The sequence below is a fragment of the Bacillus sp. FSL R5-0447 genome, from assembly GCF_038606125.1.
In the GTDB taxonomy this organism is placed as follows: domain Bacteria; phylum Bacillota; class Bacilli; order Bacillales; family Bacillaceae; genus Bacillus; species Bacillus velezensis.
The window spans coordinates 4,067,176-4,124,846 of sequence record NZ_CP152012.1; the positions used below are offsets into that span (position 1 = coordinate 4,067,176).

Annotated in this window: 59 protein-coding genes and 3 riboswitches (2 of these 62 only partly in view); of the genes, 23 read left to right on the forward strand and 36 right to left on the reverse strand. The window is 46.3% G+C overall.

The window, feature by feature from the left end; genetic code table 11:
- Together NYE68_RS20495 and NYE68_RS20500 are read right to left on the reverse strand one after the other, a co-directional pair.
- Positions 1-85 carry the 5' portion of a hypothetical protein gene (locus tag NYE68_RS20495; RefSeq protein WP_003150859.1) on the reverse strand. It extends 41 nt beyond the left edge of the window, so only the first 85 of its 126 coding nucleotides appear in the window; it begins with the start codon at positions 83-85; its stop codon lies beyond the left edge, outside the window.
- A gap of 60 nt (positions 86-145) precedes the next feature.
- Positions 146-736 (reverse strand): DNA-3-methyladenine glycosylase, encoded by a 591-nt coding sequence (locus NYE68_RS20500; protein ID WP_007407743.1) that lies wholly within the window; start codon positions 734-736, stop codon positions 146-148.
- 242 nt (positions 737-978) lie between these two features.
- On the opposite strand from NYE68_RS20500, the gene NYE68_RS20505 reads away from it, so the two are divergent.
- From NYE68_RS20505 to katX, 13 genes are all read left to right on the forward strand, one after another.
- Positions 979-1,977, forward strand: a complete 999-nt coding sequence (locus NYE68_RS20505; RefSeq protein ID WP_042635747.1) for an iron ABC transporter permease — start codon at positions 979-981, stop codon at positions 1,975-1,977.
- On the forward strand, positions 1,978-2,991 hold the full coding sequence (locus NYE68_RS20510) for an iron ABC transporter permease (protein WP_007407745.1): 1,014 nt from the start codon (positions 1,978-1,980) through the stop codon (positions 2,989-2,991).
- A gap of 16 nt (positions 2,992-3,007) precedes the next feature.
- Positions 3,008-3,904, forward strand: a complete 897-nt coding sequence (locus NYE68_RS20515; protein WP_007407746.1) for an ABC transporter substrate-binding protein — start codon at positions 3,008-3,010, stop codon at positions 3,902-3,904.
- A gap of 102 nt (positions 3,905-4,006) precedes the next feature.
- Entirely contained in the window at positions 4,007-4,357 is a 351-nt protein-coding gene (locus NYE68_RS20520) for a metalloregulator ArsR/SmtB family transcription factor (RefSeq protein ID WP_025285481.1), read from the forward strand.
- A 13-nt stretch (positions 4,358-4,370) separates the two neighbouring features.
- Complete coding sequence (locus NYE68_RS20525; RefSeq protein WP_324636218.1) at positions 4,371-5,669, forward strand: arsenic transporter; 1,299 nt, start codon at positions 4,371-4,373, stop codon at positions 5,667-5,669.
- 153 nt (positions 5,670-5,822) lie between these two features.
- Positions 5,823-6,134 carry a PTS sugar transporter subunit IIB gene (locus tag NYE68_RS20530; protein ID WP_007614670.1) on the forward strand — a complete coding sequence of 104 codons (312 nt, stop codon included), beginning with the start codon at positions 5,823-5,825 and terminating at the stop codon, positions 6,132-6,134.
- Between the two features lie 14 nt (positions 6,135-6,148).
- A complete protein-coding gene (locus NYE68_RS20535) occupies positions 6,149-6,466 on the forward strand; it encodes a PTS lactose/cellobiose transporter subunit IIA (RefSeq protein ID WP_007407750.1) in 318 nt (105 codons plus the stop codon).
- Between the two features lie 18 nt (positions 6,467-6,484).
- Positions 6,485-7,804, forward strand: a complete 1,320-nt coding sequence (gene celB / locus NYE68_RS20540) for a PTS cellobiose transporter subunit IIC (protein WP_012118772.1) — start codon at positions 6,485-6,487, stop codon at positions 7,802-7,804.
- Between the two features lie 29 nt (positions 7,805-7,833).
- On the forward strand, positions 7,834-9,234 hold the full coding sequence (locus NYE68_RS20545; protein WP_033574344.1) for a glycoside hydrolase family 1 protein: 1,401 nt from the start codon (positions 7,834-7,836) through the stop codon (positions 9,232-9,234).
- Between the two features lie 19 nt (positions 9,235-9,253).
- The gene (locus tag NYE68_RS20550; protein ID WP_266138714.1) at positions 9,254-10,135 is read left to right on the forward strand and encodes an ROK family protein; all 882 of its coding nucleotides are present in this window, start codon (positions 9,254-9,256) and stop codon (positions 10,133-10,135) included.
- Positions 10,132-11,076, forward strand: a complete 945-nt coding sequence (gene manA, locus NYE68_RS20555) for a mannose-6-phosphate isomerase, class I (protein WP_040238718.1) — start codon at positions 10,132-10,134, stop codon at positions 11,074-11,076. Before NYE68_RS20550 ends, manA begins: the two co-directional genes overlap by 4 nt.
- A 19-nt stretch (positions 11,077-11,095) precedes the next feature.
- On the forward strand, positions 11,096-12,178 hold the full coding sequence (locus tag NYE68_RS20560; protein WP_033574341.1) for a glycosyl hydrolase: 1,083 nt from the start codon (positions 11,096-11,098) through the stop codon (positions 12,176-12,178).
- Between the two features lie 77 nt (positions 12,179-12,255).
- On the forward strand, positions 12,256-13,869 hold the full coding sequence (gene katX, locus NYE68_RS20565; RefSeq protein ID WP_031379229.1) for a catalase KatX: 1,614 nt from the start codon (positions 12,256-12,258) through the stop codon (positions 13,867-13,869).
- Positions 13,870-13,906: 37 nt separating this feature from the next.
- Here katX and NYE68_RS20570 read toward each other — a convergent pair whose 3' ends face one another.
- Positions 13,907-14,893: a choloylglycine hydrolase family protein gene (locus NYE68_RS20570; RefSeq protein WP_003150840.1), complete on the reverse strand. Its 987-nt coding sequence runs from the start codon at positions 14,891-14,893 to the stop codon at positions 13,907-13,909.
- 316 nt (positions 14,894-15,209) lie between these two features.
- On the opposite strand from NYE68_RS20570, the gene NYE68_RS20575 reads away from it, so the two are divergent.
- A complete protein-coding gene (locus NYE68_RS20575) occupies positions 15,210-16,568 on the forward strand; it encodes a cytosine permease (RefSeq protein WP_015240847.1) in 1,359 nt (452 codons plus the stop codon).
- 13 nt (positions 16,569-16,581) lie between these two features.
- Here NYE68_RS20575 and NYE68_RS20580 read toward each other — a convergent pair whose 3' ends face one another.
- The 5 genes from NYE68_RS20580 to NYE68_RS20600 form a co-directional block, all read right to left on the reverse strand.
- Positions 16,582-17,412 (reverse strand): NAD(P)H-hydrate dehydratase, encoded by an 831-nt coding sequence (locus NYE68_RS20580; RefSeq protein WP_040238716.1) that lies wholly within the window; start codon positions 17,410-17,412, stop codon positions 16,582-16,584.
- Between the two features lie 91 nt (positions 17,413-17,503).
- Positions 17,504-19,234: a thiol reductant ABC exporter subunit CydC gene (gene cydC, locus NYE68_RS20585; protein WP_012118781.1), complete on the reverse strand. Its 1,731-nt coding sequence runs from the start codon at positions 19,232-19,234 to the stop codon at positions 17,504-17,506.
- Positions 19,231-20,934 carry a thiol reductant ABC exporter subunit CydD gene (gene cydD / locus NYE68_RS20590; RefSeq protein ID WP_060673838.1) on the reverse strand — a complete coding sequence of 568 codons (1,704 nt, stop codon included), beginning with the start codon at positions 20,932-20,934 and terminating at the stop codon, positions 19,231-19,233. Before cydD ends, cydC begins: the two co-directional genes overlap by 4 nt.
- Positions 20,934-21,950, reverse strand: a complete 1,017-nt coding sequence (cydB, locus tag NYE68_RS20595; protein ID WP_003150830.1) for a cytochrome d ubiquinol oxidase subunit II — start codon at positions 21,948-21,950, stop codon at positions 20,934-20,936. Before cydB ends, cydD begins: the two co-directional genes overlap by 1 nt.
- Positions 21,934-23,340, reverse strand: a complete 1,407-nt coding sequence (locus NYE68_RS20600; protein WP_015418520.1) for a cytochrome ubiquinol oxidase subunit I — start codon at positions 23,338-23,340, stop codon at positions 21,934-21,936. The genes cydB and NYE68_RS20600 overlap by 17 nt, the downstream gene beginning before the upstream one ends.
- Before the next feature lie 502 nt (positions 23,341-23,842).
- Between NYE68_RS20600 and NYE68_RS20605 the strand changes: the two genes are divergently transcribed.
- On the forward strand, positions 23,843-25,186 hold the full coding sequence (locus NYE68_RS20605; protein WP_060673837.1) for a 2-hydroxycarboxylate transporter family protein: 1,344 nt from the start codon (positions 23,843-23,845) through the stop codon (positions 25,184-25,186).
- Positions 25,187-25,220: 34 nt separating this feature from the next.
- On the opposite strand, the gene NYE68_RS20610 is transcribed toward NYE68_RS20605, so the two are convergent.
- The 4 genes from NYE68_RS20610 to NYE68_RS20625 form a co-directional block, all read right to left on the reverse strand.
- Positions 25,221-26,063, reverse strand: a complete 843-nt coding sequence (locus tag NYE68_RS20610; protein WP_061890894.1) for a polysaccharide deacetylase family protein — start codon at positions 26,061-26,063, stop codon at positions 25,221-25,223.
- 99 nt (positions 26,064-26,162) lie between these two features.
- Positions 26,163-27,263 (reverse strand): sn-glycerol-3-phosphate ABC transporter ATP-binding protein UgpC, encoded by a 1,101-nt coding sequence (gene ugpC, locus NYE68_RS20615; protein ID WP_015240852.1) that lies wholly within the window; start codon positions 27,261-27,263, stop codon positions 26,163-26,165.
- Positions 27,264-27,380: 117 nt separating this feature from the next.
- Complete coding sequence (locus tag NYE68_RS20620) at positions 27,381-28,274, reverse strand: helix-turn-helix domain-containing protein (RefSeq protein WP_015418522.1); 894 nt, start codon at positions 28,272-28,274, stop codon at positions 27,381-27,383.
- Positions 28,275-28,440: 166 nt separating this feature from the next.
- Positions 28,441-29,277: a YitT family protein gene (locus tag NYE68_RS20625; protein WP_003150818.1), complete on the reverse strand. Its 837-nt coding sequence runs from the start codon at positions 29,275-29,277 to the stop codon at positions 28,441-28,443.
- 65 nt (positions 29,278-29,342) lie between these two features.
- A riboswitch (guanidine-I (ykkC/yxkD leader) is annotated at positions 29,343-29,444 on the reverse strand.
- Between the two features lie 346 nt (positions 29,445-29,790).
- Here NYE68_RS20625 and NYE68_RS20630 point away from each other — a divergent pair.
- On the forward strand, positions 29,791-30,330 hold the full coding sequence (locus NYE68_RS20630) for a DUF4352 domain-containing protein (protein ID WP_119834765.1): 540 nt from the start codon (positions 29,791-29,793) through the stop codon (positions 30,328-30,330).
- 46 nt (positions 30,331-30,376) lie between these two features.
- Here the strand turns inward: NYE68_RS20630 and galE are convergent, their stop codons facing one another.
- Positions 30,377-31,393, reverse strand: a complete 1,017-nt coding sequence (gene galE, locus NYE68_RS20635; RefSeq protein WP_061861672.1) for a UDP-glucose 4-epimerase GalE — start codon at positions 31,391-31,393, stop codon at positions 30,377-30,379.
- A gap of 210 nt (positions 31,394-31,603) precedes the next feature.
- Between galE and pepT the strand changes: the two genes are divergently transcribed.
- From pepT to NYE68_RS20655, 4 genes are all read left to right on the forward strand, one after another.
- Positions 31,604-32,836 carry a peptidase T gene (gene pepT / locus NYE68_RS20640; protein ID WP_007407770.1) on the forward strand — a complete coding sequence of 411 codons (1,233 nt, stop codon included), beginning with the start codon at positions 31,604-31,606 and terminating at the stop codon, positions 32,834-32,836.
- A 576-nt stretch (positions 32,837-33,412) separates the two neighbouring features.
- Entirely contained in the window at positions 33,413-33,580 is a 168-nt protein-coding gene (locus tag NYE68_RS20645; protein WP_003150808.1) for a hypothetical protein, read from the forward strand.
- A 102-nt stretch (positions 33,581-33,682) separates the two neighbouring features.
- Positions 33,683-34,159: an LURP-one-related family protein gene (locus tag NYE68_RS20650; RefSeq protein ID WP_053573923.1), complete on the forward strand. Its 477-nt coding sequence runs from the start codon at positions 33,683-33,685 to the stop codon at positions 34,157-34,159.
- 84 nt (positions 34,160-34,243) lie between these two features.
- A riboswitch (SAM riboswitch) is annotated at positions 34,244-34,330 on the forward strand.
- Positions 34,331-34,408: 78 nt separating this feature from the next.
- Entirely contained in the window at positions 34,409-35,545 is a 1,137-nt protein-coding gene (locus tag NYE68_RS20655; protein ID WP_015418525.1) for a 5-methyltetrahydropteroyltriglutamate--homocysteine S-methyltransferase, read from the forward strand.
- 34 nt (positions 35,546-35,579) lie between these two features.
- Here NYE68_RS20655 and NYE68_RS20660 read toward each other — a convergent pair whose 3' ends face one another.
- Positions 35,580-36,461 carry a methyltransferase domain-containing protein gene (locus NYE68_RS20660; RefSeq protein ID WP_324636217.1) on the reverse strand — a complete coding sequence of 294 codons (882 nt, stop codon included), beginning with the start codon at positions 36,459-36,461 and terminating at the stop codon, positions 35,580-35,582.
- A 362-nt stretch (positions 36,462-36,823) separates the two neighbouring features.
- Positions 36,824-36,924, forward strand: a riboswitch (purine riboswitch).
- A 135-nt stretch (positions 36,925-37,059) separates the two neighbouring features.
- Between NYE68_RS20660 and NYE68_RS20665 the strand changes: the two genes are divergently transcribed.
- A complete protein-coding gene (locus NYE68_RS20665) occupies positions 37,060-38,253 on the forward strand; it encodes a NupC/NupG family nucleoside CNT transporter (protein WP_007407776.1) in 1,194 nt (397 codons plus the stop codon).
- A 45-nt stretch (positions 38,254-38,298) separates the two neighbouring features.
- On the opposite strand, the gene NYE68_RS20670 is transcribed toward NYE68_RS20665, so the two are convergent.
- The 3 genes from NYE68_RS20670 to NYE68_RS20680 form a co-directional block, all read right to left on the reverse strand.
- Positions 38,299-38,973 carry a DUF3298 and DUF4163 domain-containing protein gene (locus NYE68_RS20670; RefSeq protein ID WP_324636216.1) on the reverse strand — a complete coding sequence of 225 codons (675 nt, stop codon included), beginning with the start codon at positions 38,971-38,973 and terminating at the stop codon, positions 38,299-38,301.
- Between the two features lie 140 nt (positions 38,974-39,113).
- A complete protein-coding gene (locus NYE68_RS20675) occupies positions 39,114-39,422 on the reverse strand; it encodes a hypothetical protein (protein WP_015418528.1) in 309 nt (102 codons plus the stop codon).
- A 260-nt stretch (positions 39,423-39,682) separates the two neighbouring features.
- Positions 39,683-41,734, reverse strand: a complete 2,052-nt coding sequence (locus tag NYE68_RS20680; protein WP_032867874.1) for a catalase — start codon at positions 41,732-41,734, stop codon at positions 39,683-39,685.
- A 200-nt stretch (positions 41,735-41,934) separates the two neighbouring features.
- Between NYE68_RS20680 and citH the strand changes: the two genes are divergently transcribed.
- Positions 41,935-43,215, forward strand: a complete 1,281-nt coding sequence (gene citH, locus NYE68_RS20685) for a citrate transporter CitH (protein ID WP_007407781.1) — start codon at positions 41,935-41,937, stop codon at positions 43,213-43,215.
- A 41-nt stretch (positions 43,216-43,256) separates the two neighbouring features.
- Here the strand turns inward: citH and NYE68_RS20690 are convergent, their stop codons facing one another.
- Together NYE68_RS20690 and NYE68_RS20695 are read right to left on the reverse strand one after the other, a co-directional pair.
- Positions 43,257-43,988 carry a glycoside hydrolase family 16 protein gene (locus NYE68_RS20690; RefSeq protein WP_007407782.1) on the reverse strand — a complete coding sequence of 244 codons (732 nt, stop codon included), beginning with the start codon at positions 43,986-43,988 and terminating at the stop codon, positions 43,257-43,259.
- Between the two features lie 235 nt (positions 43,989-44,223).
- Positions 44,224-45,051, reverse strand: a complete 828-nt coding sequence (locus tag NYE68_RS20695) for a PRD domain-containing protein (RefSeq protein ID WP_032867875.1) — start codon at positions 45,049-45,051, stop codon at positions 44,224-44,226.
- Positions 45,052-45,222: 171 nt separating this feature from the next.
- Between NYE68_RS20695 and NYE68_RS20700 the strand changes: the two genes are divergently transcribed.
- Entirely contained in the window at positions 45,223-46,473 is a 1,251-nt protein-coding gene (locus tag NYE68_RS20700) for an MFS transporter (protein ID WP_324636215.1), read from the forward strand.
- 27 nt (positions 46,474-46,500) lie between these two features.
- Here NYE68_RS20700 and NYE68_RS20705 read toward each other — a convergent pair whose 3' ends face one another.
- The 17 genes from NYE68_RS20705 to NYE68_RS20785 all read right to left on the reverse strand — a co-directional run.
- Entirely contained in the window at positions 46,501-47,940 is a 1,440-nt protein-coding gene (locus tag NYE68_RS20705) for a DEAD/DEAH box helicase (RefSeq protein WP_324636214.1), read from the reverse strand.
- Between the two features lie 54 nt (positions 47,941-47,994).
- Positions 47,995-48,369, reverse strand: a complete 375-nt coding sequence (locus tag NYE68_RS20710; protein ID WP_324636213.1) for a hypothetical protein — start codon at positions 48,367-48,369, stop codon at positions 47,995-47,997.
- A gap of 55 nt (positions 48,370-48,424) precedes the next feature.
- Positions 48,425-48,685: a DNA-binding protein gene (locus tag NYE68_RS20715; RefSeq protein ID WP_254003477.1), complete on the reverse strand. Its 261-nt coding sequence runs from the start codon at positions 48,683-48,685 to the stop codon at positions 48,425-48,427.
- A complete protein-coding gene (locus NYE68_RS20720) occupies positions 48,682-49,062 on the reverse strand; it encodes a YxiJ family protein (protein ID WP_095352521.1) in 381 nt (126 codons plus the stop codon). The genes NYE68_RS20715 and NYE68_RS20720 overlap by 4 nt, the downstream gene beginning before the upstream one ends.
- 1 nt (position 49,063) lies before the next feature.
- Positions 49,064-49,909, reverse strand: a complete 846-nt coding sequence (locus tag NYE68_RS20725) for a DNA-binding protein (protein ID WP_095352520.1) — start codon at positions 49,907-49,909, stop codon at positions 49,064-49,066.
- Position 49,910: 1 nt separating this feature from the next.
- On the reverse strand, positions 49,911-50,516 hold the full coding sequence (locus tag NYE68_RS20730; protein WP_033574325.1) for a hypothetical protein: 606 nt from the start codon (positions 50,514-50,516) through the stop codon (positions 49,911-49,913).
- A 170-nt stretch (positions 50,517-50,686) separates the two neighbouring features.
- A complete protein-coding gene (locus NYE68_RS20735) occupies positions 50,687-51,514 on the reverse strand; it encodes a hypothetical protein (RefSeq protein ID WP_064115241.1) in 828 nt (275 codons plus the stop codon).
- Positions 51,515-51,557: 43 nt separating this feature from the next.
- Positions 51,558-51,818, reverse strand: a complete 261-nt coding sequence (locus tag NYE68_RS20740; RefSeq protein WP_223609765.1) for a hypothetical protein — start codon at positions 51,816-51,818, stop codon at positions 51,558-51,560.
- A complete protein-coding gene (locus NYE68_RS20745; RefSeq protein ID WP_223609766.1) occupies positions 51,815-52,036 on the reverse strand; it encodes a hypothetical protein in 222 nt (73 codons plus the stop codon). The genes NYE68_RS20740 and NYE68_RS20745 overlap by 4 nt, the downstream gene beginning before the upstream one ends.
- A 59-nt stretch (positions 52,037-52,095) precedes the next feature.
- Complete coding sequence (locus tag NYE68_RS20750; RefSeq protein ID WP_053573914.1) at positions 52,096-52,503, reverse strand: hypothetical protein; 408 nt, start codon at positions 52,501-52,503, stop codon at positions 52,096-52,098.
- Positions 52,504-52,506: 3 nt separating this feature from the next.
- Positions 52,507-52,917 (reverse strand): hypothetical protein, encoded by a 411-nt coding sequence (locus NYE68_RS20755; protein WP_053573913.1) that lies wholly within the window; start codon positions 52,915-52,917, stop codon positions 52,507-52,509.
- A 209-nt stretch (positions 52,918-53,126) separates the two neighbouring features.
- A complete protein-coding gene (locus tag NYE68_RS20760) occupies positions 53,127-53,573 on the reverse strand; it encodes a hypothetical protein (RefSeq protein ID WP_053573912.1) in 447 nt (148 codons plus the stop codon).
- Positions 53,574-53,799: 226 nt separating this feature from the next.
- Complete coding sequence (locus tag NYE68_RS20765) at positions 53,800-54,246, reverse strand: hypothetical protein (protein WP_053573911.1); 447 nt, start codon at positions 54,244-54,246, stop codon at positions 53,800-53,802.
- A 74-nt stretch (positions 54,247-54,320) separates the two neighbouring features.
- Complete coding sequence (locus NYE68_RS20770) at positions 54,321-55,079, reverse strand: Imm26 family immunity protein (protein WP_053573910.1); 759 nt, start codon at positions 55,077-55,079, stop codon at positions 54,321-54,323.
- Positions 55,080-55,181: 102 nt separating this feature from the next.
- The gene (locus NYE68_RS20775; protein WP_047476019.1) at positions 55,182-55,856 is read right to left on the reverse strand and encodes a hypothetical protein; all 675 of its coding nucleotides are present in this window, start codon (positions 55,854-55,856) and stop codon (positions 55,182-55,184) included.
- Between the two features lie 103 nt (positions 55,857-55,959).
- The gene (locus tag NYE68_RS20780; RefSeq protein ID WP_052941795.1) at positions 55,960-56,652 is read right to left on the reverse strand and encodes a hypothetical protein; all 693 of its coding nucleotides are present in this window, start codon (positions 56,650-56,652) and stop codon (positions 55,960-55,962) included.
- A gap of 5 nt (positions 56,653-56,657) precedes the next feature.
- Positions 56,658-57,671, reverse strand: partial view of a DNRLRE domain-containing protein gene (locus NYE68_RS20785; protein WP_324636212.1) — the 3' end only. It continues 6,024 nt past the right edge of the window; only the last 1,014 of its 7,038 coding nucleotides appear in the window; its start codon lies off the right edge, out of view; the stop codon is at positions 56,658-56,660.

Sequence of the window (57,671 nt, forward strand, 5' to 3'; positions counted from 1 at the left end):
ATGCCTTCCGTTCTTTTATGATTTTTCTGATGATCGGATAGATGACGGGCGCCCATTTGATAATCGTTTTGAAAAATTTTTTCAATGTCTGAATCCCCTTTCTTTTACCTTGTCTTTCCCCTGTTATCAGCGTTTATAAACATGGTCAGCGTGAGACATACCGGTTCCCCGTCACCCAATAGCGCCACGGATAATCCCGGGCTTCTCCGCTGTTGTCAATCCCGATTCTCGGGCCTGTTGATATATGCTCAGGCGTAAAGCCCTCCGTAATATACAGCGGCGGTTCCGTGATCATGCCGCCGTAGTCGTTCATTGAAATGCCCATCGCCTTCGTCAGTTTTCCCGGGCCGTTTGTCCACTCTCTCGGGGGTCTGCCCGGTCTCCTGCTCTCCATCAGGAACTGTCCTTCATGAGGCTCCGCCGCCCTGATTAACACGGCCTGCGGAATGCCGATGTCCGCGGCGACGACGTTCATTAATGTATGAGTGTGCATGACGTATGTATAAATGCGGCCCGCCTCATGGAACATAATTTCCGTCCGTTTCGTGCGCCGGTTGCCGAAGCTGTGCGCCGCCCGGTCTTCCGCTCCCATATAAGCTTCCGTTTCCACGATAAAACCTGAAGCCGTTCCCTCATCCGTCTCCTTCACCAAGAGACAGCCGAGCAATAAAGGGGCAAGCTCCACTGACGGTCTCTGGTAAAATTCAATCGGCAAAGGCTTTCGTTCTCCCGCCATTTGCCTCCCTCCTTTCTGAATATAGCGATTTCCTCTTTCACGTTTTTCACTTCTTTTTTACAATATAAACATGAGAGAAAAAAAGGACATTATTGTTGAACGCTCTATTGCGTTTTGAAAATCGGCTCGGTATAATATGATGGTTCAAATGAAAATGATTCTCATGTTCAATAAATACCGGACAATGATCATAAAAGTAGGTGAATTGATTTTTGAGCGATTCTGTCAGGTCCGCAAACCGTCTGATCAGCATCTTAAAAAATGGGGTTTTCTTCCTGATCGCGGTGATCGGGCTGCTTGTATCTATTTTTTTCGCCGTCTCATTCGGCGCGAAAGACATTACTTTACATACGGTTTGGTCGGCTGTTGCTGATTACAATCCGAATATAACGGGCCAGCAGATCATTCATGAATTGCGTCTTCCGAGGGTGCTCGGGGCGGCCGTTACAGGAGCCGCTTTTGCCGCAGCCGGCGCCCTCATGCAGGGTGTCACGAGAAACCCGCTTGCCGATTCGGGTGTCTTAGGCGTAAACGCGGGCGCCATGTTTGTTGTTGCGCTCAGTTTTGCTTTTTTCCCTCATTTGTCATACGCCCTGCTGATGGTGATGTCATTTTTGGGAGCACTGGCAAGCACCGGCTTGATTTTCTTTATCAGTGCGGCGGGAAAAGGCAGCATGACACCTTTAAAAGTGACGCTTGCCGGGGCGGTCGTGGCCGCTCTTTTACATTCACTCAGTACCGGTGTGGCGATTTATTACGATTTAAGCCAGGATTTGGCCTTCTGGTACGCCGGCGGGGTGTCAGGGATCAAGTGGGCTCATCTACAAGTCCTTGTTCCCGTGATTGCGGTCTTCATCATTCTCGCGACATTCATGGGCCGGTCCGTCACCCTTCTCTCAATGGGAAATGACGTGGCGGCGAATTTAGGGGTGAACACGGCTCTGACGCGTGCCGCCGGATTAATGATCGCCGTCGTTCTTGCCGGTGTGTCTGTTTCCGCTGCCGGCGCGATCGGCTTTGTCGGGCTGGTCATTCCCCATATCGCGCGAAAGATCGTCGGCGTTACGTACAGGCTGATTATTCCGATGTCCGCGTTACTCGGCGCGATTCTATTGATTTTGGCTGACCTGGCCTCGCGCACGGTCAGTCCCCCGAGGGAATTGGCGATAGGCATTATGGTCGCACTTGTCGGTGTCCCTTTCTTTCTTTATATTGCCCGCAAGGAAGGGAGAGACTTATAAATGAAAGTGCAGAAAGAAACAAAAAAAGCGGCGGCGGCAGGACTCATTCTGCTGGTCATCGCCGTTTGCATTATTCTGATCGGGCTGCATACGGGCTCATTCCGGCTTTCTCCTCTCACGGTGGGAAAAACGCTGTTCGGATACGGCACGTTTCAAAGCACAACCGTTTTATTCGATTACCGGCTTCCCCGGATTCTGGTGACGATGCTGGCCGGCATCGGTTTAGGAGTGTCGGGCGCTATTTTGCAGGGTGTATCCCGAAATCCGCTTGCCGATCCGGGCATTCTCGGACTGCATGCCGGCGCTTCCTTCGGTTTGATGATGTATATCACGTTCTTTCATTCCCTGGAGGCGCAGGCATCGATGTTCATCCCGCTGTTTACGTTTGCGGGCGGAACACTCGCCGCCCTGCTGATCGTAGTGCTTACGTACGACAGGCTGAACGGTTTTTTAACGATCCGCATGCTGTTAGTCGGGATCGCCGTTTCCGCGGGCTTCAGCGCCGTTACATTGTTTATGTCGCTGCGACTGAATGAAGAAACTTATACATTCGCTTCCCGCTGGCTGGTGGGAAACGTCTGGGGCAGGGATTGGATTCACGTGTGGTCGCTATTGCCCTGGATCGGCATTCTCGCACCGCTTGCATGGCTGAACGCCCGGTCTTTGAATATTTTAATGCTCGGTGACCAGGCAGCCGCGGGGCTCGGCGCACACGTGCAGAGAAAAAGGATCATGCTGATCGCCATAGCGGTCGGCTTGTCCTGCGCGAGCGTCGCGATGGCCGGGGGAATCGGCTTTATCGGCTTTGCCGCCCCTCACTTGGCAAGACGGCTCGTCGGCACCATGCATCAGCATATTATCCCGATTGCGGGATTAATCGGACTCGTCATTCTTGTCGCGGCAGACACCATCGGCCGGTCTTTGTTTCAGCCGAACGCCATTCCGGCCGGCGTGGTTGCGGCAGCCATCGGCGCGCCGTATTTTCTCTATCTCGTCATGAAAATCAAATCATAAAACAAGGAGTATTCCCATGAAAAAAATAATTGCGCTCGTCAGTTTCATGTGTATTTTCTTATTGGCTGCCTGCCAATCCGATTCAACACAGCCGGAGTCAAAAAAGAAATCCGGCGATCATAAAATCGCTTCGATGTCCATTCACCTGACAAATGATCTGCTGGCTCTCGGCGTTACACCTGCCGGTTCCGTCGTGGGCGGAGAATTGAAAGATTTTCTCCCTCATGTGAAAAATCAGCTGAAAGACACGAAAAAACTCGGACCTGCCTCAGACCCGGATATGGAAGCTTTACTTGAGCTGAATCCAGACAACATTTATCTTGATAAAGAATTTGCGGGAAAAGATGTGTCAAAATACAAGAAAATCGGAAACACACACGTTTTCGACCTTGATAAAGGCACTTGGCGCGATCATTTAAAAGATATCGGAAAAATCGTCAACCGTGAAAAAGAAGCGAAAACATTTATTCAAGATTACGAAGATGAAACAAAACAAGTCAGATCCATGATGAATAAGGAATTAGGGAAAAACGCCAAAGTCATGGCGATCCGCGTGAACGCAAAAGAGCTTCGCGTCTTCAGCACACGCCGTCCGATGGGACCGATTCTGTTTGACGATCTGAAGCTGAAACCGGCTGACGGCATTAAAGAAATGAACACCTCCCGCCCTTATGAAGTCATTTCTCAAGAAGTGCTGCCTGATTACAACGCAGATGCGATTTTCGTCGTCGTTAACAGAGACGACAAATCACAGCAAGCCTATAAAGAATTGCAAAAAAGCGCTGTATGGAAAGGGCTGAAGGCCGTGAAAGCAAACCACGTCTATAAAATTGCCGATCAGCCTTGGCTTGATTATTCAGCACTGGGAAATAAATTAGCAATGGATGAAGCGAAAAAACTGTTCCAAAAATAAACACGAGCCGGTTTTGCAAAAAGTGCAAGGCCGGCTTTTTTATATTGTCGTTTACTTATATAAACATCTGCTTATATAATAGTGTAAAAAAGGAGTGAGCGCATGGAACGAAGGCATCATGCTTTAAGTTCCGAAGGGATCAGCCAGTGCCTCAAACTTCTAAGCGACCCGACGAGGCTTTTGATGCTGAAGCTTCTGAAGGATAAGGAATATTGTGTCTGCGAGCTGACAGCTATTTTTCATATAAGTCAGCCCGGCATCAGCCAGCACTTGAGGAAGTTAAAGAACGCCGGCCTTGTGCGGGAAAGACGCGAGGGCCAGTGGCGGTACTATGCCATTCATCCGTCCGGTCCGGAATACGCGCTGGTTTGCTCGATTCTGCAGCAGATAGATGAAAAGGACGAAGTTTTACAGACATTGCGGCAAAAAGAAGTCACTGTTACATGCCGGTAAGGGGGATATATTCTTGGGAGTTGCGGTTTTATCAGCGCTGATTTTTGTGCTGACACTTGTGTTTGTCATATGGCAGCCGAAACATATATCAATCGGCTGGTCTGCCTGCGGCGGGGCGGTCCTCGCTTTGATCGCCGGAGCAGTCAGCCTGCACGATATCGCGGAAGTGACGGGAATCGTCTGGAATGCGACACTTGCCTTTATCGCCATTATTATCATTTCATTGATTCTTGACAGTATCGGTTTTTTTGAGTGGGCCGCGCTGCATATGGCCATGGCGGCCAAGGGCAGCGGGCTGCGGATGTTTCTCTATGTGTCGGTCTTAGGGGCTGTTGTCTCCGCCCTGTTTGCCAATGACGGAGCGGCGCTCATTTTGACCCCGATCGTACTGGCGATGGTGCGGGCTTTGAATTTACCTGAAAAGCTGGTTTTTCCTTTTATTATCGCCGGAGGATTCATCGCCGACACCACCTCGCTTCCGCTCGTTGTAAGCAATTTGGTCAATATTGTATCCGCCGATTACTTTCATATCGGATACATTGAATATGCATCACGCATGCTGGTGCCCAACCTTTTTTCTCTGGCGGCAAGCATTTTGGTGCTGTATCTCTATTTCAGAAAAAACATTCCGAAACGGTATGACACCGGTCTTGTGAAACATCCGGCATCCGCGATTAAGGATGAACGCCTTTTCCGGTTATCGTGGGCTGTGTTGGCCGTTTTATTGATCGGATATTTCGTCAGCGAACTGCTGTCGATACCCGTTTCCTTCGTTGCCGGCTCCATCGCGGTCATTTTTCTCATTCTGGCGCAGCGAAGCCCCGCCGTCCCTGCGAAACAAGTCATCAAGGACGCCCCGTGGGCCATCGTGTTTTTTTCTGTCGGCATGTATGTTGTCGTGTACGGCTTGCGGAATGCCGGACTGACGGATCTTCTTTCTCAGCTTATACAGAAAGCGGCGGATCACGGTTTGTTTGCGGGCACACTCGGAATGGGGTTTATCGCGGCGATCCTCTCCTCCGTTATGAATAACCTGCCGACGGTGATGATTGACGCCATAGCCATCAGCGGAACGGACGCTCACGGGCTGATGAGAGAAGCATTGATTTACGCGAATGTTATCGGTTCGGACCTCGGGCCGAAGATCACGCCGATCGGGTCGCTGGCGACGTTGTTATGGCTCCACGTGCTGAGCCGGAAAAACGTGAAAATTTCCTGGGGAATGTATTTCAAGACAGGTCTGATATTAACCATTCCGACGTTATTCATCACCCTGATCGGACTTTATTTATGGCTGTTATGGCTCGCTTGAGATGAAAAACCTTTTAAGTTGAATCTTAAAAGGTTTTTTTGTGTCAAAAATCCGAAAAGTAAAACTTTTATATTTTAAAAGTATAGACATTTAGTTTTAAAAGATTATAATATTCATGAAAACGTTTTAACTTTATGAAAGAAGGGATTTCTCATGAAAAGAATTTTATTAGCCTGCAGCTCAGGCATGTCCACCAGCCTTCTTGTTACGAAAATGCAGAATTACGCCCGCTCCATCGGTGAGGAAGCCGAGATTTGGGCAGTCGGACAGGATAAAGCAAAAGAAGCGATGAAAGATGCAGACGTCGTACTGATCGGCCCGCAGATGAGTTTTTTAAAAGGTGAGCTTCAGAAAGAGGCGGACCCGCTTCACATCACCGTTGATGTGATTGATATGATGGCATACGGCATGGGAGACGGCAAAAAAGCATACGAACAGGCCGTTGCCTTGATTGAGAACAAATAAAGGAGGCGATAAGCATGGAAACGTACACGGATGAACAGATCAGTTTTCAGCTGATTCTTCACAGCGGCAATGCCCGCAGCAATATTATTCAATCGATACGCGCATATAAAGACGGCCGGACAGATGAGTCAGACACCTTTCTGACAAAGGCTGAAGAAGAACTGGGGAAAGCGCACGACATCCATTTTCAGATGATTCAAAAAGAAGCCGGCGGCGCCAAGACGGATGTCTCTCTGCTTTTTATGCATGCTGAAGACCACTTAATGTCAGCGCTTTCAATGAAAGAGCTCGTCAAAGAAATGCTCGATTTATTTCAATCAAAGAATTTATAAAAAGCCGGGGGTGAAGACGTGTTTGAGAAAATCAGCCAATTCCTTGTTCCGATCGCGGGCAAATTAAACAATAACCGCTACTTGCAAGTCTTACGGGATGCTTTTATGCTGGCGTTTCCGCTGACCATTTTCGGTTCGGTGTTCGTCGTGCTGACGAACCTGCCGTTTTTAAACAAAATCATGAGCAGCTCCGCCCTGTCTGTCTTTCAATCCGGATTTGGCGGCGCTTCGACGGCGACGATGGGGATTATGTCCATTTTTGTCGTCTTCGGGATCGGCTATTACCTTTCCAAAAGCTACGAAGTGGAGGCCGTATTCGGCGGAGCGATCGCATTGGTTTCTTTTCTGCTGCTCACCCCGTTCGTTTTAGAGCCGGAAACGGGCAAAGCGGTCGCAGGCGTCATTCCGGTTGACCGGCTTGGAGCAAAAGGGATGTTTCTCGGCATGATGACCGCATTTTTGTCAGGTGAAATCTACAGAAGAATCGTTCAGAGAAACTTAACGATTAAGATGCCTGCCGGTGTTCCTCCGGCTGTTGCTAAATCGTTCGCCGCATTGATTCCGGCTTTTATCACGCTTACCGTCTTCCTCTTGATCAATGCGGCTGTCACCCAGATCTTTCACACCAATCTGCATGATGTCATTTATCATACGGTTCAAGCCCCGCTTGTCGGACTTGGAAGCGGTATCATTCCTACATTAATCGCTGTTTTCTTTATTCAGATTTTATGGTTTTTCGGACTTCACGGACAAATCATTATCAATTCCGTGATGGACCCGATTTGGAATACATTACAGGTCGAAAATTTAGCTGCGTATACAGCGGGAAAAGAGATTCCCCATATTATTTCTAAGCCGTTTATGGAGATTTACACCGTCGGAATGGGCGGAACCGGAATGACATTGGCCATAGTGATCGCCATCTTGCTTTTTATGAAAAGCAAACAGATGAAACAGATATCCAAACTCGGTCTCGCGCCGGGCATCTTCAACGTCAATGAGCCGGTTATTTTCGGTTTGCCGATCGTGATGAACCCGATCATTATCATTCCGTGGGTCATCGCGCCGATGGTTGTCACCCTTGTCACCTACCTGGCCATGTCGGCGGGGATCGTGCCCCCTCCTACCGGCGTGACCGTGCCTTGGACCGTCCCCCTTTTCATTAACGGGATTATGGCGACCAATTCCGTCATGGGCGGCATTATGCAGCTGGTCAACCTCTGTATTGTGTTTGTCATCTGGTTCCCGTTTCTTAAAGCGCTGGACAAATTAAACATGGCAAAGGAAAAAGAAGCTGAGACCGAGCAGCATGCCCGGGATGACAGCATGAGTATGTAATCAAAATCGCAGTAAGGGAGAGAAATCAATTGACTGAATCAAATATTCAATATCGTTTTCCGGAAGGATTCTGGTGGGGGTCTTCCGCCTCCGCCACCCAAACAGAAGGCGCCGCTGACAGAGACGGAAAAAGCCAAAACATATGGGATTACTGGTATGAAAAAGAGCCGAGCCGTTTTTTTAACGGCGTCGGCCCCGGCGACACGTCACGTTTTTACGATCAATACAAGGAGGATATCCGGCTGATGAAAGAAATCGGCCATAACTCCTTCCGGCTGTCTATTTCCTGGTCAAGATTGATTCCGGACGGAACTGGCGAGGTCAATCAGAAAGCGGTCGCGTTTTATCAGGACGTCATCGATGAAATGCTTGCCCATCGCATTGAGCCGTTTGTCAATTTGTTTCACTTTGACATGCCGCTCGCCCTTCAGCGTAAGGGGGGCTGGGTCAGCCGGGACACCGTTGACGCGTTTGAACATTACGCCGAAACCTGCTTTTCGCTATTCGGTGACAAGGTGAAAAAATGGTTCACTCACAACGAGCCGATTGTGCCGATTGAAGGCGGCTACTTATACGACTTTCACTACCCGAATCACGTTAATTTTCAAGAAGCGGTGCAGGCCGGTTTCCATACCCTGCTGTCGAATGCAAGGGCTGTCAAAGCCTACAGAGAATTGAAACAGGACGGACAAATCGGAATCATTCTGAATTTGACGCCTTCTTATCCGAGAAGCTCACATCCTGAAGATGTCAAAGCGTCCCGGATTGCCGACGCCTTTTTCAACCGCTCATTTTTAGATCCCGCCGTAAAGGGCGAATTTCCTGAGGAGCTTGTCGAGATTCTCAAGGCGGAAGGCTTTCTGCCGCGTTATGAGAAAGAAGATCTCCGCCTCATTCAGGAGCATACGGTCGACCTGTTAGGCGTGAACTACTACCAGCCGAGGCGCGTCAAGGCAAAAGAACATGTTCCGAATCCGCATGCCCCTTTCCTGCCTGAGCGTTTCTTCGACCCGTATGTCATGCCCGGCCGGAAAATGAACCCTCACCGCGGGTGGGAAATTTACGAAAAAGGAATCTACGACATTCTCACCAATCTCAGAGAACATTACGGAAATATCGAGTGTTTTATTTCCGAGAACGGCATGGGAGTAGAAGGCGAGGAACGCTTCCGCGATGAAAACGGCATCATTCAGGATGATTACAGGATTGAATTTATCCAGGAACATCTCAAATGGGTGCATCGGGCCATCGGAGAAGGTTCAAATGTAAAAGGCTATCACCTGTGGACTTTCATGGACAACTGGTCTTGGACAAATGCTTATAAAAACCGCTACGGCTTTGTATCTGTCAATCTGGAAAACGGGGGCGAACGAACCGTCAAAAAAAGCGGCCGCTGGTTCAAATCCGTTTCCGATCAAAACGGATTTTAACAGATGAGGAGGGACGGCCATGCTTGGAGGTATTGAAGCCGGCGGCACGAAATTTGTCTGTGCCGCCGGACAAAGAGACGGCACCATTCTGGACAGAGCAGAGTTTCCGACGGGAGAACCGGATGACACACTCAGACAGGTCATCCGGTACTTTAAAGATTTCCCGATAGAAGCCATCGGCATCGGGTCGTTCGGGCCGATTGATATCCGTCCTGACAGTCAAACATACGGGTGCATCACCGCGACGCCGAAGACAGCCTGGCGGAACTGCCCTATTCTTCAAACGATCAAAAGCGCTCTGGATATTCCCGCAGGCTTCACCACCGACGTGAATGCGGCGGCGCTCGGAGAAGCTTCTTTCGGCGCGGCCAAAAACACGGACAGCTGCCTCTATTTGACGGTCGGCACGGGCATCGGCGCGGGCGCCATTATGAACGGCAGATTTGTTCAAGGGCTGTCTCATCCTGAAATGGGCCACATTTATGTCAGAAGACATCCGGACGACGGCTACAAAGGCAATTGCCCATACCATACAGATTGTCTGGAAGGTCTCGCGGCAGGCCCCGCCATTGAGAAACGCTGGGGGAAAAAAGCATTTTTGCTCACGGATCAGCAGGAAGTGTGGGAGCTTGAGGGCTATTATATTGCCGAAGCGCTTGTGCAGTATATTCTCATACTTTCGCCGGAAAAGATCATTCTCGGCGGAGGCGTCATGAAGCAGCGGCAGCTGTTCTCTTCTATCCGTCAGCACGTGAAAAAGCGGCTGAATCAATATATTGATCTGCCCGACATTGAACACTTCATCGTTCCCCCTCAATTAGGGATTCACTCCGGCGCGGCCGGTTCGCTCGTATTGGCGGAGCAGGCCTTAGAAGCGGCAAACCGGGAGGCGGGAAAATGACGAAACTCTTATTTTTGGAACCGGTTTTTAAAGAAAGATTATGGGGCGGGACGAAGCTGCGCGATACATTCGGGTATGAGATTCCTTCTGAGCGGACGGGAGAGTGCTGGGCGATTTCAGCTCATCCGCACGGCACATCCATTGTGCGGAACGGGCCTTTTTCCGGAACATCATTACAGCGTCTCTGGAGTGAACACCCTGACCTGTTCGGACATCCGAAAGAAGAGGCTTTTCCCCTGCTCACAAAAATTCTTGACGCAAATATGGACTTATCCGTGCAGGTTCATCCGGATGACGCATATGCACATCGGCATGAAAACGGAGAACTCGGAAAAACGGAATGCTGGTACGTGTTGGACTGCAAAAAAGACGCGGAGCTCATTTTAGGGCATCGCGCCCAAACAAAAGAAGATTTCGTTCGGCTTATTGAACGAAACGAGTGGGATCACCTGCTCCGCCGCATCCCCATTAAGCCCGGCGACTTTTTCTATGTCCCGAGCGGCACACTGCATGCTTTATGCGAAGGTACGCTCGTTCTTGAAATCCAGCAAAGCTCTGATGCCACCTACCGGCTTTACGACTATGACCGGACGGATGGGAACGGGAATAAACGCGAGCTTCATCTTCAGAAAGCAATTGACGTAACAGGCATTCCGCATACCGATGAAAATGTAAAAAGCACAAAGCATCGGATCAGAGATGCTCTGATTACGATACTCGCCGAAACACCTTTCTTTTCAGTTTATCAATGGGATGTGAGCGGGAAAGCATCATTCCCCGCACCCGGCCGGTATTTACTCGCAAGCGTCACGAAAGGACGCGGAGAACTGGATGGATGCCCCATTCACAAAGGCGATCACTTTATCGTGCCGGCGGATTCCGGAGATTTTGTTATAGAAGGAGATTGTGAGGTTATCGTTTCACATCCTTCATCATCTTAAAAATCAGGAGGTCTTTTATATGCTCAAAAAGTTAGCAGTCTGCCTGTCTATCGTTTTATTACTCTTAGGAGCCGCCAGCCCGATATCGGCTCACACCGTTTATCCCGTCAACCCAAATGCCCAGCAGACGACAAAAGATATCATGAACTGGCTGGCGCACCTGCCCAACCGTTCAGAAAACAGGGTCATGTCCGGGGCGTTCGGCGGGTACAGCGATGTCACTTTTTCAATGACAGAGGAAAACCGCTTGAAAAACGCGACGGGACAGTCTCCCGCCATCTACGGCTGTGACTATGGGAGAGGATGGCTTGAAACAGCGGATATCACCGATTCTATCGATTACAGCTGCAACAGCAGCTTAATCTCATACTGGAAAAGCGGCGGCCTCCCTCAGGTCAGCCTGCATCTCGCAAATCCGGCTTTTCCATCCGGAAACTATAAAACAGCCATCTCAAACAGCCAGTACAAAAACATTCTGGACCCTTCAACTGTTGAAGGAAAACGGCTTGAGGCGCTGCTCAGCAAAATCGCCGACGGCCTTACTCAGCTGAAAAATCAAGGCGTCACCGTTCTGTTCAGACCGCTGCATGAAATGAACGGCGAGTGGTTCTGGTGGGGGCTGACAGGCTACAACCAAAAAGACACGGAAAGAATCTCGCTGTACAAAGAGCTTTACAAGAAGATATACCGCTATATGACAGAGACAAGAGGGTTGGATAACCTTTTGTGGGTGTATTCGCCGGATGCCAACAGAGACTTTAAGGCAGACTTTTACCCAGGCTCATCTTATGTGGATATTACCGGTCTGGACGCTTACTTCACTGATCCGTATGCGATATCAGGCTATGATGAAATGCTGTCTCTGAAAAAACCGTTTGCCTTTGCCGAAACCGGTCCGTCCGGCAATATCGGAAGCTTTGATTATGCTGCTTTTATCAAGGCGATCAGGCAAAAATACCCCGAGACCACGTACTTTTTGACATGGGATGAACAATTAAGTCCGGCGGCCAATCAAGGCGCGCAAAGCCTTTATCAAAACAGCTGGACGCTGAACAAGGGCGAAATATGGAACGGCGGGTCCTTGACGCCGATCGCGGAATAACCGCTTCTTTTGAAAATCGGTTTTAAGAAACGGCTCTGCTGGGCATATTGTTACCGTTCAAAAAGGAGGGTTCAACAATGGAAAATAACAAAAACAGCGAAGAAACGCTTTCCAGTAAGACGACCGGTAAAGGCGAGTCAGAAGACACGCTGACAAACCGGCAGGGCCATCCGGTCACTGACAACCAGAATGTCAGGACAGTCGGCAATAGAGGACCGACGACATTGGAGAATTATGATTTTTTGGAGAAAATCAGCCACTTTGACCGCGAACGGATTCCCGAGCGCGTCGTTCACGCGCGCGGCGCCGGCGCACACGGATACTTTGAGGCGTACGGAAGTTTTGGAGACGAGGAGATTTCTACATACACAAGAGCGAAAGTGTTTCAAAAGAAAGGAATGAAAACTCCGGCGTTTGTGCGGTTTTCTACCGTCAACCACGGAAAGCATTCCCCGGAAACATTGCGTGATCCCCGGGGGTTTGCCGTTAAGCTTTATACCGAAGACGGCAACTGGGATCTGGTCGGCAACAACTTGAAAATCTTTTTTATCCGTGATCCGCTGAAGTTCCCGGATCTTGTGCACGCATTTCAGCCTGATCCCGTTACGAACATTCAGGACGGCGAGCGTATTTTCGACTTCATTTCCCAATCACCGGAAGCGACTCATATGATCACTTTCTTGTTTTCGCCGTGGGGCATCCCGGCCAACTACCGGCAGATGCAGGGCTCAGGCGTCCATGCCTACAAATGGGTCAATGAAGAAGGAAAAGCCGTGCTCGTCAAATATCACTTTGAACCGAAACAGGGCATCCGCAACCTGACACAGAAGGAAGCGGAAGAGATTCAGGGGAAAAACTTTAACCATGCGACACAGGATTTGTATGAAGCGATTGAAAAAGGCGATTACCCTGAGTGGGAAGTGTATGCGCAAATCATGACTGATGACGAACACCCCGAGCTGGATTTTGATCCGCTTGATCCGACCAAGCTGTGGTATAAAGACGATTTCCCTTGGAAGCCGATCGGTAAATTGGTTCTGAACAAAAACCCGGAAAACTACCATGCCGAGGTGGAACAAGCGTCATTCGGAACGGGCGTGCTTGTGGACGGCCTTGATTTTTCGGATGACAAATTACTTCAGGGGCGGACATTCTCCTATTCAGATACCCAGCGGTACCGCGTCGGCGCAAACTACCTGCAGCTTCCGATCAACTCGCCGAAAAAGCATGTCGCCACCAACCAGGAAGGCGGGCAAATGCAGTATCGGGTCGATCGGGCAGAAGGACAAAACCCGCACGTCAACTATGAGCCGTCCATTATGGGAGGACTCAACGAAGCAAAGCAGGATGGGAAAGACCATACACCTCATGTCGAAGGCGATGTGAAGCGGGAAGCGATCGACCGGTCGAATAACTTCGGCCAGGCCGGAGAAACATACCGCAGATTTTCGGAATTTGAACGGAACGAATTGATCACAAACCTGGTCAATACGCTTTCTTCCTGCCGGAAAGACATTCAGGATCAAATGATTGAGAATTTCACAAAAGCAGATCCGGACTACGGAAAACGTGTGGCGGAAGGGCTGAAAAAAGCCTCCGAAAGCAACAGCGGCGGGCCGATCGGCACTACTGATACAGCACAAGCCGCAAAACAGGCTGAACAGGAAAGCCATCCGTCTGATCCGTATTAAATAAAAAAACAGGACAATCGCGTCCTGTTTTTTTGAGCTAATTCAGCTCCTGTATATTCTGCTCCGCCGCGGCCGCAAATACTTTCGGCTCCGGACGGTCAAGATCTTCATGGAATAAACTTACTTTGTGAATCTGCCGGTTGTCGTACAGATGAAAGTAGTAGTTCCCGGTGTCACAGCACATGACCGACGTATACTGCGTATAATCAATTTCATTCTCCTCTGTGATCACCGCGCCTTTTGGAATATTCACATTGGACAGCACGTGAAAAGCGGCCGTAACGCCATCCGTTTCATGAGCGGCAGGCTCTAAATGCTCTTTCAGATAAGCGGCTCTGATGAATCGGGATGGCGGCGTGTAATCACCGGGAAGCCCGATCGTTCCAGATCCTTGGCCGAAAGCGGTTAATGTCATTCCGCCCAATGTTTTGCTTTCTGACTGCTGCGGCCTGATTCCGATATAATGGCGCAGATTGGTCACATGCCAAGGAAATTCCGGACTGTTGGTCATCACTCCGGGTTTGTTGTCATATACTTTCATTCCCTCCGGTGTCGGCTCGATGACAATGCAGCCGCCCGTGCGGTCTGATAAAATCCAATGAAGAGGCAGCACCGTATCCAATAACATTAACTTCTTCTCTACAATCGTCAGCATTGAGAGCTTTTCCTTTATGTCTTCAAGAGATTCACAGTTTGATAAGGCCCAGGTGACAAACTCATGAGGAGCGATGTGACAGGTGCCCTCCCGTTCCGCTTTCTCGTATCCCGCAAAGCCCGGAAAATACAGCGTCGCACACGACAGCCCTTTTTCATTTACGCCGTCGGCAAACAGAACATTGCCGAGATTTCTCCCCATGCCGATAAATGCGTATTTCGTCTTATGCATCCTGCCGTCAGCTTCGCTTTTCCAGCTGTACTGACGAGGATAAAGCACGACGTCCGTCCCGAGCTGAAATGCAAAATCCATCGTTCGCGCCAATAGGTGATTACCGTCTGTCGTTTTCAATGTAAGACTTGTACACATATCATCAATCCCCTTTTCATTAATGAAATTTACACAAAGTAAACTATTCTTCCAGCTTAACGAATAATGGCTCCATTCGTCAAAAGATTGACACATTTCTCCTTAATACATATTAGTCCGTAAGCATATCCATGCCTTTTAAACCCTGGCAAATCGTTTTGGCGGCAGTGTTTGTTCCGTTTTTTCAAAAAAATTTTGAACGGCTGTCAACGAGGCTTTACATTGTTTTTCCTGCATGCTGGAATTTGTAAACGGCAGGTCAATCTGTTAAGCTATGTCTTTATGTTAAAGAAGAACATACGGAGGAGATTATCTATTGAAAGTAGAAAGGCGAACGATTGAACATATTCCGCATGACGAAAGACACGGAAAGGCTAAAGATTTATTCCCCGTCTGGTTCGGGGCTAATATGCATATTACGACGTTAGTCACAGGCACACTGCCCGTTACAATGGGACTCGATCTCTTTTGGAGTATCGCCGCCATTATTATCGGGACCTTTATCGGCGCAATCTTTATGGCGTCTCATTCCGCACAAGGGCCTCAGCTCGGAATTCCGCAAATGATTCAAAGCCGCGCGCAATTCGGCGTGATCGGAGCGATTCTGCCCCTCTTTTTGGTCATGTTTATCTACCTGGGCTTCTTTGCGAGCAGTACGATTCTCGCAGCCGGTACACTGAGCAGCTTTGTACCGATTCCGGCTTCATGGTGTATTATCGGCTTAAGCGCCATCTGTTTTTTACTCACGATCTACGGTCATGATCTGATTCACAAAATGCAGAAAATCCTCTCTTGGACCTCCTTTGCCGTTTTTTTTGCTGCAACGATTCTTATTTTTCAACTGCCGATTCCTTCAGGAAGCTGGGTGCCCGGCTCATTAGACCTGCCTGTTTTCCTAGTGGCGGTCAGCGCGGTGGCCACATGGCAGCTGGCATACGCGCCATATGTCGCAGATTATTCCCGTTATCTGCCGGTCAAAACACCGGCATCGCATACTTTTTGGTACAGCTACGCAGGTACGTCAGTCAGTTCCATCTGGATGATGCTTCTCGGCGCCATTTTGACGACGGCGCTCCCGGAATTTACCGCTAATGCGGGAAATGAGATTGTCCGATTGTTCGGTCCGTTTTCCTTTATTATGCTGATCATCGTCCTGTTCGGGCAAATGGCGATCAACGTCTTTAATTTATACGGAGCCTTTATGTCAACGACGACTACCTTGGAGCCGTTTTTAAAACTGAAGGTGACGCCGAAAACGAGAGTGGTAATGATCCTTTGTGTGACGGCAGCGGGTACTGTATTAAGTCTCTTGGGCCAAAGCAATTTCATGGAACTGTTTTTAAATTTCATCTTTTTCATCAGTTATTTCTTAATTCCATGGACGGCGATCAACCTCGTGGATTACTATTTTATCCGCCGCGGAAAATACCACGTCAAATCGATGTTTGACGTCAACGGGCAATACGGCAGGGTCAATTGGATTACAGCGGCCGCCTTCGTTTTGTCGATTATATTAGAAATCCCATTCATCAATACATCCTTTTACATCGGGCCGCTCGCTGAAATATTCGGCGGAGGCGACATTGCCTGGGTCATCGGCCTGGCCGTTCCGTCGCTGCTGTATTATGTCCTGATGAAATCAAGGGTAAAACAACAAGAGGCGCCTTCTCTATGAAGACGCCTTTTCTTTATTCATATTCCTTCCATACACGCGGCAGCAGTTCAGAAAGTTCGTGCGCCAATAAGGTATGGGCGGAGCGCTCTTTCGTCCATAACTCCGCACATTCACCGTGAAGGCGGACGGCGTTCAATACGGCATGCTTCGGGTCTTGATGACAGCACAGCATGCCGAGAATCATTCCCGTCAGCGTGTCGCCGGTCCCGCCTTTTGCAAGCGCGCCGTTTCCGGTTGTATTCCTGCGGCATTCCCCGTCGGGAAAAGCGATAATGGTTTCGTTTCCTTTCAGGACAATCGTGACGTGAAGCCGCTCCGCCCATTCCGCGGCATATCCCGCTCTGTTCTGCTGAATCTCTTGAATCGGAAGGCCTGTCATTCTGGAAAATTCGCCGGGATGAGGCGTCAAGATCACGGGGGCTTTCCTCTTTGGATAGGTTCTTTTCGTAATGGCGCCCGCGTCCAGTATGACGGGATAATCGGCAGAAAGCAGCTGATCAGCCGCCTGCTGCACTTCGTCTGTTTGAGGAAGGCCCGGCCCGATGGCAGCGGCCCGGATGGTTTCCCCGGGCTGGCCCGCCGCGGCTTTTTTCCAGCCGTCACGCCAGTACGTCGCTTCCGGCAGCACCGGGACGATAAGCGGGATGACGCCTGCCGATGTACCGATGACGAGCTTGCCGACACCGCTTCTCATCGCGCCCAATCCGGCCAGAAGGGCGGCTCCCGGCATGTCTTCGCTGCCGGCCAGCAATAACGCCGTCCCGAACGTCCCCTTATGGCTGTCTGCCTCCCGTTTCGGCAGCGTATCTTTCACATCCTGTTCCGTCCAATCCATTATATTCATCTCTGTACCTCCTCTTCTGTCTCCTATTTATATTCCAAACAAGAAGAGATTTTAAACCGCACAAAAAAAACAGCCGCTCGTTTGCGGCTGTTTATGTTCTGATCGGAACATCAAGACGGTAAAGCTTCCGGTACCGTTCGTTTTCTGCAAGCAGCTCTTGATGAGTTCCTTCCATTTCTGCTTTTCCATTTTCTAAAAAGACGATTTTATCAGCTGTTTCCACACCCGCTAAATGGTGTGTAATCCAGAGAATCGTTTTCTCTTTAAAGACATCAAAAATCGTATCAAGCAATTCGCGTTCAGTGACCGCATCAAGGCCGACCGTCGGTTCATCAAGGATGATGACCGGCGTGTCTTGGAGCAGAATACGGGCAAGCGCGATCCGCTGCCGTTCCCCGCCTGAGAAACGAATCCCCGTCTCCTGGACGGAGGTTTCATATCCGTCAGGCAGTGATTCAATATAATCATGCAGCTTCACCTGCCGAGCCGCACGCTTAACATCTTCATCACTCGCCTTGCCGTTTCCGAGCCGGATATTGTTCATAATGCTCGTGTTAAAGAGATGAGGTTTCTGATTCAAAACGGCCACCGCTGAGGAAATCTGCTCCTGCACGGCCGCAGTTTCCAGCCCGTTCAGCATCACTTTGCCCGAATCGGGAACTAAGGCGCCTTCAATTAAAGCGAGAGAGGTCGACTTACCGGAGCCGCTCCTGCCGAGCAGCGCCATTTTTTCACCTTGGCGGAGAGTGAAGGAAAAACGGTCAAGCACATGACTGTGCTGATCATAAGAAAACGTCACGTTATCAAATGTAAGTGTCACATCAGATACATCCAGTTTCTCATCTGTCTGCTTCACCTCACGACTTCGCAGCTCCGGAGCCGCCTGACTCATTCTTTTGATGGAATCCTGATAAGAAGGCACTTCCGTCAGCGCATCCGAAAGGGGCAGAAACGCCTCTGTCAATGGAAATACGACAAGCACAAAGGCCGCGATCATCGTGTTGGCGATGCTGCCGTCCGCATACTGACCCGCCGTCCAGAACAGCATGATCAATATGAAGCCGCCGACAAGACATTGCGCGGCGAGATCACGCCATCTCGTAAACCGCTGACGTTTGCTTTCAAGATCAAACCATGCCTTCTCTTTCTCTTCATAAGAGGAAATAAAGGCCGCCTGGCGTCCCGAGAACATCCAGTCGCTCACGCCGAGCACGGCATCTGTCAGCCGGCTGTAGAGCGTATTCCGGCCGCTTTTCAGCCTCATGTTTTTCGCTCTCGTCACAAGAAGCGACACAACCGGAAACATTACAACCAATATAAACAGGTAAATCGCCGCAAAAGCGGCAAACGGCCAGGAATAAAAGCCGAGTCCGATAACGGAGGCCGCATACAGCAGCAAAGCGGAAACCGCAGGGAAAATCGTTTTTAAAAACGCATCCTGCAAATGCTCAATATCCTCAGCCAAAATGCCGAGCATGTCGCCCGTCCGAAAACGGGATGAAAGCATGAGCGAGGCCGGCTCCAGCATATTGTAAAGCCGCACCCTCATGTCGGACACGATTTTCAAAATGATATGGTGCCCCGTCAGACGCTCGGCGTACCGTGAGACTGAACGGGCAATCCCGAAGGTCCGCACGGCTACAATCGGAACGTACACCAGCAGGATATTCTCAGGCCTGGTCGCCGACTTAGAGATCAAAAAACCGGAAGTGAACATGAGAAAGGCCGCCGAAAAAATCGTCACCGCGCCTAAAAAAATCACAAGAACAAACAAACGGGCATTTTGCTTCATATACGGCAGAATCCATTCTTCTTTTCTCATGTTCTTTCCCCCAGTTGCGCCTTTACAAGTTTGGCGTATACGCCTTGTTTCGCCATCAATTCGTCGTGGGTGCCGATTTCCGCCACCGCGCCGTCATCAAGCACGATAATTTCGTCCATCTCAAGCATCCAGTGAAGACGGTGAGTGGCCAGAAAAACAAGTTTGTTTTCAAACAGGTCTTTCATCGTTTCTTTTATTTCATATTCTGTTTCAATATCAAGGTGAGCGGTCGGCTCATCCAAAAGGAGAATCGGCCGGTTTCCTAAGAAGGCTCTGGCCAGCGCGACACGCTGAGCCTGTCCTCCGCTGAGCGCCCGTCCGCCCTCGCCGATCCGGCCGTCAAGACCGCCGGGCAGATCACGGATCAGTTCGGAAAGACCCGCCGATCTAGCGGCCTGCGCCGTGTCCTCACGCGAAGCATCAGGATGATAAAACCGGATATTATTCAAAAGCGTGTCATCAAAAATATACGGGTGCTGCGGAATATAAAGCAGCTGCTTCTGCCAGCCGTCCGACTGCAGATGCGAGCGTGATTCACCGTTTACCTTGATCTCACCGGACGCAGGCTCTAAAAAGCCGCCCAGCACATCAATGAGTGTCGATTTTCCCGCACCGCTTTCCCCGATAATCCCGATTTTCTTCTTCCCTTTGAAGGACAGATGAAATTCAGACATCGATTCTCGGACGGACAAACGCGTAAGCTGTAATTCATCCCCGTCAGTCCACGTATCAAGTTCGAGCGGCTTTTCTTCTTTAAAACCGGGCTGCGCCAAAATCGCTTGAATGGTTTTCCCCGCCTCCTGCCCGTTTAACGTCGCGTGGTAATCATTTCCCACTTCGCGGACCGGGAGAAAATATTCAGGCGCGAGAATGAGCGCGGTCAATGCCGGCCCGAGCAGAATTTGTCCGTCTATCAGCCGCAAGCCGAGAAACACCGCCACTGTCGCCACCGACAGCATCGTAAAAAAGTCCAGGGCGAATGATGATAAAAACGCGACCCGGAGCGTGCTCATCGTCGCCTTGCGGTATCTCTCACTGACATGAAAGATATTTTTGCTGTGTGATTTGCTTAATCCTAAAAACCGCAATGTCTCCAGTCCGCGGAGCGAATCCACGAAATGATTGGAAAGCGTCTGATATGACTTCCATTGGCGATCAGCTTTTTTCTGTGCGACAAGTCCGAGCAGAATCATAAATACAATCAAAATCGGAAGCGCAAGAATCAGAATCAATGCCGATGTTTTATCCTGAAAAAACACGTAAATGACAACGGCCGCCGGCACAATCGCCATGCTGACCATTTTCGGCAGAAACAGCTCTAAATAACGGCGGAACTGGCTGATGCCTTCCATCGCCAGCGTCACCATCCGGCCTGTCCCCTCTTTTTTCGCAAAGCGGGGGCCGAGACGGAACAATTGCTCAAGAAATCTTTTTCTTACGTCTGCGCCGGTTTGCGCGGCATATTGGTACACGATTTTCTGCCGGACCGTTGTCACCGCATGCCGGACCAAAAACGCAAGCAGGAAAAAGCCGATAACCGGATAAAGAGAAGCAATCCGCTTCCCGTTAAATAATCCGGTTACCGCCTGGCTCAGCCATTCCGCCTGCAAGATGATGGCGGCCGTTTGTATAATCGTTAATCCCGTAATGATCGCAAGAATCCGCTTCATTCCTTTATAAAGAAACAGGTCTTTTCCCATTAATAAGTCATAGGCTCCTTATGGCTGACGCGTTTCCGGAAGACATAATAGCTCCAGATCTGACTGCCGATGACAAACGGCAGCAGAGTCAGTGCGGCAATTGTCATGACCTTAAGTGAATAATCACCGGAAGACGCGTTAGCTACTGTTAAGTCATACGCGCTTTTCAGCGAACTGACCATGACGCGCGGGAACAGAGAGATAAAAATCATCGCAACTGTCAAAGCAAGACCCGCGCCGGTCATACCGAATGCCCAGCCGTCTTTTTTCTTGCTCATGAACACAACGGCAAGAACGTTGCAGATGACAATCAGCACGAATACCGGAATCGTGATGTTTGCCCGGCGTGTAAACATATCCGTATCGTATGCAGACATCGCAAAGAAAGCAAGTACAACAAGAAAGATAACACCGATTACGCGTTTTGCCATTTTTCTCGCACGCTCTTGTAAATCACCGATCGTGCGCAGTGTGACAAACATTAAACCGTGCAGGAATGAAAGAAGGGTGACGGCCGCTCCGCCAAGGACGGAATACACGTTCACAATATCTGAGAAACCCGCATGCATATTCATATGGCCGTCAATCGGCATGCCGCGGAACAAGCTTGTGAAGATAAGGCCGAATACAAACGGCGGGATAAGGCTGCCGAAGAAAATCACCCAGTCCCATGTTTTGACCCATTTTAAATGATTCACTTTTCCGCGGAATTCAAACGCCACGCCGCGGCCCATTAAAGCAAGAAGGATGATGATAAACGGAATATAATATCCGCTCAGCATCGTCGCATACCAGTTCGGGAATGCCGCGAAGATCGCTCCCGTACCTGTCAGCAGCCATACCTCATTCGCATCCCAGAACGGGCCGATGGTGTTAATCAGCACTCTGCGTTCTAATTCATTATGGCCAAGAAATCGGGTCGAAATGCCGACACCGAAGTCAAAACCTTCTAAAAAGAAAAATCCGACAAACAAAACTGAAACGAGTACAAACCAAAGATCATGAAGTGACCCCATGGTAAACCTCCTGACTGAACGGATCCGTTGATACAGGAACATCCTTATGATCATCATGGTCCGCACCTTTTTTAATTTCACGAACGAATAGGAAGACAAGCAGCGCGCCTAAAATCAAATACATGACGCCGAAGCCGATAATTGAAAACAGCAGAGATCCCGTCGTTACGTTAGGCGAAACGGATTGTGCGGTCGTCATTTGCCCCATAACAGTCCACGGCTGGCGGCCGATTTCAGTCATAATCCATCCTGCAGAGTTCGCAATGAACGGGAATGCGATCAGCGCGATCATGCCCCGTAAATACCACTTGCTCGTATGAAGCTTTTTGCGGCGGTTCAGAATAAAGCCGGCAATCGCGGCAAAAATCATAAGCGCGCCCGCTCCCGCCATAATGCGGAAACTCCAGAACGTCGTTTTGACAGGCGGGATATAGTCGCCTTTTCCGTACGTTTTTTCATATTCTTTTTGAAGTGTTTTCATCCCTTTCACACTGCCGCTGAACTTCTGGTAAGCCAAGTAGCTGAGTGCGTAAGGAATTGAAATCTCTGATGTGTTTTTTTCTTTATTCGTATCAATATTCGCAAAAGCCGTCCACGCGGCAGGATCACCGCTGTCATCCCAAAGCGCTTCACTGGCAGCCATTTTCATCGGCTGCGATTCCATTAAATGCTCAGCCTGCATATGTCCGCTGAACGCAACGCCGATACCTGCGATCAGACCGACAATCATCGAAAGCTTGAAAGATTTATGGAAGAAAGGCACTTCTTTTTTCTTCAATAATTTAAATGCGCTGACACCGGCAATAAAGAAAGCACCCGTCGCAAGCGCCCCGAAAATGACGTGAGGGAATTCAACCCAAAGCTGAGGGTTTGTCAAAAGCGCCCCGAAATCATTCATTTCCGCGCGGCCGTTTTTAATCGCAAAGCCGACCGGCTCCTGCATGAATGAGTTTGCCGTCAAAATCCAGAAAGATGACATAATCGTTCCGAAAGATACAAGCCAAATGCAAAGCAAATGCACTTTTTTAGATAAACGGTCCCAGCCGAAAATCCATAATCCGATAAAAATAGACTCCATAAAAAACGCCAAAAGCGCTTCAATCGCAAGCGGAGCCCCAAATACGTCTCCGACAAAACGGGAATAATCAGACCAGTTCAATCCGAACTGGAATTCCTGAAGAATCCCTGTGACGACGCCGACAGCGAAGTTAATTAAAAAGAGATGCCCCCAAAATTTAGCCATTTTGAGATAGGTCTCTTGTTTTTTGACAACATAAAGCGTCTCCATCAAAGCAACCATAAACACAAGCCCGATAGACAAAGGCACAAACAAGAAGTGAAACAATGTTGTAGATGCAAATTGAATGCGGGCTAATACCAACTCACTCATGATGTTTTTCCTCCAATCTGGTAAATTGCTCAACACTTCACAAACATAGCGAAATCATTGCTCGGTATTTCACAAAAAATGATATATTTGCTCAATGTTTCACAAATTCGTCAAAACTATTGAAATATCAGCCTGTACACCCTGGGGGACAGCGGCTGTCATAGAAATGATTCAATATCATTACTTTACAACGATTCAGCCTAAAAAAAAAGATCAATATACCTAAAATAAGGCTGAAATTGTGACCGATTATTGTCGGATTTGTAGAGATTTTATGTCAGCACCTAGGATATTTGTCCCTTTGATATCGTACCTCTTTTTTATTCGTGTGGCGAACAAAATGCTTTTCTCGGTGAAAAATCCCGCCAAATCGCCATTTTGAGAAAGAAAATGTGAAGAAAGCATGCCCACTAGTAAATTCATAATATATGAACAATTTAAATTTTTTAGTATACTTTAAATGGGGATATTTTTTCACTACATAACGACTGGGGGAACAAGCATGGGAGAACTTCAACCAAAATTGCAAACGGATTCAATCCAAAAACAGGAACGGACTGATAACTGGTTTGCCAGAGCAATGAATATAAGAATCGGCATTATTCCTCTTCCTATCTATATCCTGCTTTTCTTGCTTATTACGGTGTTTGTCATGAGCCGTGATGTAAAAAGCGACATTCTGACATCAATTGCCGTCATGAGTTTTTTCGGATTTACCTTCGGCCAGATCGGAAAATCCATTCCGATCGTGCGTTCCATCGGCGGCCCTGCGATTCTCGCAACCTTTATTCCATCCGCTGTCGTCTACTACCACTTGCTTCCGAAAGACATTATTACTTCAACAACAGAATTCACAGAAAGCTCCAACTTTCTCTATCTATTTATTGCTAGTATCGTCGTCGGCAGTATTCTCGGGATGAAAAGAGAGACGCTCGTCAAAGCTTTCGTCAAGATTTTTATTCCGCTGATCGCCGGCTCGATCGCGGCCGCCATCGTCGGCTTATGCGTCGGGATGCTGCTCGGACTCGGCTTTCAGCACACATTGCTTTATATTGTCGTTCCGATTATGGCGGGGGGTGTCGGTGAAGGCGCGATTCCTTTATCCATCGGCTACTCCGATATTATGCCGATGTCCCAGGGAGACGCCTTTGCGCTTGTGCTGCCGTCCATCATGCTCGGCAGCCTGTGCGCCATTATGTTATCGGGTTTGCTGAATGTCATCGGGAAACGCAAACCGGAATGGACGGGCAACGGGAAGGTTGATAAGTCTGATCATTCCGCTCCCGCATTGGAACAGCCGGCCAATGATAAAACGTTTGATTTGTCCTTTTTCGCTTCGGGCGGTATTTTAGCGGTTTCCCTCTATTTAGTCGGCATGCTGGCGCATGATTTCTTTCAGCTTCCGGCTCCTGTCGTGATGCTCGTCCTTGCCGTTCTCATTAAGCTGTTCAGGCTGGCGCCGGCTTCGATTGAAAACGGAGCCTTCGGCGTCTCGCGCTTTTTCTCGACAGCCGTGACCTATCCGCTCTTATTTGCGATCGGCGTTTCAATGACACCGTGGGACAAGCTGATTGCGGCATTTACGATCAGCAACATCATTACCATTTTATCAATCGTCGTCACGATGATGGCCGTCGGTTTTCTGACCGGAAAATGGCTGAATCTGTACCCGATTGAGACGGCGATTATTAATGCCTGCCATTCCGGCCAGGGCGGCACCGGCGACGTCGCGATCTTGAGCGCCGCTGAACGGCTTGAGCTTATGCCGTTCGCCCAAGTGTCGACCAGAATCGGCGGAGCGATTACCGTGAGTGTCACCCTTCTGCTGCTTCATCAATTCTATTAAACTGAAAAAAGCCTCCGCATATGCGGAGGCTCTGTTATTTCATCACATTTTGAATATAAGAGCCGAATGCCGCCCCGGACATGCCCGGCGACACACGGACGCGGTGAAGCCCGTAAAGCCCCTGATCTCTTGACGCCGCTCCCGGCTCCGTCGTGACCGCCATACGGTAGCCAGACGCGGCGGCGGCTTTTAATGTTTCCTTATTATATCGTCCGACAGGGTAGCTGATCATAGACGTCCGCTGCCCGAACATTTGATCAAATAAACGCTTAGAGTCCTTCATTTCACGTCGCTGCTGCTGCGGTGTGAGCCCGTTCAATTCGAGATGGTTCATCGTATGGCTCTGAATGGAAATGCCGTGGGCGGCCATCTCCTTCATCTGCTTCTCAGTCAGATGATTCTTATGCCCGATATAGTTTCCGATCATAAAGATTGTCGCTTTCATCTTGTATTTCTTTAAAATGGGATAGGCCGCTTTCACATTGTCGGTATAGCCGTCATCAAATGTGATAAGAACACATTTTTCACGCGGCTCCTTATCCTCCGTCAGCATCAGATAGGCCTCTTCAGGAGTCATCGTATAATAGCCGTGATCATGAAGCCACTTCATATGCTGCCGGAATTCTTCCTTCGGCACACGCAGGCTGTTTCCCTCAGAAATGCTGTGGTACATCAGAATCGGCAGTCTTGCCGTTCCTTTCGTTTGAACCCAGGCGGACGTATCCGGCTCTTTTTTGATTTGGCGCTTTACAGACTTTTTATCGTGGTGCGCTTCTGCCTTCGGAATGCTTTGTTCGGCGCTTGCCTCATGGCCCGAGCAGGCGGCAAGCGTAAACACGGCAGCCAAAAGGCACACGCACATGATCATGCGTTTCATCGTTTTCCTGCTTTCTGTCTTCTATTTACTTTTTATATCGGTTATGCGTCATAAATTGTTACACCAAAAAAGCCGGACATCCAGCTGTCCGGCTTTGCGTTATGAGCGGATTCTGATTTCTGTTTCACTGTCAAAAAAGTGAGCTTTATTCATGTCGAAAGCGACGGTCAATTCTTCACCGGCATGAATGTCATGGCGGGCGTCAATCCGGGCGATAAAATCCTGATCCCCGATCCGGGAATAAACCATAATTTCTGACCCGAGCAATTCCGCGACATTGATTTTAGCTGTGATGGATGAATTCTTATAGGATTCTACCACAATCAGCTCGTCATGTATGTCTTCCGGGCGGATGCCGAAGATAACATCTTTGCCGGCATACCCTTTTTCCCGGAGCATTTTCATTTTCCCTTCCGGCACGCTGAGAGCGGCTGAACCGATCTGAATGGCGCCGTCCGTCAGCTTTCCTTTGAAAAAGTTCATCGCTGGGGAGCCGATAAACCCGCCGACAAATACGTTTTCGGGATGTTCATACACGTCTTTCGGCGTGCCGATCTGCTGAATTTTTCCGTCCTTCATGACGACGATGCGTGTCGCCATCGTCAGTGCTTCTGTTTGGTCGTGCGTCACATAGATTGTGGTTGTTTGCAGCCTTTGATGCAGCTTAATTATTTCTGCCCGCATCTGCACCCGAAGCTTTGCGTCCAGATTTGACAGCGGCTCATCCATTAAAAACACTTTGGCGTCCCTGACAATCGCCCGGCCTAATGCAACCCGCTGCCGCTGCCCGCCGGAGAGCGCCTTCGGTTTGCGGTGCAGATACTCTGTGAGCCCCAGCATTTTCGCCGCTTCTTCGACCCGTTTTTTTATCTCAGGTTTCGGCATCTTCCTCAGCTTCAGACCGAAAGCGATATTATCATAGACCGTCATGTGCGGATATAACGCATAGTTTTGAAACACCATGGCGATATCCCTGTCTTTAGGAGCGATATCATTCACTCTCGTGTCACCGATATAGAAATCGCCCTTCGTAATGTCTTCCAGCCCGGCAACCATCCGCAATGTTGTCGACTTGCCGCACCCCGACGGACCGACAAACACGATAAACTCTTTATCTTGAATATGAAGGTTAAAATCATCGACAGCCGCTTCTTTTTGATCGTAATACTTATAAATATGCTCCAGCCGAAGTTCCGCCATGTCATCTCCCCCTTTTTTGTAAACGCTTTCTTTAATAGGATTGTAACAGCGTCAGACGGCGGCGGATATAGGCAATGTTCATAAAAAAAGTCCGCTGCCTTCGTGCACATTTCCCATTTAATGTGATTTTTCATACTGCAGACAAATGAAATAAGCCAGCAGGGCGCCCTGATATGTCTTAATATCAATACCCGAGCGTTCCGCAAATTTATCAATCCGATATTGAAGACTGTTGCGGTGCAAATGCAGTCTTTTCGATGTGAGCGACATGTTCGAGTTATGTTCAATAAAAGTCTGAATCGTATGCTTCAGCTCCGGTTCTTTCTGAAACAGCAGCACCGCTTCTTCGTGAAGCAAGGCTGAGAGCTTTTCTCTGCTTTCTTCCGTGAGCATGGCCGGAAATACCGTTTCCGCGGTCAGCGTGCTCAGCTGCGGGAGATAACGCCGGCCAATCTGACAATATTGCTGTTCTCTCCGATAATGAAGGCGCAGACGTTCTCCCGCGCCGTAATACCTTCCGATGAAAAAACGGACACTGAAATAAAAATCGCCTTCGAGAATCTTCACAAAAGATGCGATGTCATCCGAATCTGGCGCTTCCAGCTTTTCTTCCTCCACAATCACGCCCTGATCCCTTCCCGTCCGGACAACTGTATATGAAACCGGCCAGAAATGGCGCAGCGCTTCCGTAAATGCCCCCCAGTCCCGTTCTCCCAATAAGTCATAATGGATAAAACGGACACGCGGCTCTTTGACATCAGGCACCGGGCCTTCTTCCAGCAGAAAACGCCGCCACCTCTTTGCTGCCGCCGTCTCCGGAAAAAAATCGCCTTTCTCTTCAGCGGGCGTCAAAAGTGATTCCAGAAGCAGTTTCTCCTTCGGGGTGATATCCTCCTTCGGAATGGCGACATAGACCCGCCTTTTCTCATCATAAAAGCAAAAGACATCTTCCGCCGTACAGCACGTATCAGACAACACAGCCCTCGGGTAAATTGCCAATAACGGATTCATATGCGCTCCTCTCTATCGCTCGATCATATTTTCAGTATAAAACGTCCGGCCGATTGTATCCACTTCGTTTTAAGAAACAGCTTTCAGGCTATTTCCCGGGAAACGGATCATAACAGCTTCTGCCGGCATAAGAAAAAAAACCTCCGCGCAGGCAGAGGGATCCTTTTTATTTAGAGATATCGACGAAGCCTTCACCAAAGACGTCACGCACATCATGAACAATGACAAACGCTTTTGTATCACAGCTTTTAATAATTTTTTTGAGCATGGAAAGCTCTTGTTTCTGGATGACGATATATAAAATTTCCTTCGACTGCCCCGTGTAATTTCCTTTACCCGACAGCAGCGTAACCCCTCTGTCCATAAGCGTGTTGACCTGTTCGGCGATTTCGTGCTTATGCTCAGATATAATCGTCACCGCTTTTTTCGTATTCAGGCCTTCAATGATAAAGTCCATCACCTTCGTTCCGATGTACAGCATGACAATGGTAAACATCATTTTTTCTGCACCGATGATGAAATAAGAACTGAAGACGACAATCAGATCAAAGAACAAAAGCGCATAGCTGATATTCCAATCGAGATATTTGTTCGCAATCCTCGCCAAAATGGCAGAACCCGCAGTCGTGCCTCCGACTCGAATAATGATCCCGATTCCGACACCGGCAAACACACCCGCAAAAATAGTATTAATAATGAGTTCATGTGAAGGCGAGTGCCAATCATGCGTCAGATGCAGAAACAGTGAGTTGGCGACAACGGTAATGATCGTATAAAGCGTTGTTTTTCCGTCTAAAAATTTATATCCGATAATCAATAAGATCCCGTTCAAAATGATATTCGTCACCCCGGGCGACCATTCAAACACATAGTACAAGATCAGGGTGATTCCCGTTACCCCGCCCTCTCCAAGATCATTCGGAATGGCGAATAAATTAACGGCCAAAGCAAAGATAAAAGCCCCAATAATCAGCATCAGCACATCCAGCAATCTCTTTTTCATCCCAGACACTCCCTTTATATAAAATCAAAAAAGCCCGGGAGAGCACTCTTCATTAAAAGAGCAGAAACTCCCGGGCTTTTATCCCAACGTGTCACAGCAGGAACCTGCTGTGTGTTTTCTCTCGGTCCAGACCAATTCAGCATTGCGGAACCCTAGAAAACCACTGTTTTTTATGTTCAGTTTTTGTATATCTTTCAAGATTATACGGGAAATCACGAACATGTTCAACCACTCTTTTTTCAATAAACGTATAAAAAATATGAGCGATCTGCCGATACTAAAAAAGGTCCTTAAAATACGTGACTAAAAAATCATTAAAATACTTTTTTTCTCAAAATATCATTGACTATAGGTTATTTTACAGGCATTATAGTATGTAGTTTTCAAGAAATAGTTTACATGGGAGGAAATATTATGGCAGGCAACCTGGTGTCTTGTAAGGCATGCGGCAAAGAAACCGCTAAAGGCGTTAAAAAATGCCCAAACTGCGGTAAAGATCAGAGAAACTTTTTTATGAGACATAAAATTATCACATTGCTTCTGGCAGTAGTGGTTATTATCATTCTCGTAAACATCGGCGGCGGAGGCGGATCTTCATCATCTAAAACCGCGTCTTCAAAAGCTGCGGAATCCAAGGAAAAACTGTATAACATCGGTGACACTGTTAAGACTGAAAAAACAGAAGTTACTGTTACGAAAGTGGAAAAAAGAGATTCAGTAGGCTCTCAATTTGTCGAGAAAAAAGCGTCTGACGGCGGCGTTATCGTAGCTGTTCAATACACAGTTAAAAATGTTTCAAACAAGCCGTTAAGCTCTTTCTCCATTCCAAGAGCGAAATTAGTAGATTCTAAAGGAACATCCTATGATTCAGATATTGATGCTTCTTCAAGCTATGCAACAGAAACAAAAGTAGACAACAGTAAAATTTTAAGTGACTTGAACCCGAACATTAAAGTTACTGACGTAAAAGCTTTTGAAGTTGATAAAAACGCATACTCTAAAGGCACTTGGAAATTAAAGTTCAGCAACGATGTTGAAGTGAAAATTAAATAATGACCGTAATAAAAGAGACCTTCACCATTTGAAGGTCTCTTTCTTTTTACACCTTTTGGTACCCGTTCACATTGGAGGACTGCCACTTCCAAGAGTCGGCGCACATTTCTTCAAGCCCGCGCTTTGCTTCCCAGCCTAATTCAGCCTTCGCTTTTGCCGGGTCTGCGAAGCATGCGGCGATGTCTCCCGGGCGCCGGTCGGCAAAACGGTACGGCACTTCTTTTCCAGATACTTTTTCAAACGCCTTGACCATCTCAAGAACGCTGTAGCCTCTTCCCGTGCCGAGATTATAGGCATCCGCGCCTGTTGTGTTCAGCACCTTCTCAAGCGCTCTGACGTGGCCCTCGGCAAGATCAACGACATGGATGTAATCCCGCACGCCGGTGCCGTCCTTTGTCGGATAATCATTGCCGAACACCTGCAATTGCTCAAGCTTGCCGACAGCGACTTGGGCGACGTACGGCATTAAATTATTCGGGATGCCGTTCGGGTCTTCTCCGATCCGGCCGCTCGGGTGCGCGCCGAACGGATTAAAGTAGCGGAGCAGCGCAATGCTCCATTCAGAGTCCGCTTTATGCAGATCGCGTAAAATCTGTTCCAGCATCAGCTTTGTCTGCCCGTAAGGATTGGTCGCGCTTAATGGAAAATCCTCAGTGATCGGCGTTGTTTCCGGAACGCCGTAAACCGTCGCTGAAGAACTGAAAACGATTTTTTTCACACCGTGTGCCTGCATGGCTTCACATAAAATAAACGTCCCCGTCAGATTATTATGATAATAACGGAGCGGAACAGCCACAGACTCACCGACCGCTTTTAATCCCGCAAAATGAATGACGGCTTCAATCTCATTTTCAGCAAACACCCGGTGAACGGCGTCACGGTCAAGGAGATCCGCCTCATAAAACACAAGCCCTTTTCCGGTAATGTCTTTCACACGCTCCAATGCTTCCGGTGAACTATTTGACAGATTATCCAGAACCACGATGTCATAGCCGCCGTTTAACAGCTCGACACATGTGTGGCTTCCGATATAACCCGCTCCGCCTGTCACTAAAATCGCCATGAAGAAAGCCTCCCCTATTGAATGAATTGACCATATTATATCGGTTTTTTCTTCCTCAATCATCCATTTCCAAAAAGTTTAATCGTTTAGTCATCGTTTCTTCATAATTTGTTTTCATTCGCGTAAAACACAGAGCCTTCGATTCAAACCGGTTGCGAAATAGAAATCCCTCCCCCGCGCATGGTAAGATAAGACAAAGGAGATGACGGTATGAAAAATGAAATCATTGAACGCTTTACCTCTTATGTAAAAGTCGATACACAGTCTGACGAAAACAATGAAAACTGCCCTTCAACCCCCGGCCAGCTGACATTGGCCAACATGCTGGCAGATGAATTAAAGTCGATCGGCATGACAGAAATCACAGTCGATGACAATGGGTACGTCATGGCGACTCTGCCGGCGAATACGGATAAAGACGTGCCGACTGTCGGTTTTCTGGCTCACGTGGACACCGCGACCGATTTTACCGGAAAAAATGTGAATCCTCAGATTATTGAAAGCTACGACGGACATGATATCGTTTTGAATGACAAACTCAATGTCGTCCTGTCGCCTGAGCAATTCCCGGAGCTCTCCCGCTATAAAGGCCAGACGCTGATCACAACAGACGGCACGACGCTGCTCGGAGCCGACAACAAAGCGGGCATTGCCGAAATCATGACGGCAATGGCGTACTTGATCAAACATCCGGACATCAAACACGGAACGATTCGGGTCGCGTTCACGCCCGATGAAGAAATCGGCAGAGGCCCTCACAAATTCGATGTCGGCCGCTTCAACGCCGCATTCGCCTACACGATAGACGGAGGCCCCCTCGGCGAACTGCAATATGAAAGCTTTAACGCAGCCGCCGCAAAGCTGACTTGTTACGGAAAAAGCGTCCACCCGGGAACGGCGAAAAACAAAATGGTCAACGCTTCAAAAATCGCGATGGAATTTCATCACGCGCTGCCGAAAGAAGAAGCGCCGGAATATACGGAAGGGTATGAAGGCTTCTATCATTTACTTTCCATGAACGGAGACGTTTCTGAAGCCGCCCTGTCGTACATCATCAGAGACTTTGACAGAGACCGCTTTGCAGAACGAAAAGAATATATGCAGAAAACCGCCGATGCGCTGGCGGCCAAATACGGCAACGAAAGCATCAAGCTTGAACTGCGTGATCAATATTACAACATGAGAGAAAAAATCGAACCGGTCAAAGAGATAGTCGATGTCGCCTATCAAGCCATGAAAAACCTCGACATCGAACCGATTATCGAACCGATCCGGGGCGGAACCGACGGATCACAGCTCTCTTACATGGGGCTGCCGACACCGAACATTTTCACGGGCGGCCAAAACTTCCACGGAAAATATGAATACATTTCCGTCGATCATATGGAAAAGGCGGTAAACGTCATTGTTGAAATCGCCAGGCTCTTTGAAGAGCGCGCTTAAAACCAAAGCCCCCTGCTTTGGTTTTTTTCTTTCACATGAAACCTTTCCTTCTTTCTTTCCGTATATAAGGTATGAAATGGAAAGAAGGAGTGAAGACTATGGCAAGAGGGACTGTAGCGAAAGAATTGAAAAATACCTTAAAAGACCCGCGTGTTCTGGAGACGAAATCAAACCCTTTTAAAAAGCTGCGGAAAATGTTCAAACGATTTTTTTAAGATAACATCTCGTTTTCTTTAAAAAAATAAAGAAAGCGCTGTCATCCTGCAGTCATCTGTTAGAAGCAGTTATTTTGCATATTATAAGATTTTTTAGGGTACTGAATAACACAGGGCAAACGAAAACAACGAAGTAGTTAATTTGATGCTTACAAAAAATAGTGAAAAAGTTATATAAACGATTATCATTCATCAGCCGATACAATCTATAGAACCACAACAAGAGCAAAACATCTTCAACCCATAGTCATTTTTACGGAAAATGACGTTATTTTTTAAAAAAGTGACAATTGTTTGAATACTTTTCGTTTGTTTTTTCGTACAATAATAATACCAAAACTTTTTTTGGGAGGTATGTAAAATGATGCTACTTATTTTTGCTGCTTTGACAGGGTATCTTGTTTTCTCTTTCAGTAAGGACAACCGCCGGAAAACGCCAAAGACAAGCCCGCTGGTGACAGCTGCCGACACGAATAACATCATTGATTTAAATGCGATCCGTCAAAAACGCCGGATGCCGCTATCATAAAAACGACAGCTGCCGCAAAATCGGCAGCCTTTTTTTATGCACCCGGCCGATATGAAACCATCCGCCTCCTTTTTTCGTACAACATTAAAAAGGAGTTTTTTTATGTACCATTTTTACATCAAAGAGCGAATGTTTACGTTTAAAAATCGTTTTCAAGTGTTTCTTGAAAGCGGAAAAGAAGTCTACAATGTTGAAGGAAAGCTGTTTTCATTCGGTGATGAACTGAAGCTGACTGATTTGGACGGCCGCACGCTCGCCAGCGTCAATCAGAAACTGATGTCGCTCGTTCCCCGTTACGAGATTTCCGTCAGCGGCAAACCCATCTGTCAAGTCATCAAGAAAGTCACGCTTTTCAAACCGAAATTTGAAATTTCCGGACTCGGCTGGGATCTTACCGGCGATGTGTGGGGCCGGAATTTTCAAGTGACAGACGGAAAATCAAACCGGATGACTGTCACCAAATCATGGATGAGCTGGGGCGATTCCTATCATTTGCAGATTGAAAAGGAAGAGGATATCGTTCTTTGTCTCGCGATCGCCATTGTGATAGATATGATTCTATTTGAGGGTGACAAATAAAAATATTTATCGAAATATATTGACAATATGAGAAAACATACTAAGATTAATAGTAATACAGTTTATTCTGAAAAATAGCATATTTCCTTATCAAGAGAGGTGGAGGGACTGGCCCTATGATACCCGGCAACCGCTGTTCAGCAGAATGGTGCTAAATCCTGAAGATAAGGTTGAGATTTGCGGACGCAAGCTCTTCCCTATCCGAGGGAAGAGTTTTTTTATATTTCATCAGGAAAGAAGGAATCGTTCATGTCACAGCAAAACACAGAACAACCATTGCATACGCTTCTAAGAAAAAACCCGCCGTTTCGCGCGGATCAGGTCGGAAGTCTGCTGCGGCCGGCGGCTGTGAAGCAAGCCCGCCTGCAAAGAGCGGCGGGTGAGATTTCGGCAGAACAGCTGCGCGAAATCGAAAACAAAGAAATCATCCGCAGTGTGAAAAAGCAGAAAGAAACCGGCCTCAATGTCGTGACTGACGGCGAATTCCGCCGTGCCTGGTGGCATTTTGATTTTCTCGAAAATTTAGACGGCGTCGAAGCGTTTACGCCTGAAAGCGGCATTCAGTTTCACAACGTACAGACGAAAGCGCGCGGCATTAAAGTAACGGGAGACATTGATTTTTCTCAGCATCCGATGCTCGAAGATTATAAATTCCTGCACAGCATTGCCGGCGATGCTGTTCCGAAAATGACCATCCCAAGTCCGAATATGCTGTTTTTCCGCGGAAAATTAGAAAAAGCGTCCTACCAGAATGATTACAAACAATTTCAGCACGATGTGTCAAAAGCGTATAAAAAAGCGATTCAAGCTTTCTATGACGCCGGGTGCCGCTACCTTCAGCTCGATGACACCGCATGGGCCGTTTTCTTATCAGAAGCGGGGCTTCGTCAGATTGAAGCTTTCGGCACGACGCCGGATGAGCTGCGCAAGCTGTTTGCCGCTTCCATTAATGACGCCATCAAGGATCGCCCTGACGATCTGAAGGTTACGATGCATATCTGCCGCGGCAACTTCCAATCCACATGGACGGCTGAAGGCGGCTATGATGCAGCGGCTGAAACGATTTTTGACGGGCTTGATCTTGACGGATTGTTCCTGGAATATGATGATTCCCGCTCAGGCGGCTTCGAACCGCTCCGTTATGTCAAACGCTCTGATCTTCAGCTTGTGCTTGGTTTGATTACGTCGAAACACGGCGAACTTGAAGACAAGGACGCGATTAAACGCCGGATTGAAGAAGCTTCACAATATGTCAGCCTGGACCAGCTTTGCCTCAGCCCGCAATGCGGATTCGCCTCCACTGAGGAAGGAAACCTGATCACAGAAGAACAGCAATGGGCGAAACTGCGCCATGTCGTCAACATTGCCGGTGAAGTCTGGAAATAAAAAAAAGACACGCGATTAGCGTGTCTTTTCCGTTTTACAGCGGATCGGTTCCGATTAAAATATCGATATCTATCGTGACAGCAGCCTCTTTCCGGCTGATAAACCGCCGGATGCTGTCATCAGTACATTTCCATGTTAAGGGCGTCATTTTCACAAGCCGCTCGAGGTCAGGCTGCGATAAGGTCTTTGTGTAACACAGCCGTTTACGCTCAAAGGTTTGGAAGCCCGCTTGGAATCGTCCGGCCGCAGAATCGGCGGTGTCATTCCGCCGAGGGCTGTCTCCGAAGAAGAATTCCCTTACTTCCTTCAAATAATCACGCCGCGGCACCGCTTTAATGACTGTGCCGCCCTTTCGTAAAAGCCTGCTGCATTCCTTGTAATTCCAAGGTGATAAAACAGACATTACGACATCAAAACGGCTGTCGGCAAACGGCGCATCCGCCACATCAGCGACGGCAAAAACCATATGATTCCCGAAGGCCTTTGCGGCATGCAGCACACCTTCTTTCGAGAGATCAATGCCGATTCCCGTCACGGAAAAAGCAGGCTGAAGCCATTTGCATACGGCGGCTAAATGAGACCCTTCTCCGCACCCCGCATCCAATATCGCCGCTGATGTTTGCGGAGATTGAATATGGGTGATGATGGCGGCGATCTCCTTTTGAACCGGCCCAAAAAATTCCCGGCTGTCAAAAAGCTCGCGTCTCGCTTCGAACAGCTGCCTGTCATAGCGGGTTTTGACCGATTTATTGAGGAAATTCACATATCCTTGTTTTGATATATCAAATGTATGCCCCTGTCCGCAAATCAAGCTTCGGTATTGTGAGACCGCCATGGCCGACCGGCATAGCGGACACCTGAACACGGACTGGCATGATTGCAGTAATTCCGCGCGTATTCTTTTTATAGACGTCAAAAAAACACCTCATTCATTCGTTATTCCGATGAAATGAAAAAGGCATAGACAAATAAACCTTACCGAATTGGAAGGTTTAACCTATTCATCTATACCTCTCATTATCTGTAACGAATGAACTGGATGATCACGAAAATGACCCCTTTTCTGCCGTCTTTTGAAGGCTGTGCCCTCAGATCCATTTTATCAGCTGGATCCCGTCTTTACAATGAATCGGAACGGTTTTCAGGGGTTTTTTATACCTTTATTATCCAATTACTTATGAACATCCTTTATTTTCTTTATTTATAATATAAATTTATTATTTTGAAAATATCTAAAAAGGTTGATTTTCAAAAATTGAAACGATAAAATACTGCTATCTCATGTAATATCGTTATTCTTGTATATGATCAGTAATATGGTCTGATTGTTTCTACCTAGTGCCGTAAAAGACTAGACTACAAGAAAGTTTGCATAAATTTGAACGAGTGAAAAGCATATGACGCTGTCTATTCTTTTCTTTTGGCTCTTATTTATCACACTTTCTGACTTTCAGGAATTTGTGACGAATAAGAGCTTTTTTTATTTCCATAATACCCTTATAGGAGTTGCTCACATGTACTTTTTATTGAACATTGTCGGTCTCATTGTTGTCATGGCTGTTGTTTTCTTATGCTCTCCCAACAAGAAGAAGATTAAATGGCGTCCGATTGTCATGCTCCTCGTCTTTGAGTTTCTGATTACTTGGTTTATGTTAGGGACAAAAGTCGGCGGCTTTGTCATCGGGAAGATCGGCGCGTTCTTTACATGGCTGATTTCCTGCGCCAGTCAAGGGATTGCGTTCGCTTTTCCGTCTGTCATGGCCAATCCGACGGTTGATTTTTTCTTCAGCGCATTGCTGCCGATTATCTTCGTCGTGACCTTCTTTGATATGCTGTCGTATTTCGGTATTCTGCCGTGGCTCATTGATAAAATCGGCTGGCTGATTTCTAAAATATCCCGTCTGCCGAAGCTGGAGAGCTTTTTCTCCATCCAGATGATGTTTTTAGGAAATACGGAAGCTTTAGCCGTCATCCGCCAGCAGCTTGCCGCCGTCAGCAACAATCGGCTTTTGACATTCGGGCTGATGAGCATGAGCAGCATCAGCGGCTCGATCATCGGATCATACTTGACGATGGTTCCGTCCACTTATGTGTTTACAGCCATCCCGCTGAATTGCTTAAACGCGCTTTTAATCGCCAATATGCTGAATCCCGTGGACGTTTCTAAAGAGGATGATATTATTTATGTTCCTTCAAAAGCGGAGAAAAAAGACTTCTTCTCCACGATTTCTAACAGTATGCTTGTCGGCATGAACATGGTCATTGTCATTTTAGCGATGGTAATCGGCTATGTGGCGTTAACGGCCGCGTTAAACGGCGTACTCGGGCTGTTCATGCACGGGTTGACCATTCAAAAGATTTTCTCATACATCTTCAGTCCGTTTGCCTTCCTTCTCGGATTAGGCGTACATGACGCGATGTATGTCGCACAGCTGATGGGCATCAAGCTCGCGACGAATGAATTTGTGGCAATGGCCGATCTGAAAGGGCAGCTGAATTCACTTCCGCCGCACACGATTGCCGTGGCTACAACATTCCTGACATCATTCGCAAACTTCAGCACCATCGGTATGATCTACGGATCTTATCAATCTCTGCTTGATGGTGAAAAATCAGCCATCATCGGAAAAAACGTCTGGAAGCTGCTTGTCAGCGGAATTGCCGTTTCCTTATTGAGCGCGGCGATTGTCGGATTGTTTGTCTGGTAATAGAAAAAGCGATACCGCTCCGTTTTGGAGTGATATCGCTTTTTTTTATTGATAGACGGATGCAGGCACGAAAACGTCCCGGATTCCTGCCGCGTACGGCCCGAGATCATATTGTCCGAACACAACGGCAATGCCGTTTTTCGTAAAGAAGAAAGGTCTTTCATTATTCAGGATGATCTCCTGTTTTTTAACGTCCTGATCGAACAGATCGTCATGTTTCTTGATGTAGCCGTAAAGATAGTCTCTCGTTTTGTTAGCTTTCGTTTTTGTATTCAGCACATTATCGAGTGTGACCCGTTTTTTTGCGGCCAGGTCGTAATTAAAGGTCTGAACGGATGTCAGCCCGTGTGCGCCGCCTGTGTAACTGTAGTCTTCCGTCTGAATGCTGAGCTTGCCGTCTTGATTATACTTCAACTTGAAATCTGTTTGGTATTCCGCTTTGTAGCCTTGTTTCTCACCGTCTTTTTTGTTTTTCACATATTCTTGGTACGATTGTTCAATATAGCGTTTGAAGTCCTGATTGATTTTCTTTTCAAAAGATGCGTTTCCCGTATTTGCGACCTCGGGGTACGTCAGCTGTTTTACATGCTTATACGTATGGCTTTTGACAACGGGCTTTGCGGTTTGCGCGGCCTCGGCTGAAGGCGCGAAACCTCCGAACGGCGCGGCTGTCAGCACGGTTAAGAGCACGGCCGCCATCATTTTGAATGCCTTTTTCATCACAACTCCTCCTTTTCATTACCGTTCCCTTTTTGAAAACGGGTTACACTCTATAGACAGCGCAGATCAGTAAATTGTTTCTGGGCCTTCTTTCACATTTTCTCCATGAAAAAAAGAGACATGGAAAATCCACGCCTCTTTTACCGTGAAGGTCTTTGCGCAATGGCTTCATAAACGGCTTCCGCCAAATCGGAGTTGCCGAACATCTCCAAAACGCCGATAACGGTTTGATCAGGAATCGGTTCTGATTCCTCCTTCGGCACGACAAGCTCTTCAGCCGTTTTTCGCAGCTCTTCGTTTAAAGGCTGTCCGGGATAAGCCTTGCTGTAAATGGCCATCGGATCAAGGTCATGATTGACGCACCATTGGGCAAACACCAAAATCATCATGTTTTCGTCACGCCGATAATATTCTTCAAGTTGTTTTTCGGTAAACGGCTTCACTATCATTCGCTCCTCCAGAAAATCTACCCCTAAGATACACAAACACAGAGCGGAAGTAAACCAAAGATCATTTCACCATCAGTCAGAACCCTTTAAATAATGCAATGCCCTGACTCTCTAAAACTGTTGTCTGAATGTCCCGGACAGCGGAAGATACGGATTTGCACGGAAGCCATTTTCGTTTTCTCCCAATATTAATGCTTCGTTCAGATATTTCACTTTCACAAGAAAAAAGCGCCCCTCTCATAAAAGGCGCTTTTTCATTCTTATATGTTTCTGTCCCAATGCCGGTGCTCAGCCACGGCGTTCAGAAATTGTTCATGGTTTCCGTCCGGAACAAGGCCGGGGCCGTTTTCGGTTCCGGCGGCGAGGGCGAGAAGTTCTTTTCCTTCACCGGAGGCGCCGATCGCTTTGTAATGGCTGAAAGCTTCGCTGACGAAGTCTCTGGCCGATTTTTGGGCTTTGAGGCTGTCTGTGCTTTGTTTTCCGCCCGGAATGAAAACAGCGTCGTACAGGACGGAATCCGCTGTCAGGAAAGTGGCTGACGCTTCGAGCTCCGTGCCGTTTTCCCCCTTGACGGTTCCCAGCGCGGGGCTGATGATATCGGCTCTGACTCCCGCCTGTTTGCATGCGTCAAGCACTTGTTTGACTTTCTCATCAGAAAACCCGTGGTCGGTTAAAACCGCGACCTGCCTTGTCGCTGCCGTCTTCACCGTGTTTTCCTGGCTTAAGGCCGGGGAAGTGAACGTTTCATCAGATTCACGGTCCTTCGGCGGCGGGTTCACGCCGATTCCTTTCGCAACACGCTCGGCAAGCCCGGCGTCGACGTGACTGAAGACATCAACCACCTGCTGCTGCACGTCCTTGCTGTTCACTTTTCCGACTTCAAAACAGAAAGCGGAGATGATATGTTCTTTCTCGGCGGGAGACATGCTGTTCCAGAACATCTTGGCCTGAGAAAAATAGTCATTGAAGCTCTCGCTGCGCTGGCGGATTTTTCTGCCTTCTACTTTTTCCTGGTAATGAACGTATCCGCCTTCTTCTTCTGAAGCCGGCGACGGATCATTGTTCTGCAGGGAATTTTTATGATAGGCGACGGGACCCTTATTAATCGTCATCCGGTGGTAGCCGTCGTATTGGTTGTTATGGAACGGGCAGACCGGCCGGTTGATCGGAATCTCGTGAAAATTCGGCCCGCCAAGACGGATGAGCTGTGTATCCGTATAAGAGAAAAGCCGGCCTTGAAGAAGCGGATCATTGGTGAAATCAATGCCCGGCACGACATTTCCCGGGTGAAAGGCGACCTGTTCCGTTTCCGCAAAGACATTGTCCTGATTGCGGTCAAGGGTCATTTTTCCGATCAGCTTGACGGGAACCAACTCCTCCGGCCACAGCTTCGTCGGATCAAGGATATCGAAATCAAACTTAAATTCATCTTCTTCGTCAATCATCTGAACACCGAGCTCATACTCGACTTTGCCGCCGTTTTCAATCGTTTCCCACAGGTCGCGGCGGTTGAAATCGGCATCTTTCCCGGCAATTTTCTGCGCTTCATCCCATACGAGGGAATGAACGCCGAGCACGGGTTTCCAGTGGAATTTTACAAAGCGCGCTTTTCCTTTCTCGTTGATGAAACGGAACGTATGCACGCCGAAGCCCTCCATCATCCGATAGCTTCGCGGGATGCCGCGGTCAGACATCGTCCACATGACCATGTGAGCCGACTCAGGGTTATTAGCGACAAAATCCCAGAACGTATCATGAGCCGTCGCAGCCTGCGGCATTTCATTGTGCGGTTCCGGTTTTATGGCGTGAACGAGATCCGGGAATTTGATCGCGTCCTGAATGAAGAACACCGGAATATTGTTTCCGACGAGGTCATAGTTCCCTTCTTCAGTATAAAACTTCGTCGCAAATCCCCTGGCGTCACGGACGGTGTCGGCTGACCCCTTGGAACCCGCCACTGTTGAGAAACGGACGAAAACAGGCGTTTTGACGGACGGGTCTTGCAAAAATTTCGCCCGTGTATATTCCGTCATCGGTTCGTACACCTGAAAATGCCCATGAACGCCGTACCCGCGCGCATGAACGACCCGTTCCGGAATCCGCTCGTGGTCAAAGTGCGTCATTTTTTCACGAAAATGAAAATCCTCCATCAGCGTGGGGCCGCGGACGCCCGCTTTTAAAGAATGTTCATCCTCAGACACGCGAAGCCCCTGATTGGTCGTCATTTTTTTGCCGCTGTTATCAGACCGGTACTGCTCCAGCTGTTCGTCCTTTGAGTGTTCATTTACTCGTTTGTTTTGATCATCACTCATGTCAGTTCCCCCTTTTAAAACGAAACATTCTACAGCACATTTACCCGCGGCGTTCTTCATATAAACTGCTGATCCGCTCATTAGGATTTTAGGTCTGTATTTACATATGCGGTCATACACATTTTGAAATAAGCCATTTTCACAGAAATAAATTGTGAAAGCGCTTACCAATACAGCTGTTGAACAGGGGAGGTCATATCGTGCTTGCCATACTCGGTTTTGTGATGATGATTGTCTTTATGTATCTTATTATGTCTAATCGGCTTTCCGCTCTTATTGCTTTGATTGTCGTTCCTGTTGTGTTTGCCCTGATCAGCGGATTTGGCAAAGATCTCGGCGAGATGATGATTCAAGGCGTTACAGACCTCGCTCCTACCGGGATTATGCTGTTATTCGCCATCCTGTATTTCGGCATTATGATTGACTCAGGTCTGTTTGATCCCCTCATTGCCAAAATTCTATCGCTTGTCAAAGGGGATCCGTTAAAAATCGCCATCGGCACGGCGGTTCTGACGATGACCATTTCGCTGGACGGAGATGGGACAACAACGTATATGATTACGATTGCGGCAATGCTGCCCCTTTACAAACGGCTCGGCATGAACCGTTTGGTGCTGGCGGGGATCGCGATGCTCGGTTCAGGAGTCATGAATATTATTCCGTGGGGCGGGCCGACGGCGAGGGTTTTGGCTTCCTTGAAATTGGACACGTCGGAAGTCTTTACGCCGCTGATTCCCGCTATGATTGCCGGCGTTCTCTGGGTGATCGCCGTTGCTTATCTCCTCGGAAAAAAAGAACGGAAGCGGCTCGGTGTCATTTCAATTGAACACGCGCCGTCCTCTGATCCGGAGGCGGCGCCGCTGAAGCGTCCCGCTCTCCAATGGTTCAACCTGATGCTCACTGTCGCCCTGATGGCCGCGCTGATCACCAGCCTGCTTCCCATCCCTGTTCTTTTTATGATCGCGTTCGCCATCGCCTTGATGATCAACTATCCAAATGTCAAAGAGCAGCAGAAACGGATTTCAGCGCATGCGGGTAATGCGTTAAACGTTGTCTCAATGGTGTTTGCGGCAGGCATATTCACAGGCATTCTCTCCGGCACAAAAATGGTGGATGCGATGGCGCATTCTCTCGTTTCCCTCATCCCTGATGCCATGGGCCCGCATCTGCCGTTGATCACTGCGATTGCCAGCATGCCTTTCACCTTTTTCATGTCAAATGACGCCTTTTACTTCGGTGTGCTTCCCATCATCGCCGAAGCCGCTTCCGCTTACGGAATAGACGCCGCTGAAATCGGAAGAGCCTCCTTGCTGGGCCAGCCGGTGCATCTGCTCAGCCCGCTTGTGCCATCCACCTATCTATTGGTCGGAATGGCGGGCGTCAGCTTTGGCGATCATCAAAAATTCACCATCAAATGGGCCGTGGGGACAACGATTGTGATGACGATTGCGGCGCTTTTGATTGGGATTATTTCGTTTTAATTAAAAAAGGATTTCCGCCAGCGGAAATCCTTTTCTGTACATTATTTTTTTGTATAGCGCACCCAGTCATAATGAGCGTATAGCGGATTTACACCATTGTAGGAACCGAGCCAGTCATCGACACCTATCCCATTCCACAAGTTCATCATGATCTTTCCCGGGTTTGTCGGGATTTGGCTTGTCGCAGTATGTTTTAATTGCCCATCGACATACCATTTAATAGAGTTTGGCTGCCAATCGAACGCATACGTATGATAGGCATTGGCCGCGTCAAATCCGAGATCCGCAACCTTCTCATGGTTTCCCGCGCCATTTGTATAATAGTTAAATTGAACCTTTGTCGTGTCTTTTCCTAAAAATTCGATATCAATCTCATCCCAAGGAGTGCCATCCGTTGGACCTGTATAAGTGAAGAACGATGAAACGATCCCCGTGTTTTTAGCCGGTTTCATTCTGACTTCATAAAGTCCATAGCCATAGGTTTGAACGGAGCGGTTCTCCCCGCAGTCAAACTTGTTATAAGACGGGCTTGTCAGCGCCAAACGCATTTCACCTGATGACGTCATTGATACATTATTTGCACGCCACGTGCAGTTGAACATATCTCCATTGGAATAACCATTTGCTTTTTGCCATAATCCGGAGTTATAGCTGTTAAAAGGTTCAAAAAACGATCCGCCTGTTTGAGCTGATGCAGTAGAAGTGATCGCACACAAACTCAAAAACAATCCAGTGACAAGAAGCAGCAGCACTCGTTTCATACGATAAAACATGTCGGCATTCCCCTTTCTTTGAAAGCGATTTCTTTATTGATCATACATGATTCTGTTAAAAGGGGACATCGGTCAGAATAATGATAATAATGAATCTTAAAAAAACCTAAATTACCATCAGCACAAACAGAAATGATCAGCGCTCATTGTAATTTAGGTTTTGCCTGCTTATCAGTAACAATCCTAACAAGATCATATGTGAATGAAGAAAAAAATGCCAACGCTTTCATTATGCTTATTTGACTACCCTTTCTATGTGAATCGTTAAATACAGCAGCTCGTCACTGGTGAGCTTGTGTTCATACGCCCTCTCAATGCATGTTTGGATTTTCTTCGTGCATTCATACGCCCGATGGTACTTTTCTTTCACTGTCTCCAGCAAAAAATCGTCCTGGCTTTCCATATGTGTGCCGTTAAAAAGACGCTGCGCGAAAAACTTTAAGTGGGTGACAAACCGATAATAGTGAAGTGATTCCTCGTTGAAGTCAATCTTAAAATGGTATTTTACGATTCTCAAAATCTCTTGCATGACTTTTGTAATGTTGATGATATTGGGCATCTCTTCATTCAGCTCGGCATTGACAATATGCAGCGCAATAAAGCCTGCTTCATCCTCCGGCAGAGACACGCCAGTCTTGTTTTTTACCATGGCCAACGCTTGTTTGCCGATTGCAAATTCGTCTTTGTACAGCCGTTTCGTTTCCCACAGTAAGGCGTTTTTGATATCCAGCCCTTTCTTATTGCGCTGGATCGCAAAGTTAATATGGTCGGTCAGCGACACATAGATGCTGTCATTGAGCTTTTTGCCGAGCTGTAATTTCGCATAGCTGATAATCTCTTCGGATACTTCCATACATTCGATCGGGATATCATACAAAAGGGTTTTGAACTTTTCGGATACATCTTTGTTATCGAGCGTGAACACTTTCTCAATGCGGGCTTCATCTACCGGGTCTCCCGTTTTCTTTTGAAAAGCAATGCCCCGGCCCATGATGACCAATTCCTGATTGCCTTCTTTGAGCACACTGACGACATTATTATTAATGACTTTCGCAATCTTCAATTCTGTCTCCCTCCCGCCTGACCATTTACCTGCTACACCTTGATTTTACATCCTTTTTGAACTAGGTCAATATCTCCAGGTCAATCAGAAAACGCCGTTCAGAAATCATTGTCCAACGATGAGGCAGCGGCGCATATAATGCAGAGAACCGGTTTTTGGGAAGGAGCGTGTGTGATGAAACGGTTTTCGAAAGAAGAAAGCAGCTGGATGCTGTATGATTGGGCCAATTCAGCTTACTCGGTCATTATTATGACGGCGGTATTCCCCTTGTTTTTTAAAGCCGCGGCGACGGAAAACGGTGTCAGCGCGGCTGATTCTACCGCTTATTTGGGCTATACGATTGCCGCCGCGACTTTTATTTTGGCGATGCTCGGCCCCGTCTTAGGAACGATTGCCGACTACAAAGGATGCAAGAAACGGTTTTTTGCCTTCTTTTTTCTGATCGGTGTGGCGGGCACCGCCGCGCTGGCTTTGATTCCCGGCGAATCTTGGATGCTGTTATTAATTTGTTATACGATTTCCACGATCGGCTTTGCCGGGTCTAATGTGTTTTATGATGCGTTTCTCGTTGATGTGGCCGCAAAGGAGCGGATGAATATGGTGTCCGCCAGAGGGTTTGGGCTGGGCTATATCGGCAGTACGATCCCTTTTCTCCTCAGCATTGCCGTGATTCTTTCAGCTCAAGCGGAGGTGATTCCGCTGTCCGCCCAGGCTGCCGGCCGCATTGCCTTTTTGATTACGGCGGCATGGTGGGGGCTGTTTTCGATCCCGCTCCTTCTCCGCGTCCGCCAGCGCTATTATATCGAGAGGGAGCCGCGGCTTGTACTCAGCAGTTTTATACGGCTGGCCGGCACGCTGAAGCAGATCAGGAAGCACCGGGCGCTGTTTTTGTTTCTGCTCGCCTATTTCTTCTATATCGACGGGGTCGGCACCATCATTACGATGTCCACGTCATACGGGGCTGACCTCGGCATCAGCGCGGCAAATCTGCTGATTGTTTTATTTGTCACTCAGGTCGTCGCCGCGCCTTTTTCGATTTTGTACGGACGGCTGGCCGAACGGTTTAAAGGAAAAACGATGCTTTATGCCGGAATCGGCGTGTATATGATTGTCTGCACGTATGCTTATTTTATGGATTCCGCTTTTGATTTCTGGGTTTTGGCTATGCTTGTCGCCACTTCCCAAGGCGGTATTCAGGCGCTGAGCCGCTCTTACTTTGCAAAGCTTGTCCCCAAACAGAACGCCAATGAGTTTTTCGGCTTTTATAATATCTTCGGCAAGTTCGCTTCGATTATCGGCCCTCTTTTGATTGCCGTCACCGCCCAGCTGACCGGGAATTCGTCAGCCGCCGTGTTCAGCCTGATCATTTTGTTTGTAATCGGGATTGGCATCCTTGCGTTTGTCCCCGAGGAGACGGCGTAAAAAAGCCTGCGCGCGGCAGGCTTTTTTTTATTTCTTGGCTTTATGGACTTTCAGTTTTTTGCCTTTGACCGTCGTATTTTTCATGATGTCAAGAACGTGCGGGCCTTTGCCGTTCAGAATTTCGACGTACGATGCGTTGTCCAGAATCGTGATAATCCCGATATCATCGGCTGAAACGCCGTCGATTTTCGCAATCGTTCCGACAAAATCGACCGCTCTGAGTTTTTTCTTTTTCCCGCCGTTAAAGTACAGCTTCATGATGTCTTTGTTTAACTGTTCGCTTTTGTCTGTTTTGACATCGGGGCGGGCGTTCAGTTTTTCCGCAAAAGCCGCTTTCCGTTCCGCTGTTTCTTTTTCTGACGGTGCTTCCCGCTTTTGGATGCGGAAACCGATATATTTCTCAATGTCATTCAGAAACCGCGCTTCAAACGGCGTCACAAACGTGATGGCCCGGCCGCGGTGTCCGGCGCGCCCCGTTCGGCCGGTGCGGTGCACATAGCTTTCTTTTTCAAGCGGAATATCATAATTGATGACGAGGCTGATGTTTTCGATATCAATTCCTCTGGCGGCAACATCGGTCGCAACGAGATAGCGGAACTCGCCGCGCTTGAACTCATTCATGACGTCAAAGCGGTCTTCCTGCACCATGCCGCCGTGAATTTTATCGCAAGGATAGCCCAGCCTGTCCAGCTCATCGGTTAACTGGATGACTCTTTCTTTTGTCCGGCAGAATATGATGCAGCTGTCCGGATTTTCGGTGATCAGGACATCACGCAGCAATGATGATTTATCCTCTTCTGCTGTTCCGGTGACAAAATGCTCAATATCTTTTGTCGTCAGGCCTTCCGCTTTTACTTCAATCAATTCAGGGTCTTTCATATATGTGCGGCTCAGCTTCTCGACGTCGTCCGGCAGCGTCGCTGAAAACAGCATGGTGACTCTGTTTTTCGGCAGATACTGAATGATGGCTTCCACCTGTTCAATAAATCCCATATTCAGCATTTCATCCGCTTCGTCAATCACCACATACGCCAGCCGTTCGAGCGGCAGCGTCCCTTTTTCTATATGATCAAGCACACGCCCCGGCGTTCCGGCAACGACGTGGCTTTTTTGCTTCAATTCGGTTTTCTGTTTGTCAAAAGAAGCTTTTCCGAAAACCGCCGTGGCTTTTATCCGTTTGAAACGGCCGATATTCGTGATATCTTCTTTAATCTGCGCCGCAAGCTCGCGGGTCGGCGTTAAAATCAGCGCCTGCGGTTTGTTTTCCTCCCATTCCGCAAGCTCGCAGATCGGAATGCCGAAAGCTGCGGTTTTGCCGCTGCCCGTCTGCGATTTGACGACGAGGTCTTTTTTTTGCAGCGCGGCGGGGATGACGCGCCGCTGCACTTCAGTCGGCTCGGTGTATTGCAAGCCATTCAGCGCCCGTCGGATCTCGGGGCTGATCGCATATTCATTAAACTCATTCATGACTAAACTCCTTCTCTGTCCGGCTCCCCTCATTATACGCGAAATGCCGCCGCTTTACCCTGACGTTTTGCCGGGCCATTCGGGGGACTGCTTTTTCTTCATGTCAAGCACGACCCATTTGGCGCAATAAAAGCTCATGCTTCCTTCCCCGTCATCGACATAGTAGCGGATCGATTCCCAGCCGCCGTCGACCGGGCTGATATCCAGATGGATGTCGGTGATGCTTTCAAGATCATCCAGCCGGGCAGCCCTCACACCTTCAAACCGCAGCACAGCATCATACTGTCCATCAGCCAGCTTCACCTCAAACACCGGGATTTTATCATAATACTCGTTATACCCGGTATAGAACGTAAACTCCGTCAATTCAAAACAACCCGGCGAATCCGGCCCCAGCAGAACTGCTTTCTCATGTTTGTGCCATTCCATTTTGTGCCTCCTTTTTTTCAGCTGAATTGGCATGTCTGACTCAAATGAATTTTTCTTACAAACCCCCATGAATTTCTTTATATGACTGCACCCAATCTTTTAATTCTTCAATCGTATGCAGATACGAATCAGGCGAATCTTTCAGATCAAACCCGCTCAAATACACGAGCATCTCCCAAACGTTTTCATCCTCAACCTCCGGATCATCTGCAGCCACGTACTCGCATGCCCAATCCGACACTTCTTCCCTCGCCGCTTGACCGTTCAGGATCAGATCAGCCTTCTTCAGACATTCTGCTATTGTGGGTTCTTTCACGTCAGAAGCCTGCCTTTCTTGTTTAAAATGCTGACCAACAGCCCTCTTACCCGTTCGTGCCGCCCGATTTCCCGGCTGAGCTCCGGATAATCTGTTAAAGCGTTTTTCAGCTGCGCATATTGCGGATACAGCTCAAAAAAGGATTTATATAAGGCTTTACGCTGGCGCTTAGGCATTTGTTTATTCGCCAAAACAAAATCTAAGCTGCCGCAGACAAGCGCGAAATACTCATAAAAATCCCCCGCGCAGGCAGCCCCCTCAAAGTCTTCTTCGAATCTCCCTGTATCTGAAGGCAGCGGACCCTCTAATTCTTTTTTGTGTAATTTCAGGTTTTGGATGACGTCATCATTTAAAGAATATCTGTTGGATTTCATCATCTCATTTTGCCGCTTTCCAATTACTGATATCCCGCTTATAAATCCCCGAATTCGAGACCACGTAAATGGCATTGCCAGTCAGCTTCAGCTGATGCACGGAAAGCTCATCGCCATCCGGATCACAGCACGTCACCTCTTGCATCGGCAGACTGACATCGGCCGGTATGAGAGACAGTGAATGATCATCTTTGCATACCCAAAACCCGTCTTCTGAAATCGCAAGCTGGTCGTAAACCCCGGAATATGCTTTATCAGAAATAATCCACACTCGTTTCACGTCGGTTTCATCAAACGCAGCAATGACTGTATAAGAGTAATACAGCATGTAGATCAGTCCGTCTTTTTCTGCAAGTGCATAGCAGTCATCTGCCGCGGGCGCGTATATTTCCGAAAGCTGCTGATCAATGTGAGTTTTCTTCAGCCGGCCATCTAATGAATAGCACAGCACACTGTGCCCATCAGGATTTTCATCACTATAAGTACCTTCATCACTTAAACCGATCCACAGGTTTTGTTTTTCATCCAAAAGACTGCATGAAACCCCTGAAGGCAGAGAAAATGCACATTGTTCTGTTCCATCTGCTGAAAATACCTTCACTTTATACTCATGCGATTCAAAGTAAATCAACACATACCTGTCAGCCAAACTCTGTTGAAACAGCATAATATCCTCACACAGAATTTGTTCATCGATATGAATCACTCGAATATCACCTAATTCATCGATAATCGTAAACGAAAGCCCGTCATTCTGATGCCGTCCGAGATACAGATGCCCGCAGTTATCAAAATGGAAGAAACGTCCTTTTATTGATTCGTCATGTATCTTATTCATTTTTATTTTCATGTCATTGCCCCTTGAATTTATAATGCGCGGCGAGCTTTTTTTGAAATTCATCCGGAACGATCTGATCCGGGAATACAACTGATACCCAGTCTAAAACAAGATTATCTAAGGGCCTCCATGATCCTAACGTTTTTCCCGCAATCTCCTGATCAATGCCTAGAATACAGATCTCAAAATCTCTCTCTCCGTAAATCGCCCACCTTAAAGTTGGTGAAGCCCATACGACGCGGGATGCAATATTCATTATGCAGTCATTTTTACTGTGCTTTGGATAATCAGTTAAGATTGAAAGATATTCATCTTCGGTTATATTTAAAGGAATCTTTAACCAGTCAAAATAGCCGAATTCCACGTGAAACCGATTCATATCATCAGGTTGTTCCAGAACAGCCATTAAGATAAATTCATCGTGATGATGATGCGCCAAACTTTTGAGCATCTCCCAGCCTTCTTCAGACAAGACCCAGTGGAATTCCTCGAATAGATAATAATGTTTTTGTTGTTTAAATACTTGTTCGGGCAACGTTTTATTTTCATGAAATAAGGAATATATTTGGGATTGAAAAATCGCCAATTTCTTTGTGTTCTTTATAAAAAAGGGATGCATCTTGTACCTCTTTTCGACGGTTTACACACAAGCTCACAGCCGTATTCTGTGCCACACAGACGCACTTGTTTCATTAAAAAATGCCTCTTGTTTTCCCCAAGCTTGTCCATTAACTTTTCTCTTATCACTGAGCACTTCCTTAGAAGTTATTTTCAGGGTGCACAGAACTATCAAAACTTTACCAAATATAAATCGTTATCATTAAAGATAAACATGCGGTCCTGGACGGCTCTGTACATTGTTTCTCTTTTTCTATCAATACCGTGTATCATGACGTCAGCCTCTGATAAGCCTTTGTTCTCTTCATGAAATGCAAATAGGTTATCCTCGTGACTCTGAATCAGAAGCACCCTTTTTTTCGAAACGGACAGCTGATCACAATAGGAGTATTGATCGCCGTCCAGCACATATTCTGCAACAGTACGAATTCTGTCACGTTCAATCTGATAATGCCCGATGACACAGCAATCCTCTCCCTCGAAACAAGCATACAAATCGGATTGGATCGATTGTACGGCATAGCATTCATGCATCATTTCTTTAAAATCGTCTTCAAAATAAAACGTTCTGTCTTCTGTATGAAAAGCAAATATCGCTTTCCCTTGAGGGTTTCTCTCATCATACATACCCTCGTCCGTTAATCCGATCCATAATAATCCATCCTCACCCAGATGAAATACATTGGCGCTTAATAGAAAAGAACAAATCGGATTGATTTTATTACTGTTTACGCAGTATACGGCTAATTGACACGTATGATTTTCCAGGTAAACGATCACGATAGTGTCATCATACGAATCAACCAGATAGAAATGGGCATCTTCAGAAAATCCGTGTAACTCTTTTTTGATTAAAAGAGAGCTGCCTTTCATAACCTCCAATATTACTTTGTGATCGTGCACCGACACAATAAATACTTGATCATCCCGACCCGCATTGAAATAAATGATATTTTCCCTTTCATATGACCCAACACGCTCCGCGGTAAGTTTTAACATCAGCAACACTCCGTTGAATAGGAACCTGAAATTTTATATTAAATTAATCAATGATATATAAATCTGCTGCATCGTATTCAAACCAAATGATTTTTTCATTACTTTCAGTAGTTACATCAACCTTTTGAGTGTTCAGGTTCATGTAGGACTTATTTTTGGCAGGATTTGCTATTATAACAACAAAATCATTGATCGATGCTAAAAAATATAATTCATCTAATAAGTAATCTGCCATCAGTTGTTCTTTGGTTAGGACACATTCAATATGAATTAACTTTTTCGATACAGTATTCATATTTATCATTTTCTTTTCAACCTTCCTCTTCCATTCTTCAATAAAAGAAGGTGTTCCATAACTTCTATCAGAACGGTTCCAAACTCTAAGTCATTCATTAATTGAGAAAAAGTATCTTTACTCACTAGATCACATGAATATATCGAGTTGTATTGAAGCGGATTAATCACATCCAGATTCCCTATAGCCCTCAATGATTCTTTTTGTAAATTTAAAGGAGTGTTCATGTTTACCTCCGCGAACGATTTCGTTATGTAAGAAAAGAGAGGCTGGGAACCTCTCTTATTTATGATTTCGAATGATACGCATAAAATGATTGATCATCAAAGCGAACTGTTTCAGCTTCTACAGCAATCAGCATTCTGTTCATGCCAATGAGAAAATTAGCATTTGATTGATACTCCGGAATTACAGCATTTGATAGATTACCGATTCCTTCCGGGTGGTAACTCATCTCAAATACTTGCCAATTGTATTCTTCCGGATCTATTTTTTCTAATCTCATATCACCAATATCTGCACTAAAATAAACAGATGCTGCATTTTGAAAAAGAATGTTATGCGTAAATTCGGCTTTATTTTCAACGACCTGAATCTTAAGTGAAAGCTCTTTTTTAAACACATGAAAGTCACAATGAAGGACAGCGCACCCTCCGTCTATATAATCTACCCATTCATTAATTGTCTTGTACACCGTTTATCTCCCTAATGAAGTTTTGGAGTCTTTGAGATCTGATTTTAAAGTCTTCACGAAAATTTCTAGCTTTTCTTCATTACAGTTCAATTTATAGAAGGTTGTATTTGAATTATTTTCCATAAATCTAATGATAAATCTGTAATGTTCGTTTTCTTTATCAATACTTAGTATAAAAAATGGTTCAATTGTTTCTAAACGTATCCTGTCTTGATTGCCTGCTGATAATGCTTCAATATCTGATATCAGCATTTTATATTCACTTTCTAATAAAACGGCAGAGTAATCGCGAACGATTGCTTTATTATGTTCCAACAGTTCAAACATTGTTGAGATAAAAGGATCATCCTCTGCTTCTTGATACCTTCTCGGTGTTATTTCAAGTTCCAGACAACCGTCTCCGATTTTGGCCATGCTGTCTCCTCGTTCTCTACTTAATAGCTTTAATTTATTAGTAAATGATTTGAATGACGCTCTGGAATTCAAGCTAAGTTTCAATCGATTGTTCACCTTTTACTGTCTCAGTTCTAATCACCTACCCACTTATTATCTATAATTTTTTTAAAAAAAGCCTGTTGACCAAAAGATGATCAACAGGCTCATCTATTTTTTATTTAATGCCCTTATTTAATAATGTTTGTAATATTTTCTCTATGTCTAGATCCTATTCTGATTGTCTCGGAATCTGTTATTTCTATATGATAAAGAACATAATCCAGTAAATCTTTAATAATTGTTTTCTCTGCTAAAGAAGCTCCATTTAATATATCTTTTAACTCAACATCTTTTTCCAATAAGATTATATTTTCATGCGCAATTATTGTATTTTTGTACTCTTCTGCTGAGGTTTTTATAAATGAGATTTTTTTATTAAACAAAGTATTTGTTTTTAAGCTCGCTGAGAATATACAAGTATCACTATCTTTATTTGAAACAGAGTAAGAATACATTGCATATTGTTTATTTTCCATATTTTTTAATATAACAAATATTAAATCCTCTATTGTTTTATACTCTTTTTCAACCGAATCATAGTCATTGAGAGTTGATATTTCATAAAAATAGTACATTTAATTCTCTCCTTCTATCTTTTATACACTGTAAACGGCATGAGATAGAATAAGTTTCTTCGTCGTATTGATAGCCTGTTAGCGGTAGCGCTTGTCTTTTACTTCGTCTCAGCAGTATGTTATTCCCACATGTTCCGTGTGTAGTTTGGTTTTTATCATATAAGATAAGAGAGGCTGGTAACCTCTCTAAATCTCTTCTCTAAAAATAACTAAAAGAAGCTATAAATCATTCTTTTAATTTTTTTATTATATCTGTAGCTTCTAAAAACAATTGATTTATCTTACCTTGGATTTCTTTTGCTATTTCCTCTTCACTTTCTAAATCTGTTAAATATCCCGCTTTCCCCGAAAACAACCTTCTTTCACAAACCCATATATCTAAATGGTCTACACAATAGCCGTCTTCATTATCGTGAAAGTCGGTGCCGTTCAAATAAGCTACAGAAAAAAATATCAGTGAATTATAGGTATTCTCAAAACAATCTGAGGGCTGTACTTCTTTTCCTATTTCTTTTTCGTTTCCGACTCTTCCAAAAGCAGCTTCAATTTTCAAACCCATTTTTCTAAACTTTTCTTGATTGTTTCTTATTTTGTTTAATGCAATCCGTTCAAATTGTTTTTCTATTTGTAAGATCTCTTTTTGTGTAATAGATTTCAGGTTGATTTTCTTCATATTACACCTCGTTCAGAACTCAAAACATTTACTACTGTCAGTATCTGTACAAGCGAATGTGAGAAATCAGTCTTTTACAATTCAGTCTTCATGATTTCTTCCATTGACATTCCTTCAAAATATTTATAGAGAATAGATTCTACAGCCGAATGTCCAAATATACCTAATGGGTTAGGGATGTCTTTGCCCGTTTTCTCATCTGCCTCTGCTAATTCATCTTCTGATGCAAATGAATCGCCTTCACTTATGAGATATTTACCGTCTTCATATAAAACAAATTTTAATTGAGAATGACTGTTTTTCTCTATTATCTCTTGAGGCATCTTGGATATTACTTTCCAATCTCCTTGCAGAAAACCTGTGTGCCCAGTATTAGCCGCAAATATTTTCTTATTTTCTTCTTTCATTAGACGAATGATTTCTTCTCTGCTAAGTGTATTTTCAGTGAAAATATTATAATACTGAATAAGAATGTCATCGTCTTTATTTTTTGATAGATCACCTTCAATAACCCAAGCATAAGTATACTTCCCGATCTTATCCAAAGGTATTTGAATAACAGCTCCCGGTATTACTTTAGCTATTGATTTCGCTTTCCTGGTCGTTGCCTTTATTTCTACTATTCGCTTATCAACTAACTCCGTGAAAGAAGAATTTCCATTTGTATTCATAACGGTAACTAAAGTTGCTAAGAATTCTTCTAATATCGGTTCTCTATCCAGCTCTCTCTTATATAATTCACAAAATTTTTCTACAGCATCAAAACATATATCTAAGCCTTCATCACTAAGTAAAACTTTCTTGTTTTTATATTCTTCTTCCCAATATCCCAATAGAACGGCCTTCTTTCTTTTCTATTTCATACCGCTCATTCCCTGAATAATATCGTGTCTGAATTCTGTACGCCCAGAGGTTAAAAAGGTTTCCTTCATCAACTACTCAATATCGTAATCCTCCCACTCCCTCCAGTTATTATTTACATCACCTACATCAACTGAACCTGCGCCTTTTTCAAGATATTGCGCAAATGATTGAAAAGAAATTAATTGGCTTGGATCTGTTAGGTAATCAGGATATTCCCAATCCTCTGTTTCGAATACTCCTTCTGCTTCGCTTTTTAGATCCAGTATATTTAATAGTTTTTTTGGCTTTATCCAAAGCGCCTCTCTAAAAGAAGCATCCTCAAACAAATTCCTGAAATAAGTTTTCCAAGCCCTTTCTTTTGTACTCTTTTGGAATTCATTTCTTTGGTGAATATTTACGCAATAACGAGACTCTTTAATTTCAATTTCCACTACTTCGCTTAATTGTTGAAAATCACTTTCACTATATGTTATTTTCTCACCTGCTTCAGTCTTTAGGGCGAAGTCATCAATTATTATCGATTTGTAGTTGTCTGAAAAACAGTTACTATAGGTATGAATAGCCAGAAAAGGTCCTTTAGAATCTACTTCGAAGCAATGAATTGCCAGTAACCAATTGTCATCATTTAATCTTAATAAGGTACATTTACTCCCAACATAATTAGATTCACGCCATTCAAAAATTGGTCGGTTTAATTCACTAAATTCATCATCTAATAGGCTAAGAATTTCTTTACTTTTAATCAAAATTCATTCTCCTTATTAAATTATTTTTATATTTTATCTTCCACATAATAATTTATTTAATATATAACGGATTATTTCCAATTACTGCATGTCTATAATATCTTCAAAAGTATTGAACAGAATCTGTGTGTGCCCATTTTGGCCACTCTGTGTTACCATCATCATGTTTTTGAATATATGCTATCTCTTGACGGGAAATTGCTTCGGCAATTGATTGAAAGAAAGGAGACAAACTAGGCAAATCTTTTTCTCCTTCTGGATGCATCCATAATTCTGTTGAATACAATTGTTCATACTCCGAAGAGAGACCCGCTATTTCCAGTTGTTCTTGTTTCGTCAGCCAAAGTGTGTCAAGAAATAATCTATTTTTGGTCATATGCCTCAAACATGTAATCCATTCATTCTTTGGGGAAATCTTATCTTTTATTTCCTGCTCAATAAAAAATTGAAATGTTTTCTCTCTAAGAGACACATTGATTTGTTTACTTGTAAAACCCGATTCTATATCTTCCAATTCCAGCAAATTTCCTTTTTCATCTGCAAATAAAAACGGTTCATCATCTAAAAAACTTACTTCATTATTTGTTAATTGATTACCCACCGCATAAAAATCAATAGCTGGTCCCAATCTCGACAATCCAAACAGCTGGAACGTTAAAAGCCAGTTATCTCTTTCAATAAAAATCGAAAGCTTCCCTTTTGCGAAGTCAAAATTCTCATTATCAAGAAACGGAAACTCTTCCTTATTGAATGAATCGTTAAGCAATGCGAGAATGGCTTCTTTTTTTCCACCCAACATCCTCACCTCCGTTGATGTCTTTTTCTCAGAATAGCACTAGTATATCCTCCTTGTTTTCGTGAACAAGTTTGACAATGAGGATATAGCCTTTGTCGCTGGCCTTTCTTCCTTAATTTTGATACTGGTTGGTGATCCGCAATCCAATTTCTGCTTTTAGTTCCAGGGTGCCTTCTACCACAAGTATGACAGCCATATTTATTCCCAATTTTGTTTAATACTCTTCTTTCCTTTTTATTTAACCTGCTACTTGTACTTCTTGCAGGAATTGACCTTCTAGCGTATTTACCAGGTTTTAAATACTTCTTGGCGGCCTTCGCAAATCCCAAAGCCTTCTTAGCGCCTTTAAACACTTTCCCGGGCCCAAAGTTCGAAGCCGCTGCCCAGGCTGCACCTCTCCATCCTTTACCTGATTTATAGGCCTTATATCCATCATAGGCTGCAAATCCGGCATTTACTACAAGCCACACCCAATGCCCATCCGGATCGACGTTCATGACTGGGTTGTTGTTTCCGTATGCATATCCATTCTGATCTAAAGAATCCCCATCGCTTCCCGGGTCTGGATCGAGTGATAAGAATACGCCGTTTCTTGGCTCGTAGTAGCGGGCCATGAGATAGTACAGGCCGGTTTCTTCGTCGTATTGGTAGCCTGCGTAGCGGTAGCGGTTGTCTTTTACTTCGTCGCTCGCTTCGGTTTTTGTCGGATTTCCCCATGCATCGTATTGGTATTTGGCAACGGTTTTTCCGGTGCTGTCTGAGATCGCGATGACGTCGCCGTGTGCGTTGTAGTGATAGAAATATTTCTTGCCGTTCTTTGTATAGGATAACAGCTGGCCGCTGTCACCGTACGTGTATGATTTTGTGACGTTGTTGTCTGCGTCTGTTTCATACAGGACATTCAAGCTGTCTCCGTCGTAGAAGTAGTTCGTGACGTTTCCGTTGACGGTTTTTTGGATTCTGTTTCCTTTTTCATCGTATTTGTATGTTGCGAACGGCTTGTCTTCGCCTTTTTTCGT

What these genes read in the sequence shown, in the direction of transcription:
- katX (WP_031379229.1), top strand. Translation starts at nt 12,256, where the DNA reads ATGGAAAATAACAAAAACAGCGAAGAAACGCTTTCCAGTAAGACGACC.
- cydB (WP_003150830.1), bottom strand. Translation starts at nt 21,950, where the DNA reads ATGGGGTCACTTCATGATCTTTGGTTTGTACTCGTTTCAGTTTTGTTT.
- NYE68_RS20605 (WP_060673837.1), top strand. Translation starts at nt 23,843, where the DNA reads ATGGGAGAACTTCAACCAAAATTGCAAACGGATTCAATCCAAAAACAG.
- NYE68_RS20675 (WP_015418528.1), bottom strand. Translation starts at nt 39,422, where the DNA reads ATGATAGTGAAGCCGTTTACCGAAAAACAACTTGAAGAATATTATCGG.
- NYE68_RS20625 (WP_003150818.1), bottom strand. Translation starts at nt 29,277, where the DNA reads ATGAAAAAGAGATTGCTGGATGTGCTGATGCTGATTATTGGGGCTTTT.
- NYE68_RS20535 (WP_007407750.1), top strand. Translation starts at nt 6,149, where the DNA reads ATGGAAACGTACACGGATGAACAGATCAGTTTTCAGCTGATTCTTCAC.
- pepT (WP_007407770.1), top strand. Translation starts at nt 31,604, where the DNA reads ATGAAAAATGAAATCATTGAACGCTTTACCTCTTATGTAAAAGTCGAT.
- NYE68_RS20500 (WP_007407743.1), bottom strand. Translation starts at nt 736, where the DNA reads ATGGCGGGAGAACGAAAGCCTTTGCCGATTGAATTTTACCAGAGACCG.
- NYE68_RS20610 (WP_061890894.1), bottom strand. Translation starts at nt 26,063, where the DNA reads ATGAAACGCATGATCATGTGCGTGTGCCTTTTGGCTGCCGTGTTTACG.
- NYE68_RS20530 (WP_007614670.1), top strand. Translation starts at nt 5,823, where the DNA reads ATGAAAAGAATTTTATTAGCCTGCAGCTCAGGCATGTCCACCAGCCTT.
- NYE68_RS20670 (WP_324636216.1), bottom strand. Translation starts at nt 38,973, where the DNA reads ATGAAAAAGGCATTCAAAATGATGGCGGCCGTGCTCTTAACCGTGCTG.
- NYE68_RS20655 (WP_015418525.1), top strand. Translation starts at nt 34,409, where the DNA reads ATGTCACAGCAAAACACAGAACAACCATTGCATACGCTTCTAAGAAAA.
- ugpC (WP_015240852.1), bottom strand. Translation starts at nt 27,263, where the DNA reads ATGGCGGAACTTCGGCTGGAGCATATTTATAAGTATTACGATCAAAAA.
- NYE68_RS20765 (WP_053573911.1), bottom strand. Translation starts at nt 54,246, where the DNA reads ATGAAGAAAATCAACCTGAAATCTATTACACAAAAAGAGATCTTACAA.
- cydD (WP_060673838.1), bottom strand. Translation starts at nt 20,934, where the DNA reads ATGGGAAAAGACCTGTTTCTTTATAAAGGAATGAAGCGGATTCTTGCG.
- NYE68_RS20710 (WP_324636213.1), bottom strand. Translation starts at nt 48,369, where the DNA reads ATGGAATGGCACAAACATGAGAAAGCAGTTCTGCTGGGGCCGGATTCG.
- NYE68_RS20560 (WP_033574341.1), top strand. Translation starts at nt 11,096, where the DNA reads ATGCTCAAAAAGTTAGCAGTCTGCCTGTCTATCGTTTTATTACTCTTA.
- NYE68_RS20630 (WP_119834765.1), top strand. Translation starts at nt 29,791, where the DNA reads ATGAGACATAAAATTATCACATTGCTTCTGGCAGTAGTGGTTATTATC.
- NYE68_RS20735 (WP_064115241.1), bottom strand. Translation starts at nt 51,514, where the DNA reads ATGTTAAAACTTACCGCGGAGCGTGTTGGGTCATATGAAAGGGAAAAT.
- NYE68_RS20720 (WP_095352521.1), bottom strand. Translation starts at nt 49,062, where the DNA reads ATGATGAAATCCAACAGATATTCTTTAAATGATGACGTCATCCAAAAC.
- cydC (WP_012118781.1), bottom strand. Translation starts at nt 19,234, where the DNA reads ATGAGAAAAGAAGAATGGATTCTGCCGTATATGAAGCAAAATGCCCGT.
- NYE68_RS20665 (WP_007407776.1), top strand. Translation starts at nt 37,060, where the DNA reads ATGTACTTTTTATTGAACATTGTCGGTCTCATTGTTGTCATGGCTGTT.
- NYE68_RS20570 (WP_003150840.1), bottom strand. Translation starts at nt 14,893, where the DNA reads ATGTGTACAAGTCTTACATTGAAAACGACAGACGGTAATCACCTATTG.
- NYE68_RS20515 (WP_007407746.1), top strand. Translation starts at nt 3,008, where the DNA reads ATGAAAAAAATAATTGCGCTCGTCAGTTTCATGTGTATTTTCTTATTG.
- NYE68_RS20520 (WP_025285481.1), top strand. Translation starts at nt 4,007, where the DNA reads ATGGAACGAAGGCATCATGCTTTAAGTTCCGAAGGGATCAGCCAGTGC.
- NYE68_RS20730 (WP_033574325.1), bottom strand. Translation starts at nt 50,516, where the DNA reads ATGCATCCCTTTTTTATAAAGAACACAAAGAAATTGGCGATTTTTCAA.
- NYE68_RS20725 (WP_095352520.1), bottom strand. Translation starts at nt 49,909, where the DNA reads ATGAAAATAAAAATGAATAAGATACATGACGAATCAATAAAAGGACGT.
- NYE68_RS20740 (WP_223609765.1), bottom strand. Translation starts at nt 51,818, where the DNA reads ATGATAAATATGAATACTGTATCGAAAAAGTTAATTCATATTGAATGT.
- NYE68_RS20680 (WP_032867874.1), bottom strand. Translation starts at nt 41,734, where the DNA reads ATGAGTGATGATCAAAACAAACGAGTAAATGAACACTCAAAGGACGAA.
- NYE68_RS20580 (WP_040238716.1), bottom strand. Translation starts at nt 17,412, where the DNA reads ATGAATATAATGGATTGGACGGAACAGGATGTGAAAGATACGCTGCCG.
- NYE68_RS20690 (WP_007407782.1), bottom strand. Translation starts at nt 43,988, where the DNA reads ATGTTTTATCGTATGAAACGAGTGCTGCTGCTTCTTGTCACTGGATTG.
- NYE68_RS20645 (WP_003150808.1), top strand. Translation starts at nt 33,413, where the DNA reads ATGATGCTACTTATTTTTGCTGCTTTGACAGGGTATCTTGTTTTCTCT.
- NYE68_RS20760 (WP_053573912.1), bottom strand. Translation starts at nt 53,573, where the DNA reads ATGTACTATTTTTATGAAATATCAACTCTCAATGACTATGATTCGGTT.
- NYE68_RS20650 (WP_053573923.1), top strand. Translation starts at nt 33,683, where the DNA reads ATGTACCATTTTTACATCAAAGAGCGAATGTTTACGTTTAAAAATCGT.
- galE (WP_061861672.1), bottom strand. Translation starts at nt 31,393, where the DNA reads ATGGCGATTTTAGTGACAGGCGGAGCGGGTTATATCGGAAGCCACACA.
- NYE68_RS20755 (WP_053573913.1), bottom strand. Translation starts at nt 52,917, where the DNA reads ATGGCCAAAATCGGAGACGGTTGTCTGGAACTTGAAATAACACCGAGA.
- NYE68_RS20745 (WP_223609766.1), bottom strand. Translation starts at nt 52,036, where the DNA reads ATGAACACTCCTTTAAATTTACAAAAAGAATCATTGAGGGCTATAGGG.
- manA (WP_040238718.1), top strand. Translation starts at nt 10,132, where the DNA reads ATGACGAAACTCTTATTTTTGGAACCGGTTTTTAAAGAAAGATTATGG.
- NYE68_RS20620 (WP_015418522.1), bottom strand. Translation starts at nt 28,274, where the DNA reads ATGAATCCGTTATTGGCAATTTACCCGAGGGCTGTGTTGTCTGATACG.
- NYE68_RS20550 (WP_266138714.1), top strand. Translation starts at nt 9,254, where the DNA reads ATGCTTGGAGGTATTGAAGCCGGCGGCACGAAATTTGTCTGTGCCGCC.
- NYE68_RS20510 (WP_007407745.1), top strand. Translation starts at nt 1,978, where the DNA reads ATGAAAGTGCAGAAAGAAACAAAAAAAGCGGCGGCGGCAGGACTCATT.
- NYE68_RS20600 (WP_015418520.1), bottom strand. Translation starts at nt 23,340, where the DNA reads ATGAGTGAGTTGGTATTAGCCCGCATTCAATTTGCATCTACAACATTG.
- NYE68_RS20705 (WP_324636214.1), bottom strand. Translation starts at nt 47,940, where the DNA reads ATGAATGAGTTTAATGAATATGCGATCAGCCCCGAGATCCGACGGGCG.